We start from the raw sequence: 56,240 nt of genomic DNA, 5'->3' as shown, positions 1-56,240 counted from the left end.
CAGCTGGAAGTCCTGGTTCGTCTGTCTCGGTCCGGTCCAGGAGGTGACGGCGGTGTGCTGGTCGAAAGTCGGCAGCACGTACTCAAGGAGGAAGTGGAGTTCGCCGAAGAGGCCACACCGGGCCTGCCGGGACAAGCCCTCGCGCGACACGGAGCGCAGCAGCTGCTGCCATCGGACGTAGCGGCGAACCGCGGCCTCCGCCGCCGTCTCCGTGGTCGGCGCATCCCGCACCACTTCAGCGATGTCGGAGACGAGCGGGGTGAACACCTCCGTGAGTTCGTCGTCGGTGAGCATGACCTGGAGCTCGTAGTGGTTGCCGGACACCGACGACAGGTTCAGCTGCAGGCCACGGGTGGCCGGCAGTTCGTGGATCTCCTTGCGTACGGTGTCGGCGGTCCTGGCGTCCGTGCCGAGCAGCAGCATCCGTCGGAGGGCGGGGTGCGTCACCGACACCTGGATGTCGTGCGGGGAGTCGGGGTGGAGCCGCCGGGTGGACCTGCCCGGGGTCTGCTGGTGAGCCTCCAGCTCCTGCCACACACTCTCGTCGATCACTCTTCGTCCTCGAAGTCGTCGAACTCCATGTCCTGCTTGAACCAGATGTCGTTCACCACGTACTCGGTCTTCAACTGCTGGCCGGAGAACGGGAAGCTGATGGCAAACCCGACCAGCGGAGCGACCGGCTCGGGGTTCCCCGACGACTTGGCCACCTCGGCAGGGCTGAGGGGATACAGCAGAAGCAACGGCTGGTCAGCGCGACGCTGGTGACGCAGGGGCCGACCGCGGGGGGTGTCGGGATCGAGCGGTTCGCCCTTCCTGTTGAGCTTGCCCTTCGCGGCTTCCTGTGTGGCCTTCAGCGCACGGTCGTACTGTTCAGGGGTCAGGTCGCAGAGCTCGTCGGCGGGGCTCAGCACGCGCTTGATCGTGTAGCGGCCGGGGACGACCTCCGAGGACTTGGAGTGGCTGCGCGTGATGAGGCCGACGGAATGGCCCGCAATATCGGCCGGCGCTCCCTCGGGCAGCCGGCTGGCCAGACGGACTGTCCAGTTGCCCAGCTCACCATGCTTGGCGCACTGGCGTACGTACTCCGCGATGAACGCCGGCCGCACCCGCTGGGCCTGCCGGTCGGTGAGATAGGAGTCGAGGAAACCCTCGGTGACGTCCGAGGGCGCGACGCCGCTCCAGGTGATGCTCCCGCTCCGCTCGTCCACCTCCCCCGCGGAGTGCGCGTCGAGGCGCGCGACGAACGATGCGAGGGTCTCGTGGTTGTTACGAACTGCCCTCTCCGAGAGGTCGAAGATGGTCGTCTCGGGAAGCTCGCCGGAGTAGCTGAGGCGGACACGCGTGCCCTGCCTCATCTTGTTGGAGGCCGTGATGCCGAGGCCGAGCGACGAGGTCCTGACCTTGAGACCGTACTCGCGGGGGGTGAGTCCCACGGCGGACATCTCCTCGACGTCGCGCCGGAGTTCGTCGGTGGCCGCAGTGATCTCCGCGTACTGGCGCTGCAGCGTACGTGTCGTGTACAGGCGGCACAGGTCCTCGTAGCCAGGACGGTAGCCGAACCAACGGCCCATCTGCAGAAGGGTGTCGTACGTCTTGGAGGCACGCAGGTAGTAGCTAACCGACAGCCCTTCGAGCGTCAGACCGCGGGAGAGCTTCTCGCCACCTACGGCGATGACCGACAAGCCGGTCTCCCGGCGCTCGTAGTACTGGAGGGCGTCCTTCGCGGCACCGTTGACAGCCATGACGGTGATCTTCCCGAGGGAGGCGTGGAGATGCGGTTCGACATCCTCCCAGTCGAGCCTGCCCCCCGTCATGTCCTCGGTACAGGGGACGAAGTCCTCGTCCCAGAGCTCCCGCAGCTCTTCTTCGAGTTCTTCGCGGGCACTGCTGAACCGGTCCTGGAGGACATCGAATAGCAGACGCACATGGGCATCGATCTGGTCGCGGACCTGCTGCTGTACGGCGGTGAAGCGGGTCACGTGCACCAGCATGGAGTTGTGCACGGCGACCTGCCCCCGTGCTCGACGTGCCGCGCAGGTCAGGACGAAGGACCGGACGGCACGCTGCAGCGACTCGGGCAGGAAGTCGGGAACCTGGTGGTAGGACTTGTGCTTGTCCGGCACCCAGAGGTCCGTGTCCTTGATGTGCCTTGTGAGCGGCAGCGGATCGATGTCCTCCTCGTCTCCGTCGGTCTGTAGACCGAAGACCCGCTCGGGACCGAGGTAGTTGGACGGCGCACGCAGGGTGCGGATGAAGCTCTCCGGGAAGAGATCCGGGCCCAGCTCGTCGTGGTCCGTGTCGGGATTGATGTAGATGTTCGCGAAGGGGGTCGCCGTGTAGCCGACGTAGGACGCCTTCGTGAAGCTGTTGACCAACCGCCTGATGGCCTTGTTGATCGCCGACGGGTTGGTGTCGGGGTCCTTGGAGGTGTTCACCCCGGCGTTGTCGGCCTCGTCGTCGATCACGAACAAGGGGAGATCGGGGACGACCATCCGTCCGGTCTCCGGGTCCTCCACGCCGTGGTTGTCGATCACCCAGTCACGCAGGTTGTCGATGATCCGACGGTTCTTCTTGACGACGAGAACGACCGGAACACTGCCCACCGGGACGTTCGCGGAGACCGCCGTCTTCCGGGCGAAGTCCCCTTTTTCGTGGCTGGTGGTGAGCGATGCAGCCTTCAGGCGCTTGCCGTGTGACATCGCACCGACACCGATATGACGATGCGCGTCATCGTCCGAGCGGAACTGGTACTGGGTGTCGAATCCGAGGAGTCCTTCGTCGATACGGAGCTGTGTCTGGCTGCGCAGGTCGTTGTGGATCCCGGCGAACACCACGATGAGTCGGTAGCCGGCGTCGGCTGCCTTCGCAGCGAGCCCGATGAACTGCCCTGTCTTGCCGGACTGGACCTGTCCGATCACGAGCCCGGTCCGGCGCCAGGCGCCTTCTCGCTGGGGGTCTTCCAGCTCTCCGAGAACGTCGTCGGTGCTCTGGTCGAGTCGGCGCACGACCTGCATCGGGAGCTTGGAGACGCTCAGGAGGTAGCGCCGGTAGCGGTCCCAGAAGTCCCACTTCCGGTCGGCCTTCGCGTCGGCGAGCCAGGCCACGTGGCCTTCGTCGTTCTTCATCGCGGAGGAATCAGCCTGGAACACGGAGGCCCGTGCCTCTAGCACCTTCCGCACCTGGTCCCGGTCCACGGTGATCCCCTGGGCAGCGAGGATGCTGACCGCGGTGTTCACGGCGAAGTCGACCTCGGCCGGCGTCGCCTGCCGGTCGCCGGGCAGGAGCAGTACCGCTGTCTGCTCGGCCTTTTCGAGACTGTCCTCGGGGGTGGTGCTCACTGCGACCTCCTGCGGCCGGGTCGGTTGAGAGTGGGGACTACCAGGTGTCAGGAGTTCCAGAAACCTTGTTGCTCGTCGAAGGGGGGCATGGAGCTGAGGACGCCCCGGGCGTCCTCAGGGGAGCGGCCCTGGTCAACGAGCGCTTCGTACACCTGGCGGGCGATGTCGACGGTCTCCGGAGCGGCTGGCCCCGGACCGCCGAAGGGTTCGGGGTCGTCGACCGTGTCGGTCTCATGGAGCATGCGGAGCGCCGTGACAGGGACTGTCTCCTCAAGGAGGCGGATCATCGAGCGGACGACCTCCGGATTGCCGCCGTGGTCGTCCATCGCTGCCTTCACCAAGGGGTGTTTTCTGTTGACACGCAGAACGATCCGGCCGTCGTGACGCTTCACGTTCCAGGCGAACTTCAGGGGGTCGCCGTGCGCCCTGGACACGACCTGACCACGCTGTCGTGCGGAACGGGAGGCCGCCTCGCGGGTGTACCTGGCGATCCTCTCCAGGTGACGACGCAGGGAGACGGGGGGAACCACACTCGCCTTGCGCACGTCCACGCCCCAGTCGGCATCGGTCTCCGCAGGGATGTCCACGGCGATCCGCGCAAGGTTGTACTTCTCCTCGCGCCGTAGGCCTCGGATCCCCAGCCAGTCACCGGCCAGGATCAGGCGGTCACGCCGGTAGACATAGAAGCCCTGTTGTCCCAGCCATCCTCTCTGTCCCGCAGCCGACTCGTATTCGGCCTCCGAGAGACGCTGTGCCGTCGGGAGGACGAAGGGCTCCACTCGCACCGACTGCGATCCGAGCGGTAGAGGCTCCCAGGGGATCCGCTGTACCGACGGATGCGTGGACAGGAAGGGGTCCCACGGGGAGAGGTCGGAGCCGCGCACCCGGAGCCGGCACCGGGCCGGACGTTGCAGGAAACGGGCGAAGACCATTGAGAGGTGGGCTTCGGTACGCTCCGCCTCCGCATAGAACTGGGCCTGCGTCTTTTCGTCGTCGCAAGTCACGGCGGTGTTGTGGTAGCCGGAGAGCTGTTCCCACAGGACGACGGTCCCGTGCTGCATACTTCCCGCGACCCGACGCAGGAGGGCCATGGTCGTGTCGCCCGGGTCCCGAAGGAGCCGCCACTCCTTGTAGTGCTCCACGACACCGAGGTCCCACGTCCGGACATGCCAGGTCCCGTCCCTGACCGTGGCGACAGTGAGCTTGCGGCACTGGGAGAAGGAGGCGGACTTCAGCCCCACACCGAAACGGCCGAGATCCGTGGCACTCCGTTCGGCGGACGGGCCGCGCGCCGCCACCGTCATGGCGGTCACCAGCTCGGGCTCCGTCATCCCCCGGCCGTCGTCAGTTACGGCGATCCAGGAGCTCTGCCCGTCCCACGTGAAGTCGACGTCGATGTTCTTGGCCTCTGCCGAGACGCTGTTGTCCACGAGGTCTGCGACGGCGGCGGGAAGCGAGTAGCCAAGCGAACTGAGCGACGCCACCATGCCGGCAGGGTCGGGAGCGGCGACGTCGAAGTCCATCTTCACGCTCCGTACCCGGCATACCCGGTCAGTCCTGCTGCGGTCGATTCGTCTGCGCGCTCCGCGGAGCGGCATGTGGCAGGACTTCTCGGGTCTTGGGTGGTGGGTGTGCTGCAACTCGTCCCACGCCAGCCGAAATCCCCCGTTCGGAGCATGGTACCGAACGGGGCTTGTCTGGCCTAGATGATCTCCGTGGAGGGGTGTCCGCCAGCTCTACGAGGCATAGCGCGTAGGGGGCACCGGTAGCGGTAGCCACGAAGTGTCCACCGGAATACCCGCAGGCCGATTTCGATTGCTCCTCCTGTAATGAGCGCGGGAGGGGGCGCAGGTGACGGACCTGAAGCTGTTCCGGCTGGATGCCGATGGCCGGGACATCGAGCTGCGGGGCTCGTCGGTGGCGCTGGAGGTGGAGCTTCAGCGCCGGATCGAGGCGGGGATGGAGTCGATGCTCGGCATCCGCTTCCTGGCGTCGGAGTACCCGACAGGGCCTTGGCACCGGGGCCGGATCGACTCGCTCGGCTTGGACGAGAACGGCACCCCTGCGCTGATCGAGTACAAGAAGGGCGCCGACAGCGGTGTCCTCTCGCAGGGCGTCTCCTACCTGTCGTGGTTGGACTCCGCTCGTCACGAGTTCGAGGCGCTGGTCAAGGAGAAGCTGGGTGCCGAGGCTGCCGAGGCGATCGACTGGCGGAACCCGCGGATGGTCTGTATCGCGGCCAGCTTCTCTCACCACGACCGGGTCGCCGTGCACCGTCTGCGCGAGCGGATCGACCTGGTGCGCTACCGGGTCTTCGACGGCGGGCTGCTGAGCCTGTTGCTGATCGAGTCCGCACCCGGTTCCCCGCGTCCCGCTCCAGCTCGGCAGCGGAGTCCGGGGAGGGATGCGGCGGCCCGTGCCGACCTCGGGGATGACACACCGTCGATCCAGGTGCCCCCGGCCATGGCACCTGCTTGCCTTCGGGACCTGTACACCGAGCTGGACGAGGCCCTCACCGCCTGGGGCGAGGTCGAGGTGGCTCAGCTTCGGCACTACATCGCCTACCGCCGGATGGTGAACATCGCCTCCGTCATCTTCCGCCCGAAGCACAAAGCGATCCTGGTCTACCTCAAGGTCGACCCGGACACGGTCGAGCTGGAGGATGACTTCTCGCGCGACATGCGCGGTATCGGCCACCTCGGCACCGGTGACCTGGAGGTCCGGATCGTCTCTGCCGCTGACCTGGAGAAGGCGGGACCGCTGATCCGGAGGGCGTTCGAGGCAGCCTGACCTGAGAGGAAGGGCGGCTGGTGCATCGACTTCTCGATGCACCAGCCGCCCTTTGACGTCTGCGGTCCGTCTGCCCTGGTCTGGTCGCTCTCACGCTCATGCCTCCGGCCCTGCCAGGACGAAGTCGTCCTGCGTCAGGGCGGCCTTGAGCCGCTGTTCCGCGATGTCTGCGTAGTGATCGGAGAGCTCGACGCCGATGAACTGGCGCCCCTCCCTCAGGGCGGCTACGCCGGTCGTCCCCGAGCCGGTGAACGGGTCAAGGACCGTTCCACCCGGCGGGCAGATCTTTACCAGCTCCTGCATCACTTCCACGGGCTTCTGCGTGATGTGCACCCGGTCCTTCCGTGGCTGACTCGCCGTGTAGAGACCCGGGAGGTAGACGGGGTTCCGGTTGGCGTCGACCGGCCCCTTGGTGCCCCACACGATGTACTCGCACGACTGCTTGAGTCGCCCCTTCTGCGGCCGGGAGACCGGCTTGTGCCAGGACGCGATCCCCCGCCAGGTCCACCCGGCGGCCTGGAGCGCGTCCGTCGTCGTCGGCAGCTGCCGCCAGTCGGTGAAGACGAGTGCGGTGCCGGACTCGACGGTCGCGCGATAGGACTCGGTGAGCAGGAGGGTGAGCCAGAAGCCGTACGAGCGCTGGTCTCGGTTCTCGCCGGGGAAGTTGGCGAGGTCGTGCTCGGCGTCCGCCGAGGTGTACTTCGCGCGCGCGGAGCGGCCTGTGCGCTCACTGCTCGTTCGGCCGCCGCTGTTGTACGGCGGGTCGGTGATCACGGCGTCGACGCTGTTGTCGGGGATGCCGGCGAGGGCGATCAGCGCGTCGCCTCGGTGGAGGGTGTACGGCATTGCGCGGTTCTCTCTTTCGGGGAGGCGGGTGCGCCCTTTCTCCGTTCTCGGAGGGCAAGCGCACGTCGGCATGCGTCACTCCGCGGAACTACGAAAGCAGCCGCCGTGACGAGCAATGCGCTGGAGGTTAACCCCGAATTCCGGCCGCACCCAATGAGGCAGATCTCGGCTCAGCACCTCGAAACCACCCGAGGCACGGGCCGTTTGGCGCGGCCGAATTTCGTCTCTACAGTCTCGCCGTGTTCGCAGGACGGGACCTGGTTCCACCCCTGCTGAACTGTGTCGATGCGTGCCGTTCCATCCAAAGGACGGCGTCCCTGACACTCCACCGACGGGCTTCCTAATCGGCGAAGGGGACTCCCCATGTGGCGAGTGAGATTACGAGCGCGGCTGGCTGCCGCTTTCCAGTAAGGGGCCAGCGGCCGGGAGTTAGCAGCTTCCGGCCCTGGTTTCCCTGACTCCCTCAGGGATTGCGAATTCATAACCGGCGTGGTGCCGGTGGCCTTTTCGACGAGAACGCCTGCGCCGCGCTGCCTACGAGCAAGGAGCTGTCGATGCAGCATGCCCAGGCGCGCCGCGCCCCGGTGCCAGATTCCCTGTCCTGCCGCTCGGCGTTCGGCACGCGTCCGTGAAGAAGGCCATCGCCATAGCAGGGGCCGTGGCGCTCGGCCCCACGTTGTTGATAGCGCCGGTCGCTGTCGCTCTCGCTGGTTCCAGCAGTGCTCAGGCCGCCTGTTCCGCAGGCGGTACACAGGCTGTGGACAGCGCGGCGGTCGCGAAGCTGGTGAAGTCGATCCTCAAGGACGGCAGCAAGGGATCCGTGTCCGTTTCGGGTCTGGATGACCCCGAGGAACAGATACCGAACGCCGAGACGATCCAGGCCACCGGCATCGCGATGAAGGTGCCGGCGCGGGGGCAGGTCGTTGCCCTGGCCACGGCTCTCCAGGAGTCGGGGCTGCGGAACCTGGATTACGGGGATCGCGATTCGCTCGGTCTCTTCCAGCAACGCCCCAGCCAGGGCTGGGGTACGGCTGCCGAGGTTCGCGATCCGGTGCACGCCTCGACGAAGTTCTACGAGGGCTTGCTCAAGGTCTCGGGCTGGCAGTCGATGACCGTCGCCCAGGCCGCGCAGGCGGTTCAGAAGAGCGGCTACCCCGACGCGTACGCGAAGTGGGAGCCGCTGGCCACGGCCCTGCAGAAGGCCATCGCCAAGTCACTGAGCCAGGACGGAAGTTCCGGCAAGGAGAGCGACACCGGCAGTGAGGCCGAGCCGGCGGCCACCTCAACGACTGCCGGATGCGGCAACGGCGAGGACGGGTCCTCCTTCGGCCCGATTCCCGAGGGGGCGGTCCCCGAGGGCTATGAGATCCCGGCCAGCGCGCCCAAGTCGGTGCGTACGGCGATCCGTTGGGGCCTTGGTCAGCTCGGTACGCCGTATCAGTGGGGCGGTTCGTGTTCCGCTCCGCACGGTCAGGACCCGATGGGCCGGTGCGACTGCTCGTCCCTGATGCAGGCGTCGTACAAGGCCGGTGGTGTCTCGATCTCCCGCACGACGTACACGCAGGTCAGGGAGGGCAAGGCGGTCAGCGTCGACGCCCTCAAGCCGGGTGACCTCCTGTTCACCCGCGGCACAGCCAAGGTGCCCGAACACGTCGGGATGTTCATTGGCCAGGGGTTGATCCTGCAGGCTCCGCACACCGGTGACGTGGTCAAGATCTCGACCCTCGCCGACTGGCGCGCCGACATCGTCGCCGCCCGCCGGGTCGTCTGACCCGCCTCTTTCTCCCCCTCCCCTCGCTCCACCTCCTCTCGGGCCCTCGCGCGCCCAAAATCTCACTGGAGTTCCACGTGAAGCTCATGCAGCACGCCCAGTACCTGGCGTACAACCCCGGCATCACACCAAAGGAGGGCGGTCTCCCTGGCCTCAGCGTGCTGAAGAACGTCGTCTCCTCAATCAACCTCTTCGGGATCATCGCGGTGGTCGGCGCGCTGGCCATCTCCGCCATGGTCTGGGCGTGGGGTCACCACAGCGGTGGCCACCAGGCCGAGGCGAACGGGAAGAAGGGCACGGTCATCGCCGCCGGGTGCGCGCTGCTGCTGGGCGCGGCCAACGGGATCGTCGCGTTCTTCTCGGCGATGGGGACGCAGGTTCACTGATGTCGAGGAAACGTTTCCTCGCCGCCCAGGAGCGCACCTACGGGGCGTCGTCCTCCGTCCTGCGGCGTGCCCTGATGGGCGGCCTCGTGCTCGTCGTGCTGCTGGCCGTCGCCGGTCTCGTCGCGTATCTGACCCGCGCGGAGAGCCCCGCCTCCGCGCAGCCCTCCCCAAGCCCGGCGTCTGCACCGCCAGCCGCTTCGCCGGAGGCGACCGCCGATGAGGGCGAGGCTGTCGCATCGCCGCCTAGGACGAGCGATCCGATCGTCTTCGCCAAGGCGGCCACCAAGGTCCTGTGGACGTACGACACCCGGTCCTTCTCCCGTGCCGAGCACGTCGCCGGCCTCAAGCGGTGGATGACCGGCGAGAAGAAGTACGCCGACTGGGGCTCCGTCTCCGACCAGATACCGAGCCCGGTGCTGTGGTCGCGGATGCACGACAACCAGCAGCGCGCGACCGCCAAGGTCGGCGAGGGCCACTTCCCGCAGGCGTTCAAGACCGCCCTGGCCCAGGACCCCGGGGCGATCACCGAGGCGTACGTCTACGCCGTCACGGTCACCGGCAAGCAGTCCATCGTCTGGAAGGGCTCCGGATCTGGAGCCGAGTCCCGCTCCAGCACGCTCGCCGTCCAGTGCCGCCCCGACAAGGCCTGCGCCCTGGTCGGCGTGCTGCCGAACGTCGCGCCCTGACGCCCCCAATTCCCGAAAGGAGGTGCCCCCATGGGGGCTTGTGACCTTCCCCTGATGAGCGCGGTGTGCGACACCGTCGGCGGGGTCGTCGGTTCGACCGGCGAGGCGATCACCGATGGCATCGGTGCCTGGATCGCCAAGTCGATGGGCGAACTGGCCCAGTCCGCCGCGGACCTGGCCTCGACGGCGGTCGACAAGACCACGGCCGTCGATCTCAACGCCGAGTGGTTCCGCGACAACTACGAGCTGCTGCTGCCCATCGGTCTCGTCCTGACCGTCGGCACGTTCTGTCTACAGCTGATGCGGGCCGCCTGGCGCCGTGACGAGCGCGCCCTCGCGCAGGCGGTGACCGGGACGGTGGCCGGCGTCCTGTTCGCGTTCGCCGCGATCGCCTGCACCACCGTCGCGCTGACCGTCGTCGACGCGCTGTCCGCCGGACTGTTCAGGGCGGCGAACACTTCGGTCGACGACGCCATCCGCCGCATCATCGAGGTCAACAACCTCGGCCCGATGTACGCGTTGGGCTGGACCATCCCAGCCATGGTCGGCCTCGGGTGCGCCATCGGCGCGTTCCTGTACTGGGCGGTGATGGTCGCCCGCAAGGTCGGCATTCTGGTCCTGGTGACGCTGGCGGTGTTCGCCGGCGCGGGCGGCGGCTGGGAAGTCGCGCGGCGCTGGCGACGTGGGTGGACCGAGGCGACCGCGACCTTGATCGTCAGCAAGCTGCTGATGACGATCGTGTTCCTGCTGGGCGTCTCGGCCATGGGCAAGAGCGACGCCTCTGACGGACTCGCCGCCTTGTCCGACGCCATGGCGGGCATCGTCGTCATGGTCCTGGTGATGCTGTGCCCCTACGCCACGTACAAGTTCGTGCACTGGGCGGCCGACGGCGGCGGCCAGGACGACCTGCACCGTACCGGCGTCGCCGGTGTCGCGGTGGCTGCCGGTGCCGCGAAGACCGCGGGCCAGCTCGCGATGCAGGCAGGTACGGGCATGCGGGCTCCGCAGGGGCCTTCGAAGGTTCCGGGCCAGGGCTGGGGCGGTGTCGCCTCCGGCATCGACCCGACCGGCGGATCGGGCGTCGGCGAGAAGCCGAAGCAGACCCAATTCCGCTTCGGTGAGGACCCCAACGCCACCGGCGACAAGGGCCGGGCGCTGATCCGGCGGCCTCCTACCGATGGGGACCGCGGTCAGCCACTGATCCAGCGTCCCGGTCAGGAGGCGGCGGCCGACGCGGCACCGGTCTCCTCCGGACCAACGTCCCAGGGCGCTGCGGTGACGCCGCCGCGCATCACGCACCTGGATCCGCCGGCGCCCCGGCGCCCCGGGCCGACGGCTGGGCAGTCTCCGCAGGGCGGTGCGACGCCGCAGCGGTGGGTCTACCCCGAGCCGCCGGGCGGATCGGGCTCGTAGCCCTCGCCTGACAGGGCGGGCGGCACCGGTCGCCTCCGGCGCCGCCCGCCCCGTCGGCTCCCCTCTTCTTCTTCTTGCTCTCCACGTTCCAAGGACGGCTTCGCCATGCTCTCCGACACCTCTCAGCCCGACGGCCCGGCCACCGTGAAGTTCCCGCATCGCTCGCGGCGCGGCATCCTGCTCGGCCTGTCGGCTCCTCAGCTGATCGTCGTCACCGTGACCGGGCTGCTGCTGCTCGCGGTGCTGCTCACCTCTGGCGTCACCGGCGCGCTCAAGCTCATCCCTGTGTGGGCGGTCATTCTGGCGGCGGTGTTCGTCCGCCATCGCGGACGGTCGCTTGCCGACTGGGGGCCCATCGCCATGGGGTACGCGCTGCGCCGCTTCCGGGGCCAGCTGGTCTGGCTCGCCCGGCCGTCCACCCGTCCGCGCCGCGAGGGCCTGCTGCATCTCCCGGGCACGGCGGCGTCCCTGCGGGTGGTCACCGCCCCGCACGGTCGCTTCGGTGCGGTGCACGATCCGCACCACGGCACGCTCACCGCGGTCGTCAAGGTTTCCTCGCGTGCCTTCGCTCTGCTCGACCCGGCCACCCAGGCCAGCAACGTCGCGGGCTGGGGGCGCACGCTGGCGGCGCTGTCGCGCACCGGGCACATCGCCCGCGTCCAGGTCCTGGAGCGCACGGTGCCCGACTCCGGCGACGCGCTCAACCGCTACTGGCACGAGCACGGCAACGCCGAGACCCACCTCGCCGGCCCCATCTACCGCGACTTGCTGGCCGCCGCCGGCCCGGCTGCGGCCCCGCACGAGGCGTACGTCGCGCTCGCCCTCGACCTCAAGGCCGCCCGACGCCTGATCAACCAGGCCGGCGGCGGACTCACCGGCAGCTTCGCGGTCCTGGCCCAGCTCACCGCCACCTTCGACCAGGCCGCCCGCAACTCCGGTCTCACGCCCAGCGGCTGGCTGGACGCGTCCGAGATCGCCGCCGTGATCCGTACCGCGTACGACCCGAAGGCGTCGGCCGCCCTGGACCAGTGGTCGGCCTCGGGCCGAGCGCAGGCCGAACCCGCTGCCGCCGGACCCGTCGTCCTGGTCGAGAAGGCCGACCGGATCCAGACCGACTCGGCCCACCACGCCACGTTCTGGATCGAGAACTGGCCCCGCATCGAGACCTCACCCGGCTTCCTGCACCAGCTCCTGTTCACCTCCGGCGTGCGCCGCACGCTCTCGCTCACCTACGAGCCCAAGGGCCTGGACTCCGCGCTCAAGGATGTACAGCGCCGCAAGGCCACGGTGATCGCGGACGCCGCCGAGCGGCAGCGCAAGGGCCAGGTCGACTCCGAGGAGGACTCGGTCGAGTACGCCGACATCAAGCAGCGCGAGCGCCAGCTGATCGCCGGACACGCCGACGTCGCCCTCACCGGCCTGCTCACCGTGAGCGCCGACACCGACGAGCAGCTCAACGCCTCCTGCGCCGCGATCGAGACGGCCGCCGTCGCCGCACTCGTCGACCTGCGCCTTCTGACCTGGCAGCAGGCCGAGGCCTTCACCAACGCCGCCCTGCCCCTCGCCCGCCCGTAGCGCACCCGCACCATCCTCTCGCGCTCTACCGAAGGGCACCCCCATGCCGACCGAGCCCCTGCCCGAACTGGCTCCGGACTTCGTCCCGTTCGCCACCGCCGCGCTCGACTTCCACCAGGCGATCAACATGCCGGTCGCCCCTATCGCCGCCGGCCGTGCCGAACTCGACTCCCTGCACGCCCATGTCGTCGCGCTGTACGGGTTGCTCGACGCCCACACCGCCCGCACCACCCCGGTGGCCAGGGCGGAGGGCGACCACCTGCGGGCGTGCCGGATCCGGCTGTGGCAGGCAGCCGAACACCTCCACGCCGCCTTCCACGCCGCCCCACACCCCGGCACCGGCTGCCTCCCCACCCGGGAGGCGTGCCGGGCCCGGCGGCCCGAGGGAGCGCCCGAACTCACCGTGTGCCAGCGCCACCTGGCCACCGCCACCCGCGTCCGCCGTGACCACACCCCGGCCGACCTGCGCGACCCCTTCACCGGCCTCACCCGCCACTGACCATCAGGAGCACCACCTCATGGCCTCTCGCACCACCCGCGCCAGCGCCAGCCCGTTGTTCGTCCCGCGTAAGAGCGACCGCCGTACGGCACGCGCCGCCCGTCATCAGTTCGCCGCCGCCCGCGACCAGGCCCGGCACGCCGCACGCCCCGCAGCGCGCCCGACCGCGCCCGGTCTCGACCCCGAGCTACGGGCCACCTACCCGGCCGCCGGCCGTCCCGGGCCGGCTTCCGCCCGCGGCGGCCGTCTCAAGCTGCCCGCCCACCGGATGACGACGGCCACCGCCTCCGGGGCCTACCCCTTCCTTGCGGAAGGCGGTCTCGGCGCGCAGGGCATCTACATCGGCCGCGACGTGCATGCGGAAGCGGCGTTCACCTACGACCCGTTCGCCCTGTACGGGCGCCTCGACGGCTTCACCAATCCCAACATCCTGCTGGCCGGGATCATCGGCATGGGCAAGTCCGCCCTGGCCAAGTCCCTCGCGGTGCGCGCCGTGGCGTTCGGCTACCGGATCTACGTGCCGTGCGACCCGAAGGGCGAGTGGACCGTCGTCGCCCAGGAGCTGGGCGGACAGACCATCGCCCTCGGCCCCGGCCTGCCGGGACGCCTGAACCCTCTGGACGCGCCCGCCCGGCCGTACGGCGTCAGCGAGGAGGACTGGATCACCGAGGTCCGCAAGCGGCGCCTGCTGTTGCTCGGCTCGCTCGCGAAGACGGTCCTGGGGCGCGAGCTGCATCCCATGGAGCACACCGCCCTTGACGTGGCGCTCGACCAGGTCGTCGCCTACGCCGAGGCCAATGGCACCACGCCCCTGCTGGGCGAGGTCGCCTATGTCCTCGGCTCCCCCGAGCGCCTCGATGCCGCGCTCGGCGAGCTGTCCGGCCGCCTCGGGCACGCCGCCGAGGACCTCGCCCACGCACTGCGCCGACTCGTGCACGGCGACCTGGCCGGGATGTTCGACGCGCCGAGCACCGTGGCGTTCGACCCGAGCGCGCCGATGCTGTCCATCGACCTGTCCCGCTTGGGCGGCGCGGGTGATGACACCGCGCTCGTGCTGGCCATGACCTGTGCTTCGGCCTGGATGGAGTCCGCGCTGGCCGACCCCTCTGGAGGACGGCGCTGGGTGATCTACGACGAGGCTTGGCGCGTCATGCGTCACGTCGCGCTGCTGGAGCGGATGCAGAGCCAGTGGAAGCTCTCCCGCGGCCTGGGCATCGCGAACCTGATGGTCATCCACCGCCTGAGCGACCTGCTGGCCGCCGGTGATGCCGGCTCCCGGGGTCGGGCCCTGGCCGAGGGCCTGCTCACCGACTGCTCCACTCGGATCATCTACCGCCAGGAAGCCGACCAACTCGCCTCCGCCACAGCCTTGTTGGGGCTCACCGGCGTCGAGACGCAGGCTGTCTCCGCTCTCACCAAGGGGCGTGGCCTGTGGAAGGTGGCGGGTCGATCGTTCATTACTCAACATCTTTTGCATTCGCGGGAGCGCGAGTTGTTTGACACGGACGCCCGGATGGGCGCGATCACTCGTCCTTGATCAATCCCGCCCTTCGGGGGCCGGCGCCACGTCCCGGCCCCCGCGTCTTCCCGCTCCGAGCGTTCCTAGGATGTCCCCCTTCATGTCTCAGCAGTACAAGATCCGCCGCGCGATGCATCGGCTCGTCCAGCGCTACCTCCGCGCCACCACGGTCAACGCTTCTCACGGCTACATCCCCCTGGCCACAGGCCCGTTCGGCGCTCTCGATGAATCCCGGCGGCTCGGCGCCCGGCAGGAATCGGGCTTGCGTCATGTCTGAACGAATACCGACGCCCGCCGCCGGCACTCCTGCGTCTCCTTCTGCAGACCACCCGGTCTCCCTCGCTGCCCGCAAGGCCAGCGAGCGTGCGGACCTTGCGACGTTCGCCCAGGATCTCGCCGCCCGACTGCCCGGTTCCTGGACCGCCGTCACCCAGGAGCATGCCGCGTACGCCGATCAGCCCCCGCTCGCGGAGCGGCTCTGGGACGACGGGCATGTGCAGTGGGCTTTCGAACGGTTCGTGCTATCCCGCCGCGCCGTACTGACCACCGGCACCGGTTGCGAACTGGTCGTCGTCGACCGCCCGCGGCGCACACGGGAGTTTCTGGTCGCCGCCTTGCAGCCAAGCGGCAGCGACGTCGCGGACCGGGTCAAGGCACCCGACGGGATCGTCGTCGATGCGGACCCGGCGCGCGCGGCATCGGCGGTGGCCGACCGGCTGCTTCCCCGCTACGAGCAGGCCGTACGTGCGGCACGCGTCGAGCAGGTCGCCGTGGCGGTAGCTGCCGGTGAGCGAGTTCTTGCCGAGTGGGACGCGATCTCCGACAGTCTGTGCGACGCCGACCACTGGCCCCTTGATGAGCGCTACGACCTGCGCCAGCAGCAACGGGATGCGGATATGTGGGCTCTGTTCGCTCCCTTCCTCGACCACGGCCCTGCTCTGGTCGCCCACGCCGAGGAGATGCTCCCGTTCCTGGATCCGCAGGATCGTGCGGAGGGGCGGTGGCCGTACCGGCTTCGGGTGCTGCGCGAGGCCTTGGAGGGCGGCGCGCGCGTGCAGGCCGACCTCGAGTTCGTTACTGGTGCGCTGCTGCCGGATCACCCGCGCGCCGGGGCCGCGTTCGCGAAGGCTGTCGTCGAGCGCAATGCCGAAGGCTGGCATTACTCCCTGACCTGGATGGAGAGCGGCGGCGTGCTCGTCGAGATGGCCCAAGCCGAGCGCGGCCGGCCGGTCAGGTCGCAGCAGTCCGCGCGGGTCCAGGCCGCCCGCGCCCGGTCGCCTCATACGGTCGGCCAGGGCGTCGCGACGACAGCGGTGTCCGTCACTGAGGCGCCGCCCGGCCTCCTCGCGCACGACCGCGTGCGCCGATCGCGCTAGCGCACATTCCCCGGCCCCGCCAAATCCGTCTTCGGGCCACATCCTCGTCCTCCGCATGGCCCCGACCTCTGCGAGGTGCACCTCTCGTGGCGGAAATACGCCCTCACATCACCGTCGCCCACCACGCCCAGTACGGCGTCGTGGCCGCGATGTCGCATGACAACCACGTCGCCGATCACATGCTGCGGCGGGTCGGCTTCGAGCGGCTGCCCGGTAGCCGCCTGTACGCCCTGACCGAGCCGGACCGTGATCTGACGCGGCGCGGACAGCAGGCCGTTCAGTCGTTGCGTGCCGCGCAGTACAGCGTCACTTCCGACGCCGTGTACGACCTCAAGCCGGTCCACCAGCCCAACCCTGGCCGAGGTCTCTTCGACGGGCAGGCGAACACCCCCGCCCCGGAGTTCCTCGGCGCTGGGGAGGCGGTCTCCGCCTCCGCCCGCGCGCTCGACGCCGATATCCGGGCCGCCCGGATCGTCGTGCACGACCAGGTCCGCGATCCCGACGGCACGTTGCGCGCGGTCGGCACCGACGTCCGCACCGGCGAAGGCGTACTGCTGCACGGCGAGGGCGATCTGCGCTACGTCGAGACGCGGCTGGACAGCACGGCCCTCGCGTTCGACGCGTTCTCGTACATCCGCGGCAACGGACGTCCCGATCCGACGCCTGCGACCTCGCAGCGCCGGGTCCGGGCCGCCACCGCCATCTCCCCGGCCCGCGCGAGCACTTCGGTGCCGCAGCGGCCCGACGTCACTGTCGCCTTCCGCCCGGCCCAGGCTCCCTGGCAGCTGGCCCGCGCCCGCTAGGCCATCCGAACCCGAAGGAATCCTTCAGCATGAAACTGCAACTCGAGCCCGACGTCGCCTTCGGTGTCCACCCGGAGTTCGGTGTGGTCGCCGCCGTATCGGACGATCACCCGGTCCTCGACGAGGTACTGCGCAAGCACCACTTCCGCCACAACAGCACCCTCGATCTCTACACGCTGGCCGACGACACCCCGCACAACACGGCGGTGCGGGCCGTGGCTCGTGCCAGCCGCGAGTTCCAGGACGTCGGCCTCTCGGTCGCCGCCGATCCACGCATCATGCTGCCGCCGCCGATCCCGACATCGGACGGGGTGGCCGCACGTCAGGCGCTGCCGGGGCAGTCGCTGACCGCCCTGACCGGGGAACTGCACGAGCTGCGCCGCTCGGCCGATGTCGCCGACGTCCTGGACCAGATCCTCGACGAACACCACGGCGTTGTCGGGGACTTGGAGGAGTTCATCGACACGGCCGCCGCCTGGTGCGACCGGCTGGGCACCGCCAACGGCCGCGAGCTGGGCCAGCACCTGCGCACCATCGCCCACCACGTCGCGTTCCTCGGTGACCAGCTCGTCACCGCCCAGCTCGACCTGGCGGTCATGCCGGACGTGACACCGGAAGACGCCCCGGCCCTGGCCGACGTACCGCTGCTGCCCCGGTACGAGCTTCCGTCGGTCACGCACACCGCCCGCGCCCGCGCCGCTCTCGCCTCCTCCCCGAACCGCCCGACCACACAGTCCGCTTCGCCGGACGACGCAGCCCGTGCACCTGCCGCCCCGTCCAGCCCCCGTCGTACGCGCTGACCTTCCTCTCGATCCCACGAAGGAGTCCGACTCATGGCCGTCAAGAAGATCTGGACCATCAACCACACCTGCGGAGACACCACGCAAGTCGATCTCTCCGACCGTCCGGCCGACCGGCGTGCCGGCTACGCCCGCTGGCTCGCCGAGCGCGACTGCACCGACTGCTGGCGTGCCGCCCAGGGCGAGGACGCCGAGTCCAAGGCCGAGTGGCTGGCGAAGAAGCGTGCCGCCGAGCAGGCCGAGGCCGAGGAGTGGTCGACGCGGTATCGGATGCCTCCGCTGGAGGGCACCGACCGCGCCATCGCTTGGGGCACCCGCTGCCGCCATCAACTCATGGCCGCCGCGTACACCGCCCTCGTCGCCGAAGGCACCACCAGCGAGGCGGAGTGGGCCGCCATCGAGGACGCCGCGCGCCCTCTGACGCGTGCCGGGTGGTGGATCGACCAACGCGACGCCGATCCCGCCGACCTGCCCGAGCTGCTGGCAGCCGCCACCGCGGGCGATCGGCCCACCGAGAACCCCCACTTCTGACCCGCCCGCGGAGGCCTCCATGTCCACCACGCCCCATGTCGTCATCACCCGCGAGCCGACCGGGAACGTCATCGCCGAGGGAGGTGACGAACTGGCCGTTACCCTCCTCAAGCACGCGGGCTTCGTCATCGAGACCACCCCGCGCTCCTTCTGCTACCGCCTGCCCTGGGACATGGGCGAGGAGCGCGAGAACCAGATGGCCAGCCACGCTGCCCGGATGCTCACCGCAGTCGGCTACCAGGTCGAACTCGATGCCGACCTGGACGTCAACCGGATCACCACGCCCACCGATCCCCGCGGTAAGCGCGTGTACGGGCACCAGATCCTGTCCCTGACCGACCAGCTCAACGGAGCCGGGTCGTATGCGGGGGCGGCCAGCCTCGTCCAGCACATCGTGGACCCAGAGGACGGCGTCCTCGTCCGCCTCGGCGAGTTCTTCGAGGCCGCGGCTGTACAGGCCAACGTTGCCGACACCGATGACGGCTGGCACCTGTCCCACCTCTGCGAGGACGCCGCTGCCACGCTCACGTCTCTCGCCGAAGACATGCGCGACGCCGGCCTACAGATGCAGGGGCTCGGACCGCCCTGGAAGCGGAGCTGGCAGGAAGGCGTCGCCACCTACTACGCAACCGCTCCGCGCCCGCGCACCGGAGCCACGCCCGACGTCGCAGAGCCCTCCGTCACGCCGCCCAACACGCCCCGGCCGGGCCGGTCTCGCTGACCGTTCCCCCGCTGCTTCGCCCAACTTCCCTGCTCACTGCCACAGCCGCCAGGAGCCCGCTCGTGATCACCAGAGCCATTCGCCGCCCCGCTGCCACCCGTAGGTCCGCACCCCTCTGGATCCCGCCTTGCCATCTCCGCGTACCAGCACGCCCTCGACCACCACCGGCACCGACTTCCTCCTCTACCTCCTGATCGGCATCGCCGCTCTCGGCATGACGGGAGGCTCGTTGGCCTGGCTGTTCGGCAATCTCGCCAACGTCCTGGTTGGCTCCGACCCGTGGGCCGCCTTCCAGCCGACCAACGCGCTCCTGCACCCCGCACTCCTCTGGCCCCATCTCGCCCGGCCCGCCATCCTCACCGGCTGCTACCTGCTGCCCGCCGCCACGCTCACCGCGGCGGCCATCCTCGGCGGCCGATTGTGGCTGCGCGTTCGCCGGAACCCGAACGGGCTGGCCGGTCAGCGGGACCTGGCCGACCTGCTGCCCAAGAAGATCGCCGCGAAGGCCATCGACCTGCGGCCCAGCCTGAAGGGCACCAAGCCCAAGGCCGTCGCCCCGGACGACCGCGGCGTACTGCTGGGCACGCTGAAGCCGGGGGTCACCGAGGTCCGCTCGTCCTGGGAGGACGTGCTCCTCGCGATCATGGCGCCCCGCTCGGGGAAGACCTCGGGACTGGCGATCCCCGCGATCCTGCGCGCCCCCGGCCCGGTGCTGCTGACCTCGAACAAGGCGGCCCGCGACGCCTTCACGGCGACCCTCGACGAGCGTGCCCGGGTGGGCACGGTGTGGACGCTGGACCCGCAGCAGATCGCCCACGCCCCACAGACCATGTGGTGGGACATCCTGGCCGATGCCCACGATCTCGCCGGTGCCCGGCGGCTGGCCGGACACTTCGTGACCGCCTCCGTGGACGAGTCCAACGCGGGCGACTTCTGGTCCACCGCCGCCGCCAACACCCTCACCGCGCTGTTCCTCGCCGCGGCCCGCGACCACCGGCCGATCACCGACGTACTGGCCTGGCTCGCCTCCCCCGCCGACCGCACCCCCATCGACCTCCTACAGGACGCCGGCCTCGACGGCGTCGCCGCCCAGCTCCAGGGCACCGTGGCCGGCGCCGTCGAGACCCGCGACGGCATCTTCGAGACCGCCCGGCAGTACGCCAGCTGCCTCCTCGACCCGGGCATCGCCGCCTGGGTCACCCCTCCCAACGGCCTTGAGAAGGTACGGGAGTTCAAGCCGGAGGCGTTCGCGACCAGCAAGGACACCTTGTTCCTGCTGTCGAAGGACGGCGGCGGCTCCGCCTCGGCGATCATCGCCGCAGCCGCCGACGCGGTGATGCGGGCGGCCGTCATCCAGGCTGAGCGCGACGGCGGGCGCCTCGACGCCCCGCTGCTCGCGATCCTCGATGAGGCTGCCAACGTCTGCAAGATCGCCGACTTGCCGGACCTTTACTCCCACCTCGGCTCCCGGGGCGTCATCCCGATCACGATCCTCCAGTCTTACCGCCAGGGCGTACGGGTCTGGGGCGAGGCCGGCATGGACGCCCTGTGGTCCGCCGCGACGATCAAGCTGGTCGGCTCCGGCATCGACGACGCCGACTTCGCGGACAAGCTCTCCCGTCTCGTCGGCGACCACGACGTACGCACTGTCTCCGTGTCCACCAGCGAGTCGGGCAAGTCCACGTCGGTGTCGATGCGTCAGGAGCGGGTGCTGCCGGCCGACGCGATCCGGGCCCTGCCCAAGGGCTCCGCACTGCTGCTGGCCACCGGCGTGCGTCCCGCCCTCCTGGAGCTCAAGCCCTGGTATCGCGAGCCGGACGCCGACCGGCTCGGCGCCGCCTCCGCCCAGGCGACCGCGGCCATCACCGAGCGCGCGCTGGCCAAGCAGCTGCACCGCGACGACTTCGGCCCGGCCGCATGACAGCACCAACCCGGCACGCCGCGCGCACGAGACGCACGCACGGGCGTTCCCCGTCCCCCCGCCGCGTCCCTGAGCCATTGCTCGACGTCCCCCTTGTTCTTGAGGTGCTTCCGTGTCCCACCCCGTACCAACCTGGGCATCCATCCGCCCGTCCGAGCGGCTCGCCGACACTCCCGCCGTACGCCGAGAGGGTCACTGGTGGCTGGTCACCCCGGCCGGCGCGATGCCCGCCTCGGAGCCTCGCCTCACCAGCGAGCTGGACCGCTTCGCCGCTGACATGGCCGCCGCCGACCGCGCCGTCGCCAAGCTGCGCACCGAGCGCGCGGCCGTACGCGAGGACCAGCCGTGACTCCACTCATGCGAGTCGAGCAGGCGGTGCTGGGCTCGGTCTTCCTGGATCCCGGCCAACTCGACCAGCTCTCGCCCTGGCTGCGACCCGATCACTTCTACCGTCCGGTACACGCGGCCCTTTACGCCGCGATGCTCAAGCTCCACGCCGACGGTCACCCAGCCACAGAGGCAAAGAGCGGAGACCCTATCCCGCTGTCCTGGGTGACGGACACGGTGCGGGAGGCCGGCACCCTGGCCCGTGGACTGACCGCGTCGTACGCCCACTCCTTGATCTCCGCATGTCCGCGCCCCACCCATGCGCCCGTCTACGGACGGATGGTCCTGGAGGGCGCCATCCACCGCAGCGTCACCCAGCACGCCATCCGCCTCCACCAGGCCGCGCGTGCCGACGCAGTCCGCGGTGGAGTCGAGGAGACGGTCCACCACGCCCAGGTCCTGTCCGACGTGCTCGCCGATCTCGCCCTCCGGTGGGGAACTGAGCCGCGACCGGTACCGCCACCGGAGCCGATCACGTCGCCCGCCCAGCAGCCGCAAGCTGTCGACGAACAGGTCCTCGCCGACGAGGAGTTCCTCCTCGGCTGCATCAGCGCCCGGCCCGAGCAACTCCTCGACGTCGTCGACTGGCTGCGTCCGGGTGACTTCGCGGACATCGGCCACCAGCAGATCTACCGCGCCCTGGGCGCCCTGCATCACCGCAGCGAGCCCATCGACCAGCTGACCGTGCTGTGGGAGACCCAGCGCCGGGGCGCGCTGTCCGATGGGACGCTCAACGCCGAACGCGTCCTTAGGATCTGCGACCCGCTGTCCTTCTCCGGTGTGGCCGAGCACTTCGGCGAGCAGGTCGTCCAGGCCTCGCTCGTCCGCACAGCCGCCGCCGTCGCCCGGCAGGTGCGCGCCCTCGCCGACGACGAAGCCCTGGCCCCAGGACGGCTGATCGGCTACGCCCTGCACGCTCTCGGTCCGCTGGACGACGTGCGCCGCCGCTTGCATCGCACGCACGAAGCTGCCCCCGAGCCGCAGCGACCGACCAGTCGGCCGGGTGGGTCACCGCCTGCCGCCCGCATCGAGGCGGCCCGGGCCCGCAGCCGCCCTACAGCTTCCCCAGCTCCCTCGGCGCCGGTCGCGGCCTCGTGCGCCGCGCTTCCCGACCGGCACAACCATCGGAGTCCGTCATGACCGACCACACCGGCCGAGCGGGCCTGGAAAAGGACGAACTGTACGCGCTGGCCCTGGAGTTCGAGCAGCTCCGAGCTGAAGTGGTCCGGTCGTACACGCACAGCACCCTGCCCGACCTCGCCACCGCATCCCATCATCTCGGCGCACTGACGGGACTCGTGAAGGACCTGTCCGACGAGGTCCTCTTCCGCGCCACCGACAGCGACCCGGGACTCGACTTCGGCCCGGTCATCGCCGCCTACACCAGCGCGTCCGCACCGGCGGGACGCGCCATGAACAACTATACCGAGGCCTTCGAACAGCTGGGATTCCTGCGCAGGTACATGGAAGCCACAGCCTCGGCGAATCTGCGCGACGCCCGCCAGTCCGCGTTCGACGTCACGCAGGACCGGCTGGACCTCACGGTGGACTCGCTGCAGGAGACTTTTGTCGAACTGCGGCGTGCTGCCGACTGGATCGACGGCACCCCACCTCGTGTTCTCGCCGCGCTGAGCCGATCCGCACGACCGACGAACTCGATCTACCGCCTGCCCGTGGAACCGCCCGCCCCGGGTCCAGTACGGCTCGCCTACACCCCGGCGCCCCGCCATGGCCGCTGACCTGACCTCGGCGGAGGCTCCGCCGTCGATCGGGAGCCTGTGTTCCGGGTACGGCGGTCTGGATCTCGGCGTCCAGGCAGTGCTCGGCGGAACGATCGCCTGGCATGCCGAGATCGATCCAGGACCAGCCCGGATCCTGTCCCGGCACTGGCCCACCGTGCCGAACCTCGGCGACATCACGGCCGTGAACTGGGCCGAAGTCCCGGAGGTCTGCGTCCTGACAGCCGGGTTCCCCTGTCAAAGACGTCTCGGTCGCCGGCCGTCGCGCCGGACTGGCTGATGGCACCCGGTCCGGCCTGTGGCACCACGTCGTTCGCGCCATCGAAGCCCTCAACCCCTGCCTGGTGGTGATCGAGAATGTCCGGGGGCTCCTCACCTCGCCCGCCGGTTCCCCTGGCGACGTGGAACTCTGCCCGTGGTGTCTGGGAGACACCGCAGGCCAGCCTGCTGTGCGCGCACTCGGTGCCGTACTCGGCTCCCTGGCCGACATCCGGTTCGATGCACGCTGGTGTGTGCTTCGCGCCGCTGACGTCGGAGCCCCGCACCGTCGCGAACGGATCTTCCTCGCGGCCTGGCCATCCGGACGGATCACCGCTGCTCAAGACTCCGACCAGCAACCTGGGGGCCAACGGGGGAAGTCAGCATCCGGCGAAGCGCAAGCAGGGCGGCCACGGCCCGAACCTGGCGGACGAGGTCGAGTGGCTCCTGCCCACCCCGAAGGCCTCGGACGGCACCAAGGGCTCGCCCAACCAGCGCCACGGCAATGGGGACTTGACCCTGCCCTCGGCGGCGGCATGCCTGCGGCCCGCCCCGGATGCCACGTCCACACGCACGGCCGGGCAGCGGAAGAGCTCGATGGGCAGGGCTCCGCTCACGCAGTCACTGCCGCTGTTCGAGGACCCGCTGGCCACGGGGGACGGGCCGAGATCTGGGGGCCGTACGCCGCCGCGATCACCCGCTGGGAGCGGGCCACCCGTCCAGCGCCTCGGCCGACCGACGACGCCGGCCGCCTCAGCCCGCGGTTCGTGGAGTGGATGCAAGGCCTTGCGCCCGGCTGGGTGACCGGCACGCCGGGGCTGGGCCGCCCCGCCCAACTAACCGCTCTGGGCAACGGAGTTGTGCCCCAGCAGGCCGCCCGCGCCCTGCAGATCCTGGCCCCACCCGGGACCGTGTGCCGCCATCGCGCGCGGCGCTGACCTGGGCCTTCTACACCCACTTTCCCGGCCGGGCCAAACCCCCGTTTCTCCGGAACCTCGTCACCCCACCCACCAGAACCTGCACCAGGGGTAGCCATGTCCGAACCCGCCCACGAGAGCGAGCCGGTGCGCATACCGGACCACGACCTCGACGACCTCGTCGCCACGGTCACCCGGCTCGTCGCCGAGAGCCGCAAGCAGGGCGAGACGCTCGCCCGGCTCACCGACGACCAGCCCGCCCCACAGGACGGCGAACCAGCCGATTCCGAGCACCCTGAAAGTCCGGCGTCGGCCCCCTACGCGGACGGCGCCAAGAACGACGGACCGGCCTCCGTCTTCATCCTGGCGCTCGGTGCCCAGGCGTATGCCGTGGAACTGGCCGCGCTGACCAACTGGGTGCACAACCTGCTCCTGCCGGTCTACGGACGGGAGATCACCACCGGCCGCCCGTGGTGCCATCAGTGGCAGGAGCACCCCGAGGCGGTGGCCCGGCTGCACGCCCTCTGGCTCGCCTGGCAGCAACTCACCGACGTCCAGGCCGGCCTCACCGGTCCCTCCACCTGGCACCGCGACCACCTCGACCCGGCCCTGCTACAACTGCGCACCCCGGATGGCCCGTTCGGCGCCTGCACCACCAGTGCGGCCCGTCCCCATCACCGGCTGCTGGCCTCGCCCGAACCCGCCGGAGTCTGAGATGGCCCGCCCGCACGAACCCTCAGCGCCGGAGTACCGGCTCGACGGCTTCCAGGCCGCCACCGAGCAGATCGAGGACGGCTTCTCCTCCGTCACGCTCTCGGACGACCTGTTCGTTCCCTTCTCCGAGCACCACAGCGCCGACGGCCGCGACAGCCATCTGTTGCTGTACGACCGGTCCGCGATCTGGGACATCCCGGGGATGGCGGAGTATGTCACGCTGCACATCACCCGCGACGTCGAGCAGCGCACATTCGACTTCGCCTCCGAGCGTCACCCGGTCGTTCCGCTGGCGCAGAACTGGCTGATCCGCCGGGGCTGCCCGCCGGAAGTCGTCAGGGGATCCCACCCCCACGGGCCACGCCCTGCCGACGGCCTCACGGCACGTCTTGAGGACCTGCTCCGGGCCAACTCCGACAACCGGTACGAGGTCCTCGATCACTACACCGACAACCCTTGCTCCTTCGACGTCGGCGTCGAGGTACGCACGCTCGTCTACGACAGCCATCCCGACTCCGCGGATGCGCCGTATCGCCTCTTCCTCGAAGAGACGACCAAGGACATGCGCTCCTACACCCTGCGGGAGGGCGCCTTCACCAGCGCCGAAGAGGCCGATACGTGGATCATGGAGCGGGACTCGCCGCTCCCCCTAGCGCCTGCCCCACCGGGTTCCGTCAGCCGCAGGGCGGCAGCCGCCCGCGCTCGCTCCACGGTCACGGGCAACGGCCTCGCCGTAGCTCCGGCACCCGTATCACCGCCGCAGTCAGGGACAGGACCTGCCCCGACGCACTCCCGTGGACGCGCGCGATGAACCGGGCACGGTACGCCTTCGCCGCCCATCCCGAGGCGCTCGCCGACCTGCGCGCCGTCCCGGAGAACATCCGCGACCTGGCCCTGCTCGAACTGCAGCATCTGGTCCACGGCAACGAACGCGGTGCCGCCCTCCAGCGCGAACTGGCGGGCTGCCACAAGGTCTACGTCGACCCGGAAACACGCTGGCGGTTGGTCATCCAGTACCGGGACGCTCCCGCCTCCTCCCAGCACAAGCGGGAGATCTACCTCCTGGCCGTCGGCGAGCGCCAGGACCAGGCCGCCTACCGCACCGCGGCCCTCCGGCTGGAGCGCGAACGGGCGGCCACCGTCACGTCCCCACACGACCGGCGGGCCCAAGCCGCCAGGGCTCGCTCCCCTCAGCACCGCGGCGGGCAGCCGGTCGCCACTACCCAGCAACCCGCGGCAACGACCTCCGCCACGAACCGCGCCACACGGTCCCGCTGACGGCACTCAACCACCCTTCGGAGAACCCCACCGTGCCCGACCTCTCCACCACGCCCACCCGTCACACCGAACTCGTCGACCAAGCCGTCGCCCGCCTCTCACCGCGTTGGACCACCTGGACCCTGCAGACCATCCAGCAGCACGGCCCCATGCGCCTGGCCGACATCAACTCCGCGTTGCCGTGGGTCGGTGTCCACGCCATGGCACAGATCGTGCGCCGCATGCAGACCAGCAACCTCCTGGACCGTCCTCAGGTCGGGGTATACGACCTCACACCGGTCGGCCGCGACGCCCAACACGTCCACCGTGCGCTCTCGGCCTGGCACCGTACCCACCTCACCGACCGCACGGCGTCACTCGCTGAGGCAGAACGCGTAGAGGACGCGCTCGGCCGACTGCGCGGGAAGGGCACGATCCCCCTCCTCCACGCCCTCGCGCAGCACGGTCCCCTGCCCAACGGTGCGCTGCGAGACGAAGCCGGGCTCTCCACCGGTTCCTTCCACTACCGCATCACGCAGCTCCAGACCGACCAGCTCATCACCCGCACGAGCCCCTTCTCCGGCCGGGGCGCCGAGTACACCCTGACGTCCGCGGCCCGCGGGCTCACACCGGTGTACGCCGAACTCGCGGAGTTCGCCCGCGAGGCAAACCCAGCGACATCCCTCCCGGACGAGCACGGTGCGACAGCGCAGCACGCCATACGCGCGAGCGCGGCAGTGCACCGCAGTCCGGTGGCCTCATCCGAGCTGTTCTCGCACATCCCCGACTCGCAACCGCGCGTCCCGGCGTACGTCACCGCACTCACGCACCCGTCCCGGACCAGGTGATTCCAGTGCCGACAGCCAGATGCCGCCGCTCGACCGCGCCCACGTGCCCCCACGCGAGCCGCTCAGCGGCCCGTGCCCCACCGCCCGAAGGCCCTCTCATGTCCAGCCTGGATCCCCTCGCCCTCGACCCGAACGCGGATGTCCTGGTCAGCCCCGGCTACCTCGCCGGTCCTGGCGGCAACCGCAGCATCTTCAACTCCCTAGATCTCGCTCCCGGTTGGACCAAGGCCGTCGCCTTCGGCACCGACACGTATTACACGAGCCCGTGCCAGCGCGTACGTGTCGCCAACGCCCTGGAGAGCTTCTACGGCGGGTGGACCATCTCCTACGCCGAGGACCCGCTCGGCGTTCCCGACTGGATCACCACGTTCGACCGGAACACACCCCACGAGATCGTGGCCGCCTTCACTGGGACCCTCGTCGAGGGAGTGCACAACAACTTCGCCGACTTCCTCAGCGGTGGCCGGCGCTACACGGGCATCAGCCCCGCGTCCCTGACGGCACGGCATCGGTGGGAGCCGGTAAACGGCACCCGACCGTTCCGTACAGTCTCCCCCGACGGCCACGCCACGTATCAGATGAGCGTCGGCTGGCTGCACGAGTACGACGAGCTGCTCACGCCCGAGAAGTCGACGTGGCGGATGTCCGCGGGCCCCGACCCCGTGTATACGCCGAGCTGGCAGGCCTTCTTCAGCCGGTACACGCCGCAGCACCTCATCGCGGCCTCCACCGCCGTGTTCACGGACCCCACTCCCGTGCCACGTGCCCTGGACCAGGTCCCCGACCGGCACCGCTCACTGGTCTCGGTCGCCCGCGCGGACGCGGCCGGGCCCGGCCCGCGGGCCGCAGCGGCGCTCGCGCGCAGCACCCAAGCCCAGGCGATACACGTACCTCCGCCTCTGGCCGCCCCGACCGCGCTCGCCACGCACGTCGGCTCCCGACGGCAGCGCTAACCCTCACCCCTAGCCCCGGAGTCCCACCGTGCCGATCACCGCCCCCGACGGGGACCTGTACGTCTCCCCGCTCTACCTCGCCGGCTGCACCTTCACCGGCGACCCCGCCCTCGCACCCCTCCTCGATCACGGCTTCGCCCTCCACGACGACGAGCTGACGCTGATCCCTTCGGCCCTCCGCACTGGATGGCCACATTCGACACACCCACCCCCACCGAGCTGGTGACCGCCTTCACCACTGTCCTCGCCAGCAGTTACACGAAGGGGCCGGACGCCTACCTGTCCGGTATGGACCATCGGATCGACGAGGCCTTGCGGCCCCTGACAGGAGCAGGGTGGCAGCGCACGGACACGTGGGCCGCCACCACATGCACCGCCCCCGACCAACTGGCCGGCCTCACCTACTCGCGCCGACTCCCCGATTCGCAGGCCGAGCTGCACTCCGACACGCACCGATGGCTGCTGTGGGGCGGCAAGGACGGTTACCACTCACGCTGGTACGCCTCTTTCACCTCCCACACGCCCATCCACCTGATCGCGGCGACCACCGCGCGCCTCGCCGACCCCACACCCGTGCTCCGGTACGTGCCCGAGGTTCCCTCCCGAAACCGCGGAGCGGCCCACATCACGCCAGTCACACCACCGGTACCGACTCCATTGGATGTCCGCCGAGCCGCTGCCGCCCGCGCTCGCACCACCATTCCCCGGGCCGTCGTGCGTGCCCCCACGGCCGCGACAGCATCCGGTCCCAGCGCCGCCCTTCCGGTCCGCACCTTCCGGCGTCGATAACCGACGTACCCCACGGGGGAAACCACGTGACCGGTAATGCACTCGGCGGTCCCATCAGACCCGTCCGCAGATGCCCGCCCGGGGCCATGGCCGTCACCGTCGAGCTCCCCCACTAAATACGACGCATGGTCGTCTCCCAGTCAGGGGCCTTCGAGCAAACGCACCAGCGAAGCAGTGATCACGCGGTGACGGCCTCCGAGGGGCACGAGCTTGACCGGCGACTCACCCCGTTTGATCAGTGCGTGAAGGTGGCTACTTGAGACGCCGAGCGCGGTCGCGGCCTTGGGGACGCTCACCATAGCGGGCCAGGAGCGGATCTCATCGAGAGACGCGCCGTTACTGGACTTCGAGCGGCCTTCGTCGGCATCGCTCGCGGTGACCCGGGCATGAGCAGTCCGCTCGGTGAGGGGCCGCTCCCACAGCCGGAGCAGGGCACGCAGCCGGGCTATGTCCTCCGGGGGTGGCAACGGTGCGTTGTCCACGAGGTTCATGCCGCCCCCGTTCTAGCCAGCCGTTCACGCTCAGCTTGCTCTGCTGCGAGGGCTTTAGCAGCAGGGGCAAGGATCGGTCTGAGCTGGGCGATCAGCTCAGGGGGAATGCCCACGGTGCGGATCGCACGGTCGGCCTGGGCACGGGCATCCGCGATCTCTGCCGGGGTGAGGATCGCGTGGCGCTCTTCCTTGGTCATCACATCTCCTGCCTTCGTACAGGCCAAGCATCGCCCGATAGCGGGTCCAGCAAGACGCGCAGGAGATGTGCGATTCGTGCGTTCGAGCGACCCCCGGGGCCCGGCCCTCCGCACGCGCTCAGAGCGGTCCGTCGGCCTCGGCATCCACCAGCCGTACCAGTTCCTCGACGCTCAGCTCGACCCGCCGCCCATCAGCCATTCGAGACCGGCCCAACGGCGCCGCTTCGGCATCGTCGACAGCCTCGTCACGGACACGGATCTCCTCGCTGCCCAAACCAGCTCCTCCCCCCTTACTTCCCCTCGCCTCCATGAACGGTCGCTCCCACACCAGCTGAAACTGCGGCCGGTTCATTCCGCATTGGCCGGACATCACCCGTCGTGGCTGCGGCCAGTTCGCCCACGGCAGACGCCCACCTCGGGCAACGACTGGAGACCTCACCCGAGACCATGTCAACGTACGGGAGCCCGGAAAAACCGCAGGTCAATGAAGGGTTCTCTGCTCGTGACGCTCACCGCCACCACCCCGTTCCGGCCTCTCGCCGAGCTTCCTCCGCCCGCCCTCAGCGAGCGTGAGTGGCTGCTCGAATGCCACTGCGCCCGACCCGTGACCGACCTGCTCAAGGACCAGGGATGGGATGTCGTCGCCGACCTGGACTGCAACGTCCACTGCTCCAGCCCCGACCGACGCGTGTATGTGGGTTTCCTCCCCGAGAGCCGGGAAGCGGCGCGCGGCGAACTGTGGCACATCCACGTCACGGACAAGGACGGTTCTGCAGCCTGGCGTCAGACCGTCGGACCGGACACTCCGGCACAGGCCGTCGCCGGCTTCCTCGGTGCCCTCATCGCCTCCCCCACCCACTACTGCACCTGCATCTGACGCAGGCGACAACCGTCACCCGAGTACTTCACTTCTCCCCAGCCAGGAGGTTGCCTTGCCCCACGTGATCACAGTTGGCCACCTGATTCGCCAGCTTCAGACCGTGGATCCCGATCTACCCGTGTACTTCGCCATCAACCCGGACTGGCCGTACGCCCACCGCATCGGCCCCATCGTGGAGATCACGGGATCGGACGGAGCTGTCTACATCGCGGAGAACGGGCAGGAGGGCGTCCTCCCGCCTGCGGTCCGCGACCAGCTGAACTGGTCCAACGTATGACCTGCCGCCACATCACCCGGCCGACCGCGTCGCCGGTCAACTCCTCGGAGCGTCTGTTCCTCGGTGACCTGGTCCACCACCCCATGCCCCGATCCGTCCGCGGCGCCCTTCTGCGCTCTATCCCCCCGCTACCCACGCAGCCGATCCACACGGTTTGGATGACTGACACTGCGGCTGCTCCGCTCCGCCCCGGCTCCATCCTGCTGAGCTGGGAATCCGACCTCCAGGGCGGAATGAATGTGACCGCTCGCCTCGGTCTGGCTGCGACGGAGGTCCTGCTCGCCAACTGGCCTGGTCTCCTCGGCGACTGGACTCCGGTGGTGCACCCCACGTTGCTGGAGGTCACCGGCCTGCACGCCGCCCTGTCCGTGGCCACGGACGCGCTGCACCTCGCCAACCACCTGGCTGCCAACTGACGGTCACCCGCTTCAAGTACCGAGGGTTGCCCCGAGAGCCGGGGCAACCCTCTGCTGGCGGTCAGCGGCCCGGCTCTCCCCGGTCGCGAAGGTGACCCCGAGTGTGCGGAGATCTGGTGGCGTCTGCGAGTAGCCCCGGAACCGTTCGAAGCAGGAAAGTCGCCGCTACGGCCGGTAGACCGCCCACGTCTTGGGTGTCTCCGACACCTTCACCGCCGTGAGTTCAGGTACCTCGTCACGCCACCTGTCGAAGATCCACTTGGCGAGATTCTCCGCCGAGGGGGAGGCACCCCCCCCCATCGCTTCATTGAGGTGCCGGTGATCGAGGGTGTCGTCCATCCACTTCTTGAACGCGTCGAGTTCCCTGTAGTCCCGCACGAATCCCGCGGGGGTCAGCGCATCGTCCTCGGCAGACAGTTCGAGCACCACGATGTAGTTGTGGCCGTGCATGCGTGCGCAGGGGTGCCACGCAGGCAGCTGGTCGAGCACGTGGCTCGCGGAGAAGTGGAACTCCTTGGTTATCGTGAACACGGTTTCCGCCTCCCCCTCTACTCCTGCGTCTGCGCATCACCCTGGTCCCGCACTGTAACCGCGATCCCGCCGGATTCCGACGGCACGTCCGCGAACAGGACCTGGTTGAGCGGTACGGCGTTCAGGAAGTGTGCCCGCCGACGCGGGTCGCCGATGCTGTCCGCCTTGCGGCGTACCTCGGCACGAGCCCGCTCCAGCAGGTCGGCGGCCTCCTCGTCGGCGCCGTCGGCGGCCAGGGCGCGCGAGACGTCGTACAGCACTTCTTCCGTACGCAGGGCGGGCATCGCACCCCGCTCTTCGAGGATCGCGTACGCCGCCCTGGCGTCCTCCACCGCGCTCCGGGTATTGCCCTCCGCGAGCCGGAGACGGCTGCGCAGGCAGAACGCGGCGATGCGGCTGCGCTCCATCTTCGTGGTCTCGGTCTCGACAAGGGTGTCCCTGATCAGCTGGAGCGCCAGCCTGGAGTCCTCCCCCAAGGCCAAGAGCACGTCCACGTACAGGTTGCGGACGATGGGCACGAGGTTGACCAGCCACGTCTCCTGCGTCTCCAGCCATGCTGCCTGGATACGCTCCAGCGCCTCCGGAGCGCGCTCAGGTGTGCGGGAGGCAATCAGGGCCAGGAGCGCGTTGTTGTACGCGTGCCAGCCGCTGATGCTCTGGCGCTCCTCCTGGTACTCCTCCTCGAAGGCCAGCGCCCTGGCCAGCGCGGCCTCCGCCTCCTCCATGTCGCCCATGGCGATATGGAGTTGGGCAAGGTAGTTCAACGCTATGGGCAGTTCGCCGCGCATCGCCTCACCGCTCAACCGCTCGACGCAGCGCAGCAGCCGTTGCAGGGCTTCGTCGAAGCGGCTTGCGTCGAAGAGGTTGACGCCGATCTGCATCTCGTTGAGGTTGCGTGCGTGCTGGAGCAGCGGGCTCGCGACATCGCCGAGTTCGGCGGCGGAGGCGTACAGCTCCTCGGCCTCGAACAACACTCTCAGGCCGGCTTCCAGGTCGCGCTTGGGCAGCTGGCGGCCGTACTCGACCAGCGCCACGTAGAGCACTTCGGTGCCCTCCGGACCGCACTCACGGGCGAGAGCGACCGCCTCCTGGTGTTTCTCCAGCGAGGGATCGAGACCGTGCACCGCCAGCAGGGTCTTCCCGCGCAGCAGCGCGGTGCGGGCCATCAGCAGCGGGTCACCAAGGCGGCGGGCCGATTCCTCGGCCTCGGCCGCGAGCGTGTCGATGCTGGGAGACTCCGCTTCGCTCCCGTTGCCTTTCCAGCGCACCTCGGTGAGGCTCAGCAGCAGTTCGGCCGCCTCCACCAGCAGACGGTCGCGTTCCGCGTCTCCGAGGGGAAGTTGCCGGGCCGAGTCGAGGGCCGTCCGGCAGTACTTTTCGGCTTGGACGAACGCCAGCTCGTCCACGGCCACGGATCGGGCGAGCCGGTAGTGGGCGCCGGCGCTCGCGGCAGCGCGGGAGGGCCCGGCCGCACGCAGGTGTTCGGCGACCATGACGCGGAGCTCGCGCGGAAGATCCTCGCCGGCCCGCGGCAGTCTCTCCAAGGCATCGGCCACCTGTGCGTGCCTCAGCAGCCGCGCCCCCTCGTCCTGATGTCCTTGACGAATGCACCACTGGAGCGCTCGGTGCTCGAAGTCGTACCAGTCGGTGTGCAGTGCGTCCGCCCAGCGGGGCATGTCCGCACGGCGCCGTTCGCGCACCAGTCCGTGGTCGCGCGCTACGCCGTGCAGCAGATCCTGAACGCGGATCTGGGGCATCCCTGTCACTTCGGCGAGCGTGTGGGAGAAGAAGAACCGGCCGGCGGTGGCCCCGAGGACGAGCAATTCCTGGGCTTCGGGGTCGATACCCCGGAACCGTTCCCGCACCGCGTGCGGCAGTTCGTCTGGCAGCGGTACGTCCGTCCCGTAACCGGGGCGCCACAGCTTCAGTATCTGGTCCACGAAGACGGGGCGCCCACCGGTCACCGAATGCACCTGCTCGGCGAAGCCGACGGGAACGTCCTGACCCTCCAGCCTGGCCGAGACAAGGTCACCGACAGCCCAGTCCGGCAGGGCCCCGATCCGGTGGCGGGCGATCAGCAGGTTGTGCCTCGTCTCCCAGGTGTGGAGCAGTTGCTCCATCTCCGCGCCACTCGCTGTCGTCGACGTGTAGGAGCCGAGGCCCAGCACCAGGCTGAGCGGCTCGCCTTCGAGCTTGCGCAGCAGTAGGTGCAGGAGTTCACGGCTCCCCTCGTCGAGCAACTGGATGTCATCGATCAGCAGCAGAAGCGGTGCGCCATCGCGCGCCTCCGTCAACAACGCCTCGCTGATCTGGTGGGCCATGATGGTCCGCACCGAGCCCAGGCTGTCCGCCGGAAGGGACCCGGTGGCGAGGGCTGACTTGACCGCCACGGTTCCCGCGTCGACCACGCCGCCGATTCCGGGGATCGCGAGGGAGACCAACGCCGGCGCGGCGGAGACGGCTCCTCGTCCCAGCGCGCGGGCCCACCTTGACCTGCGCTTCCCCGCACGCGGGGCTGAGCTCAGTCCCGCGAGGGCGTCGAGGAACGGTCCGTACTCGCCACCCCTGCCAAGTCCTGGCACACAACTGACCAGCACCACACGGCAGGCTCCGCCGGACGACCTGCGACATACCTCGGCCAGTAGGGAGGTCTTGCCCATGCCCGAGTCGCCCTCGACGACCAGGACGCTGCTGGTGCCCTCTTCCAGCCTCCTCGCGACGCTCCCGATCACGTCCAGGCTGTCCTCACGGTCGACGAACACCGCCGCCACTGCGCCCCCTAATCTCGCCGACTTCACCATGCACCACGTCAACAACGCGCGCGATCAGGGTATTTGACGTATGACGATCTACGAAGGCTTTCCGGGACCGAGCGAGACATACATGCCACCCCATGCCGACCCGACAGTCGAGGTCAGCGATGGCACACGGCAGGGTCGGGCTCCGGGCAATGCTTCACAGACGATTCCACTCGTCAGTCCACGTAGACGCCGGCGAACATGCCGTCGTAGCCCGCGGCCTGGGCCGCTGCCTCCAAGCTCGGGTAGTCCTGCCCTCCGGCGTCGATCATCGCCTCGTAGTCCGCGCGGGTCAGTTCGCGCTCGACCCACTGGTGTGCGCAGCGGCAGCGGATGCTGATCTCGTTGCGGTCGCAGATGACCATCCAGTCGCGCCGGGCGCCGCACCGCGGGCACATCACCGGAATCCCGGTGATGACGATTTCCTCGGGGTGGGTGGTGGCGCGGAGGCCGATGCTGCCGTCGCCGAGTTGCATCTCCTCCTGGAGGCGCCGCAGGGGGTCGTCGCCGAGGGCCGTCTCCGGCAGAACGGTTCTCTGAGGGGGGAGGCCTTCGTCGAGTATCTGCATTGTCTCCTTCTCCATATCAATCAGCCCTAACAGGCGCCGGCCGTCGATGTCCAGCTCTTTGCGCTGCTCAGCGCCTTGGTCCTCGGGGGTGAGGGTCCGCACGGCGGGCCACGGCCGGCACCTCGGGTGCCGGTGGCGGAGATGGGTGAGAGCGCGATTGCGCCGCGCGAGTGTCCGTGCGTGCGCGCGGTGGCGCCATGGTGGCGGGCAGGTTGGCGATGCGTCGTAGCCGCCAGACGAGGACGTCGGTGACGCTGTCGGCGGTTTCCAGTTCGCGCCATTCGACGGCCTGCTGAAGCAGGGCGTCGGGGTCGTGTCCTGCGCGCTCGGCCTGGTCCAGGGTGGCGGTGAGGGCGTCCCAGCCGGGTTCGTGGCGTATCGCGTCGGCCTGGTCGGGCAGGGCGGTTTCGAGAGTGCCGGCGTACCGCTCTCGTACGGGTTCGGGGAGGCGCCGGCCGTGTTCGCGCATCGTGTTCATGGGGGCAGCGGCGGCCGATCGGTAGGCGCTGCGCAGGTGTTGTGCGGCTCGTTGCGCGGCGGCTGCCTGCTGGGCGTGGCCGCGGGCGGAGTGCCAGCGCGCGGCGGCGATGGTGACGAGGACCATCGTGGACAGGACCATCGCGGTGGCGCCGCCGTCTTCGCCTTTGCCGAGGGCGTTGCCGGCGCGGATGATGCCGCGGGCGGCGGCGCGAACAGCGCGGTTGTCGGCCCGCTCGGCGCGGACGTGGGAGCGGGTGGCGCGTTCGAAGGCGCGGGCGGCCTCGACGAGTTCCTTGCGTGTGGAGGCCGGGGCGGTCTGGGCGATGGCGTCGAGGAGTTCGCCGGCGCCGACGAGTTGGGCGGCAGAGTCTTCGTCGTCGGCCTCGTGGAGGATCGATGCCGCTCGTTCGGCGGCCGGGACTGCCTGGCGCCGGGCGCGTGCTGGGGGAAGTACTCGTTCGTCGCCATGGTCGGTGACGGGTTCGTCGTCGGGTCGTCCGGCGTCGAGGCGCTGGCGGATCCTGGGGAGGGAGAGGTCCGGGGCGAGTTTGGAGCCGGAGAACCAGATGGGTTCGCCGTCGCGGTTGCGGTCGCCGGGGAGGGCGACCTTGTATCCGAGGGTGTCGCCGGATGGGGCGATGCGCTGTTCGACCCGCAGGCCGGCCTCGGCAAGGCGGTGGAAGAACTCCTCCTCGCTGGCGGCGCCGGCCAGGGCGTGGCGGACGCTCTCCCGCAGGGTCTCGCGGGGTGTCTCGGTCCGGCCGGTTCGTTCGGCTTTGGAGCGTTCGGCGCTGGTGGGGCGCTGGGCGGCGGTGCGGTCGCCGCCGTTGAGGATCTGCAGGCCGAACTCCTTCTCGATCTTGCGGCATTCGGCCTGGGCGCGGATGCCGTCTTCGTGGCGGCGGGGGCTGCGTCCGTCTTCGCGCTTGAGGGTGGCGACGAGGTGGATGTGGTCGTCGGCGTGGCGTACGGCGATCCACCGGCAGGCCTTGTCGTCGCCGTATTCGGCGATGCCTGTGGCGTGGACGATGCGGCGGGCGACTTCGGCCCATTCGGCGTCGGTGAGGTGGCGGTCGCCGGGGGCGGTGCGGACGGGGCAGTGCCAGACGTGCCGGGCCGGTCGCCGGTCCTTCGGGAGGGCGAGGACGGGGAGGTCGAGTCGGTCGGTGAGTTGCTTGATCGTGGCGGACGGGTCGCGTCCGGGGTCGGGGGCGAGTTCGGGCATCCAGGATGCGACGAGGTGCGGATCGGTGTGTTCTTCACGGCGGCCGGGGCCGTAGAGGTAGTTGAGGAGTCCGTACGTGCGACTGCCGGTGGAGATGTCGGGGACCACCGTCAGCGCCGCGCGATCTCGATCGCGGCGGCCTCGACCCGGTCAGCAACCCGCAGGACACGGGCGACCGCAGCGTCCACGTACTCCACCTGACCGCCGGAGTTGAGGATGCGGGCCACCTGGTTGAGGTTGCCGCCGACGCGGGCGAGCTGTGCGCTGGCGGCCATCAGTTCTTCGACCCGGCCGCGTTGGTCCAACAGCCATGGCTGGGGGCCTCCTTGAGCCTGGGCGACCGCTACCGCCGCGTCGGCGAGGAACCCGGCGGTCTTCAGACCGACGGCTTCCGCCGCACGCTTCACCAGCGCGAGTTCGTCGGAGGTTAGGCGGACGCTGCGGACTTGGTCACGGTGCACACGCTGGCGCAGGCGAGGTCGCGTACGCGGTGCGGCGGGCGGGGTCGGTTCCCCTCCTGGCTGCGATCCGCCCTCGGTCGCAGCCTCCAAGCCCGGCACCCCCTGGTGCCGGGCCTCCCCCGCCGCTCCTGGGGCGGGGGTAAGCCCTTCCGAAACTCCTCCGCAGCCCGTGGCGGCGGAGGAGTTTCGGAAGGTACAGCTTGCTCGGCTTCGTGCCGGGCAGTCACCTTGCCGCAGGTCAGAGGTTGTTTCGGGCGACTCGGAGGACGTCATCGGGGCGTCTGGGCCTTCGTACGGCGCATGTCGCGGAGGACCTCGGTGACGAAGTCGAGCGCGAGGACCGGGTGGTGCAGGGTGCGAGGCGTGCTGGCGGGGGTTCGCTGGACGGTCCAGGTGCCGTCCGGGCCGGGTTCGGCGCGGTGGAGATGGCCGTACCGCCGGAGCACAGTGATCCAGGCGTCGGCTTCGGCGGGAGTTGCCGGGGTGGTGCGCATCGTGGTGTCTCCGGTGCGTGGAGGGGAGTTTGGTGGGGTGCGGGCGGCCCGGCTGAGGCCGTTGGCCGCCCGCTTGTCCGGGCCGGCCGGTCAGCCGGTCTTGGTCGCCGACTTTTGGCCGGTCTCGGCGCGGAGTTGTTGCATCAGGGCGGTCAGCCGGTCATTGGCCAGCGTTTTGCCCTGTCCGCGGATGGCGTCGGCGACGACCCCGCGGGTGACCTTGCCCGCGTCGGCGACCGCCTCGCGGGCGATCGGCAGCAGGGTGTCCGCCGCCTCCGCGTTGTCCGAGCCGCCGTTGTCCGAGCTCTCCGGGCCGGTCTCCGGCTCGGTGACCGAGGGGGCGGTGAGCCGCAGGCGGGTGACCGGCGCAGGTCTGCTGACCGGCTGTCCGCCCAGGTCAGCGGCTTCTCCGCCGTTCGCCAGCTCCGCCTCCGAACGGCTCGCCGGGTGTCCGGACGGCTCCTCCCGGTCAGCCGTTCGCGGCACGTTCGGGCCGGAGGTGACCGCCGGACGGCCGCTCTCCGGCCGGGCGAGCGTGGCCGAGTGGCCGGAGGTGGCCGGGACCGGCCGGTGTCCGTCCGCCGCGAGCGCGGTCTCCGGCCGGTCAGCGGCGATCCGGTCAGTGCGGACGGTGAAGGTGTCCGAGTGTCCGTGGTGACCGGCCTCGGTGACCCGGCGGGCGATGAGGATGTACAGGTGGACGGCTCCGGCCAGGGCGAGCGGGGCGAGGGTGGACAGGGCGCCGACGGTGACGTCGCCGAGCCGCAGTCCGCCACCTCCGAGGTGCTGCTGGTTGAGGCGTACGGCGTGCAGGGCGTTGGCCCAGATGCTGGCGGCCGTCGCGGTGCCGAACAGCGTCCACACGTACAGGCGGGCGGCGAAGGAGGCGGTGCGCAGGACGAGGAGGGCGCGTACTCCGTAGGCGATGAAGCCGTCGATCACCAGGGGGAAGAGGAACGTGAGGGGTCCGCGGACGTGGATGGCGGTGGCCATCTGCTGCAGGGCGTCGTATGAAAGCGCGCACCCTGCGCCGCCGAGCGCGACGATCGCGGCTCGGTCCCAACCGGTGATCTGAGCCGGTGTCGGTGCGCTGTGGCTCACGCGGCCGTCCCGAGGTCGTCGCGTGCGGGGGTCTCGGCTGCGGGTGCCTTGAGCTCCTTGGCGGGGCTCTTCGGCTTCTTCTTCCCCTTGTTCGCCTTCTTCTTCTGGTCGACGGCGCGGTTGCGGATCTCCCGGCGGATGTTGCGGTAGAGCTTCTCGGCGTGCTCCTCGGTGAACTTGAGCAGCCAGGCGAGCCGCTCCGCGGGCACCTCGGCGTGGTAGGCGGCTATGACGACGGCGTCACGCTCGGCCTGGGTGAGGTGGATGTCGCGGCCGGCCAACACCTCGTTCACGCGGGCGTAGTCGAAGCGGCGGTGGAGCTTGCGGTGCAGGGGGTCGCGCTCCTCTTCGGTCATGCCGCCCCGGATGCCGTCGCGGTCGCCGTTTTCGAGGGCCGCGTCGAGGCAGGTGGCGCGGACGGGGCACTGCGCGCATAGGGCCTTGGCGGCGCGGATGCGGTCCATCTCGTCCGGTTCGGGGAAGAAGATCTCCGGGTCGACCTGGTGGTGGGTCGTCGAGCGGCAGGCGGCGCTGTCGTGCCAGGTGAGGTCGCCGAGGGTGCGCGGGGTCTGGTTCTCGGTGCTGTGCATGTAGGTGTCTCCGGTCGCCCTGGGCGCGTTTTTGGGCAGGCGCGTCCCAGGGGTTGGTGCGTGAAGGAGGCGGAGGCGGTGGCAGCCGGTTGCGGCGGGGATCAGGCGGCGGCGATGCGGCGCCGCTCGGCTGCGAGGGCTCGTCTGCGGTCGGGGCCGTCCAGGATGACCTTGTCGCTCATCTCGGTCAGCCGTGAGGCGACCCGGTCGCCGATGTGCTGACGGAGGTCGGCCATGCCGAGGTTGGTGGTGATGAGGGTCGGGAGCATCTCGTTGTAGCGGCGGTTGATCAGCCGCATCGTGATCTCCTCGGTCCACTCGCTGTTCTTGGCCGCGCCGAGGTCGTCGATGATCAGCAGCGGGCAGCGGGCGAGGTCCATCAGTTCCCGCTCGCCGTCGTGTCCGGGACGGGGTCGCAGTTCGGCGTACAGGTCGGCGGCCGTGGTGGCCTTCCAGCGCAGCCGGACTCCGGCGAGGAGCAGCGAGCGGATCGCGCCGTACGCCTGGTGGGTCTTGCCGGTGCCGGTGGTGCCGACGATCAGCAGCGAGCGGCCCTGCGCGATGCCCGGCGCACCCTCGGGTCCGGGGCGGCCGGCCTCGGCGATCGCGCGGACCCAGGCGGTGACCGCCGGGTGGTCGGCGACGGCGGCCTGGTAGCGGGCCGGGATGCGGGCCTGTGCCGCCTGAAGGGCGGGAATCGGCTCGACGGGGTCGGTGAGTTGGACGGCTGGGTCGATGCCCCGGGCGGTGAGGATGCCCGCCAGGCGGCGGGCGATGCCGCCGATGGGCTGGGCGTCACGGTCGCGCATCACAGCTCCTCGGCATAGGCGGCGGCAGGGTCGGCGGGGTTGGCCCAGGCCCGGTGACCGGGCACGTTAGGCCGCGATTCCGTCCGCACCAAACCGGCGGGGGTGGCGTTCATGGCCTCGTGGACCAGGCTCGGCAGGGTGCTCGGGTGCAGCCCCTTCGCCCGGTGGCGGGCCAGCCCGGCCCGGATGTGGTCCGGGTCGATGCCCTCCGCGAGGAGCTTGGCGGTCTCCCGTCCGAGGTGACCGAGCACGCCGCTGGGCGGGCGGTGAGCGCAGGCAGCCGCGTACTCGGCCATGAGCTGCTGGGTCGAGACGGTCTCCGGTGCGGGGGCGCCTGCGCTCCCCGAAGGAGAAGTAGTTCCTAGATCCAAGTTCCTAGGTCCTAGATCCGGACCGTGAGGGCTCATCGAGGGCTCACTGAGTCCTCCATGAGTGCTCCGTGAGGGGTCCTGGGATGCGTTCTGGGCTGCGGTTTTGTGATGAACAGGGACCTCGCGCGGGGTGCGTGAGCCCTCGCTGAGTCTTCCGTGAGTCTTCACGGAGGACTCAGTGCCGTCTCCGTGAGTTCGTGGTGCGTCCGGCGCGGGCTGCTCGACGTCGTGGTGCGGGCAGGCGGGGAAGCGGACGCCGCTGGGCCGGTTGACCTTCTGATGCTGGCGCCAGGTGACGATGTGCAGGTAGCGCTTGCCGTCATCGCCCGCGTAGCGGCAGATCAGGTGGGCAGCGGCGAGCTGGGTCAGGTCGTCCTCGACGTCCACGGGGCCGTGCTCCGGGCGCAGCGACCACAGCAGTCCGGCGATCACGGCGGGCTGGTCGCGGAAGCGACCGTGGTCGTCGGCCTGGGTGAGGAGGCCGAAGAAGGTCCGCTCCGCTGCGAGGGAGACCGCGGCGAGCGACTCGGACGCGAAGGCCTCGGGCTTGATCGTTCGGATCCGGGCCACGGGTCAGCGGCCCCCGTCCGAATGGGCACGGGCCTTGGCCGTGGGACGCAGGGTCCCAGTGGCGAGATCAAGGTCGTGCGCCTCGTCCCAATTCACCTCGGGGAAGGCTCGGATCACCCAGCGGGCGGCGGCCACGCGCTGGGTCCGGTTGAGGGGTACGGGCTGCCCCCGCTCGTCGTACGCGCGGGTGTAGGGGCTCGGCCAGGTCTGGCTCGGCTGATGCCGCGAGACGCGGACGATACGGGCACCGGGCACCATGTCCGCGAGGAGAACGGCCAGGCGGTGCTGGCGGGTGCCGGCGGTGGGGTCGTCGGTCTTGGCGGGCTGGGCGCCGAGCGCCCTTCCGGTCCAGGACTCGGGCATGCGACAATTCCTTACTCGTAGGTGGGGTGGGACGGCCGTTCTCGTCGAAAAGGTCAGCCGACTCGCCCCGGTTATGAATCCGCGCCCTCAGGGGTGGCGGGCCTGGCGCCCGGAAGCTGCTAACTTCTGGGCGCCGGTCTCATCTCCCGCCGAGGACCGCATATTTGACGTCTGATGTGGCTCTCATTTCCCCCTTGAGGAGATCCTGGTTCGGCGGTTTCGCCGAGGGACCAGCAACATATGCACACCGCTTCCAACACTCCAGCGGATTGCGGCCTGTGGGCTGATCCGACGCCAACTCGACATATCTTGCCGAGGTGATGCGTCCCCGCCCTCTGGCAGGGAGCCTTCTACTTGGTGGCCGTGCAGCCGCTGCGGGGCCTTGAGGTGCAGACTCCTGGCTGCTGACTTGCCGGCCGCGTTACCGAACTACGCTTCCGATCCATGGCTCATCAGCTCCCGAGCGCCCCAGCATGGACGGGTTAATCCACGGCAGACGTGCGACTCAGGAACGTGCGATCCGATGCGACTAACAGCACGGCGATACAGGCTGGAGCTTCTCCATTGATCGCAAGCCCTGCCCGAACAGCCATACAGCCAGCCGCCGTTTGAAGCAGAGACATACGAAACTCCTCGCGTATCAGCCACCTTGTAAGTACCGCGCATAAACGCGAAGCAGCCGTGATGTGATCTCGGCACCCTGCCGAAAGGCAGGAGCACGCCCGACGATCGAGGTATAAGACCCCTTCGCCGACTACACCTTGAGAGCGCTCCACACGCGGGACCGCACAGAGCTCTCCCGGATCAATCTCCTCGGCCACTGCGCCGCTGGAGATCGACAGCGAAGACCGAGCGAGCGTGCGACGCTCCCCGTTTTTCGCTAAGCTGAAGCTACATCCACTCGCACAAAAAATCAACGCGCCGAAGTTACTTCGGTTTGCAGAAAAACGAGGTTCGATGCCCGCCCGCCACTTCGACAGAGGCCGAGTACGCGCCGTGCGACGCGCCGCCGAGGTCGCGCAGACCGACGTGGCGACGGCCGTCGGCGTAGCGGACTCGACGGTCGCTGGCTGGGAGACAGGGTTGGCAACGCCCGATCCGGAGAAGCTGTCCGCCCTGGCGAAGGCACTCCGGCGGGAACTGGACGATCTCTTCCCTCGCACAGGTCTCCCGGACCTGACCGATCTGCGTTGCGACGCCGGCTACTACCAGTACGAGACGGCGAAGTTGATCGGGACGAAGAGCGCGGGTCCCGTGGCGGGAGCTGAACGTGGTGAGCGGCGGCTCAAGGACAAGTACGTCCCCGCCTTGGCAGCGGCCTACGGGGTGAGCGAGGAGGAGTTGCGGCGCGCGGAGGACCGATCCATCGCCAAGGCGCAGGGTGGTGAAGCCGAATCGGAGGCCACCGGGGCCGCACCCGCGACCGGGGGACCGCCTGGCACGTTGGCGGAGAGAATCACCCTGATCCTGGAGCGTTCGTATCCGGGCGAGCAGGGTCCGCCAACGGATGAGGAGATCGCCGACGCGATCAACGCGCATGCCGGGGCGCGGGTCATCTCCGCAGCAGGCGTTCTGGATCTGCGTACCGGCGCCGTTGAGACGGCATCGCCCGTCGTCCTTGAGGGCCTGGCGTCCTTCCTCGGTGTCTCACCGATGTACTTCCAGCCGGATGACGCCGTGGCCCGCCAGGTCTACGAGGGTCTCCAGCTCCTGTCGGCCTCGCGGAAGGGGGCCGTGGGCCGGGTCAGGGGGCGCGGGATGGGCTCGCAGGGCCTGCCGACGAACGTTATGGAGTTCGTCAACGACCTGGTTACGGAGCTGGAGGAGAGAGAGCCGGACGTGAGCGAGTAGCGCCTGTCCGAAGCCCGTCTGAAGGCTTCGGACAGCGTGCGGGGCCGCTCCTACTCTCAGGCCGTTCTCTACTGGTCGTGATGTCGGCCAGCGGCGATCACGGCGCGGATCGCGCGCAGGGCGTCGAGGTCTTCGAGGGGGTCCCCCTCGATCACCAGCAGGTCGGCACGGAATCCCGGAGCGATCCGGCCCGTCGTCTTGCCCAGTCCCAACGCGTCGGCCGCGTCCGCCGTGGCCATGTCGAGGATCTTGCTGTTCGGCAGGCCCAGGTGCGCGTAGAACGACAGAGCAGACACCAGCCCGTCGAACCCGGCGCGCTGGACTCCCGCGTCGGTTCCGGCGACGAGCTTGGCGCCTGCCTCGTCCATCTGACGGACCAGGTCGAACATGGCCGCCGCCCGTTCCTCGCCGAAGAAGCGCGGGAGCATCTGCCAGTGTGGGCTCACGGCCGGGCAGACGGCGATGCCGTCTTCGACGATCCGCTTCAGGACGTCCTGCCGGAGGTCGAAGCCGTCAGCTGTCATCCAGGTGCAGTGCTCGATCGTGTCCACGCCCGCTTCCACGGCGGCGGCGATCCCGTCCGCGCCGTGTGCGTGGGCGGCCACCGGCACGCCGGCCTTGTGTGCCTCGTCCACCAGGGCCCGCAACTCCTCCGGGGTGAACTGGCTCTGCCAGCTCTTCGGCCCGTCCTTGGTCAGGCCGCCTCCGGTCACCATGGCCTTGATCACGCCCGCGCCCGCCGCGAGGTTGCGCCGTACGAGATCGCGGACCTGGTCCACGCCTGAGACCTCGCCGCCCAGGAAGTGGCAGTGCCCGCCAGGAGGGGTGGCCGGCGTGCCCGCGGACACTATGCGTGGGCCGGGCGTGCCGCCTCGGCTGATCTCCTCGTCCAGGCGGAGTGCCAGGCCGTTGCGGTCTCCCAGGTCCCGGACCGTCGTGACCCCGCTGGACAGGAGCTGCTGCGCGCGTCGGCGCATGTCCTCCAGCAGCTTCTCGTCTCTCGACTCGGCGAGGGTGGCCACCGGGTCGCCGCCGCCGTCGAACGCGAGATGCACGTGGGCGTCGATCAGTCCGGGCAGCACCGTCGCGTCGGGGAACGCCAGGTGCTTCCCGTCCACGCCGACCCGGTCGGCGAGCTGGGCCCGTGGCCCAACCGCGGCGATCGAGTCGCCCTCGACGAGGACGGCACCGTCCTCCAGGTACGTCCCGGAGCCGGTAAGGACCCGGCTGGCGGTGATCAGCATCTCGTTAGGTCTCCCTCTTACTTCTACGGTTACGCGGTCAGCCGGAGCGCTTCCGACACCGCGATCAACTGACGGACGTCCGCCTCCCGGTCGTCCTCCTTCGGCACCGCGAGCGGCACTGCCTGTCCCGGCGCCGGCGAGCCCTGTCGGATCGTGTCGGCGGCACGCCGCAGTCGGCTCGCGAGTTCCGCCGGCTCCAGGCTGAGCAGGTCGGCGTCACCGTCCTCATCGACGAGGTAGGGGCTGATGTCGACCAGGCCGTCCCGGCATTCCACTATCCGCCGGTGGTAGCGGCGGTGCACGCCACGCGCCCGCCACCGGTCCCACAGACGGCGGGAGGCGGGGCGAAGTTCGTTCTCCGGGTAGACGTCGGTCAGCAGCTGCCACAAGGGGCTCAGCCGACGGTGATCGCGGCGCCGCCGCAGCCACAGCCGGATGGCCGTGATCCTGGAGCGACTCGCCGAATAGGTGATGCCCGCGACGAAGAGCAGGATCGACGCTACGAGCCAGAACGCCACGCCGGCCGTGAGCCGGTCCGGAACCGTTCCGCCGCTCCAGCGGACGGTGACGAAGACCGCGCGGACGGCGCACGCCACCGCCATGGCGCCGAGGCCGATCGCCGTCATCCACAGCCCTGTGGCGTGCGGTCGGCTCGACACGCGGGCATAGCGTGCGGTCCACCGTCCGGCGGCGCCGAGCGCGTACATCAGGTACAGGCCCGCGCCGGCGTAGAAGAAGGCGATCTGCGGGATCGTCATGTCCGCCGTGCTGAACGAGCCGGCGAAGTCCTCGTGCGGCACGGTCACTGCCGCCAGGATGATCGCCACAGTGACCGCGGACACGACGACGGCTTCCCACTGCGCGCGACGTCGCGCCGCCGACCCATCGGCCGAGTACAGGTAGAAGCACATCAGGAAGTAGACCGTCAGCAGCAACAGGACGTTCTGAATCAGCTTCGCCGTGCCGTGCCCGGCCACGGTGTCGATACCGGTGGTGCCGCCAGGCATGGCCACGGGGTACGACAGGCCCGCGCTCAGCAGGCAGAGGGCGACCGACCTCGTGGGAGCGTCATGCGGGGCCCGGGACCAGAGGTAAAGCCTCCACACGACGGCAGCCGCGATGATCAGCAGGAGTATCCCGCTCACTGGTTACAGCCACCCTCGCCGGTCGCCCAGGGCCGACTGGACCCGACGTACCTCCGGGTCCTCCGACAGAGGGGGGAGTTCGTCGAGCACCGAGGACCACTCCAGGATGATCGTGGCCGCGAGCTCGACCGAGCACTCCTCCCTGTCCTCGTACGAGCAGCGGCGGGCGACCCGCCGGATCAGCTTGGGATCGAGTACGGGAATGAGGGTCGCCCAACCCTCGACGAAGTCGTCCGGGGATTCCTCCGGCGACCCCTCGGCCTGGTCCTTTTCCCACTCGGCGACCAGGATGTGGAGGATCTCGTGGAGGATGATCTGCCGCTGGTGCAGCCGGGTCGTCTCCTGCTGGTAAAGGATCACGTCCATCTGCGGCGTATCGACCCACAGCCCTGAGGGCCCCGGCTTCTCCAGCGGGAAGGACCGCAGGACGATCGGGCGTCCGCGCCTCTCGCTGAGCGCCTTGACCAGCTCCTCCACGTCGAGAGGCGGGTGGATGCCGAGCTCGCGCAGCTCCTGCCGCAGTCGGCGGTGAAGATCGCGCTCCACCGTCCGCCGCTCAGCTGTTCGCCAGCGCCCCAGCCTCCGGCGTCTCCCCCTCTCCTGCCTTGGCACCGGAGGTTGCGAAGCGTCGCGACGACTCTCTCCCAGAGACATTTGAGCTATCCCTTCGTACCGGCCGATCGGGCTCTTGCTCGGAGCCGGGCACCAGCCACCGCGGGTCAACGATGTTCGGGTCCCCGGACAGCGCACGGAGGCGATACGGGCGCCGAGACCAGCAGCGGGCAAAGGGCGCACGCCTACCTCAGCGATCGAGCCACGAGGACGCGAGAGAGAGCCTCTCCGAGCTGCTAGATCGCTAACGCGAACATCCAAGCCACCCTTTGAAGCCTCTACGGGAACAGCTTTGGACCTTACGTGAGGCCCGCATGGGATCAAGGTCGGAAAGTCACCCCTGAAGATCCAAAAACCAGAGATCACCTGTCGCAGCAAAACCCAACAAATCAACTAATCCCGATTTGGATCAAGGCCCTGAACTGCTGATTCACTTGCGTTCATATTGGCCACTACTGCATCACCAACGAGCACATCCGTTATCTCTTTGAGATATTTAACGGGAGCATAAGACGTGCATTTAGTTACTAACAGGACGTACCGGCGGCACCCAAGAGCACGGAAAGATGTGTGTAAGGGGTCACTTCTGCGCCATTCTGTGCAGTCATCCGCGTTACGCTCCCGAGCATGCCTAGCGACATATTCAGCCAGACACTTGAGCACTCAGCGTTCTGGGGCGAATACCACCTGTGCACGCTGACCACGCTTCGCGCCGACGGCACTCCCCACGTAGTGCCTGTCGGCGTGACGCTAGACGTCAATACAGGAGTCGCCCGAGTTATCACACGCAAATCAAGCAAGAAGGTCGCCAATATTCAGGCATCCCGCCCCGGCGAAGCTCGCGCGGTTGTCTGCCAGGTCGACGGAGGCCGCTGGGCCACCCTGGAGGGCACGGCCGAAGTGCTGACCGACGCGGCGGCGGTCGACGACGCCGTGGCCCGCTACGCGGACCGGTACGGCCGGACTCCGGCTCCGGACCCGGAGCGCGTGGTCATCGAGATCACGATCGACCGGACCATGGGCCAGTTGAACGCCGCCCGGCCGAAGACGGCGAGCGCTGCGGCCTGACCGCGCAAGAGCCCACGGAAGGGCAGAACCTGACATCTACGCCGATGTCGCCGGTGAGTTCCGTGGTGCGCCAACGGTGTCATTGCGGGTGCCCTGCCCGGTTGTTAGCCTCGGATCGATCTTCACGTGGTGTAGGGCTTCAACTACGGCTTGAGGTTGGGGAGATGGCGATAGGTCGCCTGTGGGAAGCGGATGCCGACGCTGGATTCGTGCGTCGTCTGGGCCGTTCGCCACAGGAGTTGGGATTGACGAGCGGCTCGGAGAGTTGCCCAGACATCTGGGAGATGGATAACGGCGACGTCGCGGTGATCGGTCGTGACGTGACCGCCCTCGTGGCCGAGCGTCTTCCCGAGGGCGTCTCTGTGGGGCCCGACGAGCGCCTTGTGATCATCCCGAGGAGCCTCCTCGCCGCTGCGAAGCCGGACATGCCCGATGCCTGATGTGAGCGCGGTCGAGCCACCGGGCGTCGACGCGCCGAGCATCAGCGCGCTTGTCGCGGCGCCGCCCGAAGCCCGAGGTCCTTTCCTGCCCGTCAGGGAATACCTTCAGGCGTTTCGAGAGGACTACGCCCGTCCCGAGGTGACGACCTTCGACAAGTTGGAGTGCGGGCAGCACTTCCAGGAACCAGGTTTCTCGTCGTGGGAGGCGTTCAACCGAGAGGCTTGGCGCGAGTCCGTCGACCTGATCAAGGAAGTGCAGCCCGCGATCAAGCGGCAGTTCGATGACGCTGAGTCCCGCGGTCTGGTGCTGCGCCGGGCCCGCTACATCGAGCTCCCGCCGTCGGACTATCTCGTCTGGGAGATGGCCGTGCTCCGCGAGCGGGTCAGCCGGGGCGAGCACATCCGGGTCGTAGCCGGCCAGGGCCGACCCGGCTTCCAGGCACCCCCCCCCGATGGTTTTCCGAACTTGTCATTCTCGGGACCATCCGCCTCTATGAGCTGAGGTACGGACCGGACGGCGTGCTGGCCGGCGCGTACCAGTACGACGACGCCCAGTTGATCGAGGCCTGCCGCACCGACTTCGAGCAGCTCTACGGCACGGGTGAGGACTTCTCGTCGTTCCACGACCGGGTCACCGGCCCTCTGCTGCAGACCCGTTGCGAGGAGGCGTCGGCATGACACCGCCTCCGGAACCCGTTCCCGGGACTGCCACCCGCGCGGCACGCGTCCTCCACGGACGCCCCTGGTACCGGTCGCGTGCGGCGACGCTGGCGTTGTCTGTGCTCGCAGTCGTGTGCTCGATGGGCCTCGTCGTCATCTCTCCCCTGGCGCTTCCCGCGCTGGACGGCAATGGAAAGGACTGGCAGCGGATCGGCGACATCGCCCAGGCGTACGGTGCCGTGTCCGCGCTCCTGTCCGGTCTGGCCGTCGTCGGCGTGGCGGCCTCGCTGGTACTCCAGGCACGGGAAGCGAAAGCCGCCCGAGTGCAGAACACCCGCCTGATGCATATGGAGTTCACCAAGCAGGCTATGGAGAACCCCGAGTACCTCGACTGCTGGGGTGGCCCCGACGCCTCCCGGACGGTTCTGCTCCGGCGGCAGCACATGTACGTCAACCTGGTGGTCTCGCACTGGGAGATGTGGTTCGAGCTCGGGGACCTCACGGAGCAGTGGCTGGCGTCCATGTGCGACGAGATCTTCGCCGGCGAGATCGGCCGCTCGTTTTGGGCACGGACACGTGAAGCACGTATCTCGACCGCGTCCACGCGGCGGATGAAGCACTTCAACCAGATCATCGACGCCCGGTACGAGGCGGCGCTCAGCACCCCACCACGGAGCGAGCCGGCGTTGCCGGATCTCAGGGTGCCCGGAGTCGTGCCCCCGCGCGCGGCTGATCAAGACCAGTCCTGAACTTCAAGCGGGTGGCTCGGCCAGTGCAGCGAGCCGATCGGCGGCCCGCGACCACGCGGCCTCGCCATCCACTCCGCTGTACGACATCTCCAACTCCGAGAGAATGGCAGCCCCTTCCGCGTACTGGCCGATCGCGAGGTCCAGCCACACCAGGCTCAGCCGCTCGTCTGCGATCGGATCACGCGTCGCCGCCACGGTGTACGCCGCCCACGCGGCCCTCGGCAGATCGGTGTCGGCATCTGGCAAAATGCCACCGATCGCCTGCAAGAGGGCGCCAGCACGGTGTACCGCTGCGAGGGAGGCGGCATCTGCGAGAGCGGTAGGCATCGCAGTCTGTAGAGCCCTGATGTCACCTTCGTCGATGTCGTGCCAAAGCCGCCACTGCGTACGTACTGCCTCGCCAGCGTCCAGGGATGCAGCACCTGAAATGCAGTTGTGGGCGAGGAACAGGTGGACCGTTTCGGTGCTCGTGGCACGCGCCGTGGCGACCGTGCCCAACGGAAGCAGCCAGGCCGCCCGCAGCCCGGTCTCTTCGGCCAGTTCGCGGCGGGCGGCTTCCGCCGGCTCCTCGTCCTTGTCGACCAACCCTCCGGGCAAGTCCGTGATCTCAGTGTCGTGAAGGTAGTGATGCTGCGTGACCATCGCTATCCGTCCGCGATGAACGGCAAGAACGCGTACCGAGTCCGGGGCAGCCACGTGCGGGTAAGCGACGGTCACACCGTCAGGCCGTACGGCTTGGTCCACTGTGAGGCGGACACGGTCGTGCGGTCCGCCAGCGAAGAGGACCTGACTGTCCTGCTTGTGCCATCGACCGTCGGTGTTCATGGCCAGCAACCCTAGGGGAATCCCGGCTCTCTCCCTCACTGTCGGGACTGGACTGCTCGCCGCTCGGTTACTTGTCAGCGCGGCCGCAGAGTTTGACCTGTCGGGCGAAGTGCTGCCGGGTGCCGTCCTCGTCTCATTGGGAATACCCACCGCTGACGGTGACCATGTCGTACGTAAGGACGCTGCTCGCCGTGATGGCGAAAAGCGCGCTCGAGTGCATCTGTGTGGCCGACTCAGCGATACGTGCTCCGTTGCCGTGGCTCCGCATACGCCGGGGGCTGTGATTGGTGAGGTCGACGCCAAGCGACTCCCGAAGATGGCAGGGACAGTCACACCAGCTTTCCGGTTTGGAAGCCGGTCCCGACTGTGTAAACGCCTCCCTCGGTTCGCCGTGCCGTGATCCACTGGGCGGGGGCGCGGCTGGAGGAGTTGGCCGCGTGCCGAGGAGACAGGGCCCGGACGCACGGGGGACCGCAGATGAACCACTGGGTTGGAATCGTCGCGCTGCGCGATGCTCCGAGTTCCGTGTCGACGCCGCTGCACCGGATGGCGACGGCGGTCGAGACGGCCCATCGGATCCGCACCTACAGCCTGGGGACGACACGCAAGGTGCTCCACGCCGACCTCCGCGACGCACTGCGCGCTGTCGGCCGGCGCTACTCCTTGGCGAACGACTCGGCACGGGCGGCTGCCTCGTTCCGCGCCGTCCGCTTCTTCCCGGACCACACGGACGCGTGGCGGGATCTGCCGTGGTGGCTGCAGCAGGACCTGGCAAGAGAGCTGCAGGCGTCGGTGCCAGTGCAACACAGTGGCACCGCCGTGCCGGTCCGCCGACCTGCTCGTCAGCAGCCGACCACGGCGAAGCCACAATTGCGGGCCGGGATCACTGCAGCCACCACCTCTGTCGTGCAGCGGGTGGGGCTGGAGCCGATGGACGTCGTACGTCCGCCGCTGACGGACCCCGGGGCGCCCTTCGACGCGGTCGACCTAGGCGCCGCACTGGAAGCGGATTTCGCTGCGGCCGGTCTGAACCTGGCCGACGATCCCGTTCACGCGCGTTGGCTGCGGATCGCGACCCTTCACACAAGTTACGTCTATGAGGACGTGCACGGACCTGCGGGCCTGCTCACGCCGCACACCCTGAACATGCTTGGCTCGCTGGGCAGTGCGTGGCTGAACCTCCTGGTCCTGGACGCCCTCGCGGCGGATCCCACAGTCCAGGACAAGGATGAGGGCGCCCAGTCGGCTCGCCTTGCCCACCATCGCAAGGAAGCCGTGCGGCAGCTCGGAGCCTGGGCGGCTGCTGCCGGCTTCGCCCACCTGGGGCGCGGGGAAGCACAGAGCAAGACGGCAAGTGTTGCCGAGATGTTGGCCCTGCAGGTTGTAGGAGCCCTCTTCCTGATCGGCGCGCATGAGCCGGCGCGCAGGCTGGTCGCAGCGAAGACCAGGAACGCGGGCCGAGGTTCAGGTGCCGGCGCCCCCCAGCACGATTGGCTCACACTGCTCCAGGAACGGCCGTACGTCCGCGGCATGAAGTGGTCGTACGACACCGAGGGTCCGGACCACGACAGAACATTCACCGCCACCCTCCGCGTGGACGATGGGCGCACGGCGAGGGCCACCGGAGGTTCGAAGAAGGCAGCACGTCAGGCCGCAGCCCGCGCCTTTCTGCGCCGTCATGATCCAGCGGCTGCCTTCGCCGTACCGGCGCCCCGGCGCGCCCCCGCCCCCATCGGCCCTTCCGGCTACGGGATCGACGAGCCTGGCCACGCGAGGGCAATACGCGACCTCCGGCAGGGATTCGGGCTTCCGGGAACGGCGGATCCGTGGCTCGCTCAGGCACTCACTCACAAATCCTGGACCTACGAGAACGCTGGTGTCGCCGAGAGGGCACATCAGCGGAGCAACTCCCTGCTGGCGCACACGGGTTCGCACGTAGCCCGGGCCCTGATGGCCTACGAGAGGGCGCACGAGGCGGCGTCTAGGGGGCTGCGGCCCGCTCCCGAGGAAGCACGGATCGGCTCGGTCTCCAACGCGGAGTGCAGCCGCCTCGGCGAGGAACTCCGCCTGACCCCGGGCATGCTCATCGGCACCGGTGAACGCCACAACCTGCGCGCCGACCCCGGCGAGGGCGCCGCGCAGGCCGTCCTGGCCGTCGCCTGGCGGCAGCGCGGTGCGCGCCTCCTGACCCGACGCCCACACGTCCTGCACACGTGGCTCGCCGCTCTGGACCAGGGCTTCGACCCGACCACCCAGCTACAGAACCTGTGCAGCCGCTTCGGCATTCGCCTGCACGAGCCGGAGTTCTACGTCCGTGGCGAGGACCATGCCGAGGAGCGGTACTGCGAACTCGTCCTCACCTGCGGTACGCAGACCATCCGGTGGGCAGGCACCCCAGTCACCGGGAGCAAGACCACGGCGAAGCAGCGCGCCGCACAAGAGATCCTCGCCCTGCTGCATGCCCACGCCTCGGGAACCACCCGCATGTGGTCCACGCAGGAGAGGGCCGTCCTGCGCGGTGTTCTTAGCCAGCAGCTCCGCCAGGCACCGCACTTGCCGCCCAAGGAGCGCCTGAACTGCGCCCGCGGCGGCGACCTGGGTCTGGATCTTCTGGCGTCCGCGGATGCGGAGGGCTTCCGAGCCTGGGCGCACCGAACAGCGACACTGGTGGGAGCCTTGCCCCCAGACACCCTCGACGGCCTCACCCTCTTCTACACCCAGTGCCTAACCCAGCTCCGTTACGGCGACGACTCCTTGCTGCGCACCGCCCTGCGGCGCGTCGCTGTCGGCGCGGCCGACTCGGCCACGGAGCTCGCGGCAGCGGCGGCTCTGCGCTCCGCAGCCGCGGAGCAACCCGCGGACCTGCGGGGGGTCCTAAGCTCATGGTGGGCAGGGACGACGGAAACGGCACATGTGCGTCTGTCTGACGGCACAGGCCAGCTCGGCAGCCTGGACCTGACCGCCGCAGAGGCGGGTGCGCTGAGGGAAGTCCTGGTCTGGACAGCGCAGGCAGCCGGCGCGGTGGACCGTCCGATGTCCGTGGAACTGACGATCATCGCGGACCGCCTGTACGTACTCCTGGGCATCGACGGCGTGAACGTCCCGAAGACCTGCGCCGCTCTCCTGCCCTTGCTGGACGAGGTCGCCCCGTCAATGCGCTGCACGGCGACCGAGGACAGCCTCCTGCTCCACTGGCGGCAACCTGATGGCGTCGGCGATCTCGACGAGACCGCTCTGGCTGTGGCGGGCTTGACGGCGCTGGCCGCGCCGCTTGCTGCGCCGGCCGATCTCACACGGCAGGCTCAGGACGCATCGCCCTACAACGCCGGTCGCGACACAGCGTGAGCGGGGCGAGCAGTGAGCACCAACGTGGCGCGGGTCGACCCCGCCGCCACGGGGGGGGCGACGGGGTCGGCGTGCTGGGCACGCCCCCGCAGTGTGCCAGAGTGCCCCACTCTTTACGACTATCCCCTTACGCCTGGCCCGTCCCCATACTTGGGGACCGCCGCCATTTTTATAATCGTGCGGATATGCAAGGACACGGAACCTCCGTCAGGAACTAAGAAGTCTCTTGACCATCCGAACCCGTGACGGCAAGCTCTTCCAGCTTCCCAATAAACACGGTCGCCCCATCAAGAATGTCAGCGAACCCCTGAGACAACCCCTTGGTTCCGAGGTCGAAGAAGCGCATGGCCTTTTGGTAGTCGCTGTTGTTCTTGGCGCTCTTGACATGGGCCGCGCCGCTACGCAGGCTTTGCAGGTTCCGAAGGAACTGGACGAACGCACCCGCCTCCGTGAACCCGATGGCATCCAGATACCGACCAAACTTTGTGATGCCGCCCTTGTCATTGGGTTCGAGGATAGCGCGCTTACCTACCTCCGCCTCGTTGATGCGGTCGACCAGAAGCTTCGCCAGCGACATGATCTGCTCGTCGAATTCTTTTTGGTTGCCGTCTGACGGAACGTGCAACGATGTCCAGTGATGTGCGTCCGCAGGCTTGAGTTTCTTAAAGAGTTCCCAACCGTGATTTGAGTTCCAGTGCTTCCCGAAGCGTTCGTACGTCCTCTTGAAGACCAGCGCCGGCTCAGTGGCGTCAGCCCATTCACCAAGCATGGAGCGACGGAAATAAACGTCGCTCATCCTCCCATCGGGCGGGACGTTGTAGCGCTTCCAATAGAGCTGCTCCTTGTGCGACAGCTTCCCTAGATCGCCAAGAAAGACAACGACATACTTCTGGTGGTTGTTGTCCAGCGGCACACCCCAATAGCCCGCACACCTGAGGTAGCCGTCTTCGACGCGGAACTTTCCGGGATCGTTGTAGTACTTCGCCATGACTTCCTTGGAGAAGAACACGGGTCTGAGGAAATGCGGAGCGTCGGGGTTCTTTCCAAAATTGTTGGCAAGCTTCTCTTCATCGCAGGTGTAATACACCTCCTCACCGTCATCGTCCACGCCGATAATAAATTCCTCGTACTTGCGGTCATGGCGCCCCCATGAACGCTGCGGGTCGTAGTTTGCAGCTCCCCTCATGACCGTCTTTCCAAGCAGGCGCCCGCAGCTATTCCTCTCGGGGGCAAGGACAGGAAAAGCGTCTACAAATCGTGAGTAGCGGTAATCGCTACCGCCCTGCTGTTCATCCTGTCGCGCCATCCCAAGCTCGTCGAGGCTTTTCTCGCTCCAACGGTCAATGACGTAGAGCAATAGCAGCACCATCCCCCGGACCGCAAGATACTCCTTCAGATACTTGACTCTGACTTCCACCTTGTCGTCAGATACGCGGACAACTTCAATATCATCGCCACTGTCGTCAAAAGCAAAGAGAGTGCGGGTAGCTCGATCCTCATATAGGTTATGGAAATACCTAAACTCTTCCGACACTTCGACGTAAGACGGTTTAATCCCGTGAAAATAACGGCAGACGACCAGCGGTTCGACGCCGCTATCGTCGCCGAACCGGTGATACTCACTTGCCCGGTCATCAAAGTAGAACGAGAACCCAGGCGTTCCGTCGCCAAGATCCAGATCCCACGAGGGCTCGACGAGGTGAGCGTCAATGTTGCCAACTGGCACGAGGGCGCTGTAGTAGCCGCCATCTTCGTTGTCGCGCTCATCTCGTGCGTAGACAGTCACCCAACCACCGTTGGGTCGCTGTCCCGTCGCGTAGTCGATCAGATCTTCAAACTGCAGAAATGACACCTCGTTCATGTGTGTATTTTACCGCCAACTTTACGGTTTGAAAATAAGATTTCACCGTATGGAGATCTCTCCCCCTTGCCTCCACCGCTGATATCGACAGGAAGCACTGTCTACCCTTCGTCAAACGCGACTACAAGAGAGCGGAGCCGGACTTCTCGAACTCCGCAAGAAACTTCAAGAGCTGTACGGTGCCAGACATGCAGTAGCAGGATGGCTGGCCACATAGAGGGGTAGCGCCAGCCGTCACGGCTTCGCAATTAAACAACTACTCCGCATGGTGATGTCGTGTTAAAGTCAGCCCATGGACGACCACTCAGAGCAAATCCGCCAGATCCTAAACTTTAGCGGATTCCCATTTCAGCACCATTGCGCCGAAGTGATCGGAAGCCAAGATGGCTTTGAGATAGCGGTAGAGGTTCCTTTTACAGACCCTCAGTCGAACGGGGCCATCCTAGGGGTTCATGGATCCATTGACATTCTTGCTGTAGCGCCGGACAGCAAAGCTGACAGATTGGTTTGCTTCACTATTGAATGCAAGCGCGCCAAGGAGGAAACGAAAAACTGGATTCTTCTACCAAACCATAAGCAGAGTCCGAAGTGGCCGACATTCTTCACTACCACTCGTGCAGAAAGTTCCGAGAAGAGAGGACCGCTGTATGCGAATCGTCACGTAACCTTTCCTGAGCTCGGGTACGCGCGCAGCGTAGACTACGAGTACATCGTAAACGGGATTGAGGTGAACGCCGCTCGTACGCAGCAAAACCGCAACGCAGACGAGAAAATCTATAAGCCGCTCCGACAAGTTGCCCATGCGGCACACGCGTTTGAGACGACCTTCCCTAAGATTTTCGAAGGCGTCGATTACCTCAGGCAGACAGAAGACAAGATTTCACTTATCTCGGTGCCGGTAGTCATCACCACCGCAAGCATCTACACGCCAGACTTCCCGCGTGACAAGGTGACAAACGGCGACATTGAGACAGGTGACT

General features: G+C 68.6%; 60 protein-coding genes (2 of these 60 cut by a window edge). 37 read left to right on the top strand and 23 right to left on the bottom strand.

Annotation, left to right across the window (positions count from 1 at the left end):
• The 3 genes in view from AQJ67_RS35895 to AQJ67_RS35885 are tightly spaced (at most 47 nt apart) and all read right to left on the bottom strand, a layout consistent with a single transcriptional unit that may run on beyond the window.
• Window positions 1-552, bottom strand: the 5' portion of a protein-coding gene (locus tag AQJ67_RS35895) for a PD-(D/E)XK motif protein (RefSeq protein ID WP_062723652.1). 456 nt of this gene lie to the left of the window's left edge; 552 of the gene's 1,008 nt are visible here — the first part of the coding sequence; it begins with the start codon at window positions 550-552; the stop codon falls past the left edge of the window.
• A complete protein-coding gene (locus AQJ67_RS35890) occupies window positions 549-3,338 on the bottom strand; it encodes a Z1 domain-containing protein (RefSeq protein ID WP_062723651.1) in 2,790 nt (929 codons plus the stop codon). The genes AQJ67_RS35895 and AQJ67_RS35890 overlap by 4 nt, the downstream gene beginning before the upstream one ends.
• 47 nt (window positions 3,339-3,385) lie before the next feature.
• Window positions 3,386-4,861, bottom strand: a complete 1,476-nt coding sequence (locus tag AQJ67_RS35885) for an ATP-binding protein (RefSeq protein ID WP_062723650.1) — start codon at window positions 4,859-4,861, stop codon at window positions 3,386-3,388.
• 328 nt (window positions 4,862-5,189) lie between these two features.
• Between AQJ67_RS35885 and AQJ67_RS35880 the strand changes: the two genes are divergently transcribed.
• The gene (locus AQJ67_RS35880) at window positions 5,190-6,128 is read left to right on the top strand and encodes a DUF5655 domain-containing protein (protein WP_062723649.1); all 939 of its coding nucleotides are present in this window, start codon (window positions 5,190-5,192) and stop codon (window positions 6,126-6,128) included.
• Between the two features lie 96 nt (window positions 6,129-6,224).
• Here AQJ67_RS35880 and AQJ67_RS35875 read toward each other — a convergent pair whose 3' ends face one another.
• Entirely contained in the window at window positions 6,225-6,974 is a 750-nt protein-coding gene (locus AQJ67_RS35875) for a DNA-methyltransferase (protein WP_062723648.1), read from the bottom strand.
• 628 nt (window positions 6,975-7,602) lie between these two features.
• Here AQJ67_RS35875 and AQJ67_RS35870 point away from each other — a divergent pair.
• From AQJ67_RS35870 to AQJ67_RS35750, 25 genes are all read left to right on the top strand, one after another.
• Window positions 7,603-8,745 (top strand): C40 family peptidase, encoded by a 1,143-nt coding sequence (locus tag AQJ67_RS35870; protein ID WP_062723647.1) that lies wholly within the window; start codon window positions 7,603-7,605, stop codon window positions 8,743-8,745.
• 86 nt (window positions 8,746-8,831) lie between these two features.
• Window positions 8,832-9,131, top strand: coding sequence for a DUF6112 family protein (locus AQJ67_RS35865; protein WP_062723703.1), 300 nt, complete (start codon window positions 8,832-8,834; stop codon window positions 9,129-9,131).
• Window positions 9,131-9,817 (top strand): hypothetical protein, encoded by a 687-nt coding sequence (locus AQJ67_RS35860; protein ID WP_062723646.1) that lies wholly within the window; start codon window positions 9,131-9,133, stop codon window positions 9,815-9,817. The genes AQJ67_RS35865 and AQJ67_RS35860 overlap by 1 nt, the downstream gene beginning before the upstream one ends.
• A gap of 30 nt (window positions 9,818-9,847) precedes the next feature.
• Complete coding sequence (locus AQJ67_RS35855; protein ID WP_062723645.1) at window positions 9,848-11,230, top strand: SCO6881 family protein; 1,383 nt, start codon at window positions 9,848-9,850, stop codon at window positions 11,228-11,230.
• Window positions 11,231-11,335: 105 nt separating this feature from the next.
• Window positions 11,336-12,805, top strand: coding sequence for an SCO6880 family protein (locus AQJ67_RS35850; RefSeq protein ID WP_062723644.1), 1,470 nt, complete (start codon window positions 11,336-11,338; stop codon window positions 12,803-12,805).
• 43 nt (window positions 12,806-12,848) lie between these two features.
• Window positions 12,849-13,304 (top strand): DUF6238 family protein, encoded by a 456-nt coding sequence (locus tag AQJ67_RS35845; RefSeq protein ID WP_062723643.1) that lies wholly within the window; start codon window positions 12,849-12,851, stop codon window positions 13,302-13,304.
• Between the two features lie 19 nt (window positions 13,305-13,323).
• Window positions 13,324-14,841, top strand: coding sequence for an ATP-binding protein (locus tag AQJ67_RS35840; protein ID WP_062723642.1), 1,518 nt, complete (start codon window positions 13,324-13,326; stop codon window positions 14,839-14,841).
• Between the two features lie 82 nt (window positions 14,842-14,923).
• Window positions 14,924-15,100, top strand: coding sequence for a hypothetical protein (locus AQJ67_RS35835; RefSeq protein WP_159058896.1), 177 nt, complete (start codon window positions 14,924-14,926; stop codon window positions 15,098-15,100).
• A complete protein-coding gene (locus AQJ67_RS47180) occupies window positions 15,093-16,199 on the top strand; it encodes a hypothetical protein (protein ID WP_107123062.1) in 1,107 nt (368 codons plus the stop codon). Before AQJ67_RS35835 ends, AQJ67_RS47180 begins: the two co-directional genes overlap by 8 nt.
• 86 nt (window positions 16,200-16,285) lie before the next feature.
• Window positions 16,286-17,002: a hypothetical protein gene (locus tag AQJ67_RS35825; RefSeq protein ID WP_062723638.1), complete on the top strand. Its 717-nt coding sequence runs from the start codon at window positions 16,286-16,288 to the stop codon at window positions 17,000-17,002.
• Window positions 17,003-17,031: 29 nt separating this feature from the next.
• A complete protein-coding gene (locus AQJ67_RS35820; protein WP_062723636.1) occupies window positions 17,032-17,802 on the top strand; it encodes a hypothetical protein in 771 nt (256 codons plus the stop codon).
• A gap of 33 nt (window positions 17,803-17,835) precedes the next feature.
• Window positions 17,836-18,333 carry a hypothetical protein gene (locus AQJ67_RS35815; RefSeq protein WP_062723634.1) on the top strand — a complete coding sequence of 166 codons (498 nt, stop codon included), beginning with the start codon at window positions 17,836-17,838 and terminating at the stop codon, window positions 18,331-18,333.
• Window positions 18,334-18,352: 19 nt separating this feature from the next.
• A complete protein-coding gene (locus AQJ67_RS35810) occupies window positions 18,353-19,054 on the top strand; it encodes a hypothetical protein (protein WP_062723633.1) in 702 nt (233 codons plus the stop codon).
• A gap of 127 nt (window positions 19,055-19,181) precedes the next feature.
• A complete protein-coding gene (locus AQJ67_RS35805; protein WP_062723631.1) occupies window positions 19,182-20,975 on the top strand; it encodes a type IV secretory system conjugative DNA transfer family protein in 1,794 nt (597 codons plus the stop codon).
• Between the two features lie 112 nt (window positions 20,976-21,087).
• Window positions 21,088-21,324, top strand: coding sequence for a hypothetical protein (locus tag AQJ67_RS35800; RefSeq protein WP_107123061.1), 237 nt, complete (start codon window positions 21,088-21,090; stop codon window positions 21,322-21,324).
• Complete coding sequence (locus AQJ67_RS35795; protein WP_062723629.1) at window positions 21,321-22,502, top strand: DnaB-like helicase N-terminal domain-containing protein; 1,182 nt, start codon at window positions 21,321-21,323, stop codon at window positions 22,500-22,502. Before AQJ67_RS35800 ends, AQJ67_RS35795 begins: the two co-directional genes overlap by 4 nt.
• Window positions 22,499-23,101: a hypothetical protein gene (locus tag AQJ67_RS35790; protein ID WP_062723627.1), complete on the top strand. Its 603-nt coding sequence runs from the start codon at window positions 22,499-22,501 to the stop codon at window positions 23,099-23,101. Before AQJ67_RS35795 ends, AQJ67_RS35790 begins: the two co-directional genes overlap by 4 nt.
• Window positions 23,091-23,381 carry a DNA cytosine methyltransferase gene (locus AQJ67_RS49795; RefSeq protein ID WP_244190696.1) on the top strand — a complete coding sequence of 97 codons (291 nt, stop codon included), beginning with the start codon at window positions 23,091-23,093 and terminating at the stop codon, window positions 23,379-23,381. The genes AQJ67_RS35790 and AQJ67_RS49795 overlap by 11 nt, the downstream gene beginning before the upstream one ends.
• A complete protein-coding gene (locus AQJ67_RS49790) occupies window positions 23,374-24,297 on the top strand; it encodes a DNA cytosine methyltransferase (RefSeq protein ID WP_244190703.1) in 924 nt (307 codons plus the stop codon). The genes AQJ67_RS49795 and AQJ67_RS49790 overlap by 8 nt, the downstream gene beginning before the upstream one ends.
• A 96-nt stretch (window positions 24,298-24,393) precedes the next feature.
• On the top strand, window positions 24,394-24,990 hold the full coding sequence (locus AQJ67_RS35780; protein WP_062723624.1) for a DUF4913 domain-containing protein: 597 nt from the start codon (window positions 24,394-24,396) through the stop codon (window positions 24,988-24,990).
• Window position 24,991: 1 nt separating this feature from the next.
• Complete coding sequence (locus tag AQJ67_RS35775; RefSeq protein WP_062723622.1) at window positions 24,992-25,801, top strand: hypothetical protein; 810 nt, start codon at window positions 24,992-24,994, stop codon at window positions 25,799-25,801.
• Window positions 25,798-26,268 carry a type II toxin-antitoxin system RelE family toxin gene (locus tag AQJ67_RS35770; RefSeq protein WP_062723620.1) on the top strand — a complete coding sequence of 157 codons (471 nt, stop codon included), beginning with the start codon at window positions 25,798-25,800 and terminating at the stop codon, window positions 26,266-26,268. The genes AQJ67_RS35775 and AQJ67_RS35770 overlap by 4 nt, the downstream gene beginning before the upstream one ends.
• Window positions 26,269-26,300: 32 nt before the next feature.
• Window positions 26,301-27,095, top strand: coding sequence for a winged helix-turn-helix transcriptional regulator (locus AQJ67_RS35765; RefSeq protein ID WP_062723618.1), 795 nt, complete (start codon window positions 26,301-26,303; stop codon window positions 27,093-27,095).
• A gap of 98 nt (window positions 27,096-27,193) precedes the next feature.
• Window positions 27,194-28,048, top strand: coding sequence for an SPDY domain-containing protein (locus tag AQJ67_RS35760; protein WP_062723616.1), 855 nt, complete (start codon window positions 27,194-27,196; stop codon window positions 28,046-28,048).
• Window positions 28,049-28,132: 84 nt separating this feature from the next.
• Window positions 28,133-28,837 carry an SPDY domain-containing protein gene (locus AQJ67_RS35750; RefSeq protein ID WP_244190702.1) on the top strand — a complete coding sequence of 235 codons (705 nt, stop codon included), beginning with the start codon at window positions 28,133-28,135 and terminating at the stop codon, window positions 28,835-28,837.
• Window positions 28,838-28,977: 140 nt separating this feature from the next.
• Here the strand turns inward: AQJ67_RS35750 and AQJ67_RS49785 are convergent, their stop codons facing one another.
• The 3 genes from AQJ67_RS49785 to AQJ67_RS47935 form a co-directional block, all read right to left on the bottom strand.
• Window positions 28,978-29,328, bottom strand: coding sequence for a MerR family transcriptional regulator (locus AQJ67_RS49785; protein WP_062723611.1), 351 nt, complete (start codon window positions 29,326-29,328; stop codon window positions 28,978-28,980).
• Complete coding sequence (locus AQJ67_RS47940; protein ID WP_159058895.1) at window positions 29,325-29,525, bottom strand: hypothetical protein; 201 nt, start codon at window positions 29,523-29,525, stop codon at window positions 29,325-29,327. The genes AQJ67_RS49785 and AQJ67_RS47940 overlap by 4 nt, the downstream gene beginning before the upstream one ends.
• A gap of 118 nt (window positions 29,526-29,643) precedes the next feature.
• Entirely contained in the window at window positions 29,644-29,799 is a 156-nt protein-coding gene (locus tag AQJ67_RS47935; protein WP_159058894.1) for a hypothetical protein, read from the bottom strand.
• A 210-nt stretch (window positions 29,800-30,009) separates the two neighbouring features.
• On the opposite strand from AQJ67_RS47935, the gene AQJ67_RS35740 reads away from it, so the two are divergent.
• The 3 genes from AQJ67_RS35740 (at window position 30,010) to AQJ67_RS35730 (ending at window position 31,098) form a co-directional block, all read left to right on the top strand.
• Window positions 30,010-30,402 (top strand): SPDY domain-containing protein, encoded by a 393-nt coding sequence (locus AQJ67_RS35740; protein ID WP_107123059.1) that lies wholly within the window; start codon window positions 30,010-30,012, stop codon window positions 30,400-30,402.
• A gap of 103 nt (window positions 30,403-30,505) precedes the next feature.
• Window positions 30,506-30,682: a hypothetical protein gene (locus tag AQJ67_RS35735; RefSeq protein WP_244190695.1), complete on the top strand. Its 177-nt coding sequence runs from the start codon at window positions 30,506-30,508 to the stop codon at window positions 30,680-30,682.
• A 158-nt stretch (window positions 30,683-30,840) separates the two neighbouring features.
• A complete protein-coding gene (locus AQJ67_RS35730) occupies window positions 30,841-31,098 on the top strand; it encodes an esterase (protein ID WP_244190694.1) in 258 nt (85 codons plus the stop codon).
• 165 nt (window positions 31,099-31,263) lie between these two features.
• Here the strand turns inward: AQJ67_RS35730 and AQJ67_RS35725 are convergent, their stop codons facing one another.
• The 11 genes from AQJ67_RS35725 to AQJ67_RS48730 all read right to left on the bottom strand — a co-directional run bounded on the left by AQJ67_RS35725 (window position 31,264) and on the right by AQJ67_RS48730 (window position 41,460).
• Entirely contained in the window at window positions 31,264-31,629 is a 366-nt protein-coding gene (locus AQJ67_RS35725) for a 6-pyruvoyl trahydropterin synthase family protein (protein WP_062723606.1), read from the bottom strand.
• Between the two features lie 17 nt (window positions 31,630-31,646).
• Window positions 31,647-34,400, bottom strand: coding sequence for an AAA family ATPase (locus tag AQJ67_RS35720; protein WP_159058893.1), 2,754 nt, complete (start codon window positions 34,398-34,400; stop codon window positions 31,647-31,649).
• Between the two features lie 203 nt (window positions 34,401-34,603).
• Window positions 34,604-34,996 carry a hypothetical protein gene (locus tag AQJ67_RS35710; protein ID WP_063807398.1) on the bottom strand — a complete coding sequence of 131 codons (393 nt, stop codon included), beginning with the start codon at window positions 34,994-34,996 and terminating at the stop codon, window positions 34,604-34,606.
• A 67-nt stretch (window positions 34,997-35,063) separates the two neighbouring features.
• Window positions 35,064-36,809 carry a relaxase/mobilization nuclease domain-containing protein gene (locus tag AQJ67_RS35705; RefSeq protein WP_062723600.1) on the bottom strand — a complete coding sequence of 582 codons (1,746 nt, stop codon included), beginning with the start codon at window positions 36,807-36,809 and terminating at the stop codon, window positions 35,064-35,066.
• Window positions 36,810-36,811: 2 nt separating this feature from the next.
• The gene (locus tag AQJ67_RS49780) at window positions 36,812-37,162 is read right to left on the bottom strand and encodes a plasmid mobilization protein (protein WP_244190693.1); all 351 of its coding nucleotides are present in this window, start codon (window positions 37,160-37,162) and stop codon (window positions 36,812-36,814) included.
• Window positions 37,163-37,431: 269 nt separating this feature from the next.
• Window positions 37,432-37,656 carry a hypothetical protein gene (locus AQJ67_RS35695; protein WP_062723596.1) on the bottom strand — a complete coding sequence of 75 codons (225 nt, stop codon included), beginning with the start codon at window positions 37,654-37,656 and terminating at the stop codon, window positions 37,432-37,434.
• 90 nt (window positions 37,657-37,746) lie between these two features.
• Complete coding sequence (locus AQJ67_RS35690; protein ID WP_062723594.1) at window positions 37,747-38,757, bottom strand: DUF2637 domain-containing protein; 1,011 nt, start codon at window positions 38,755-38,757, stop codon at window positions 37,747-37,749.
• The gene (locus AQJ67_RS35685) at window positions 38,754-39,347 is read right to left on the bottom strand and encodes a WhiB family transcriptional regulator (protein ID WP_062723592.1); all 594 of its coding nucleotides are present in this window, start codon (window positions 39,345-39,347) and stop codon (window positions 38,754-38,756) included. Before AQJ67_RS35685 ends, AQJ67_RS35690 begins: the two co-directional genes overlap by 4 nt.
• Window positions 39,348-39,448: 101 nt before the next feature.
• Window positions 39,449-40,156 (bottom strand): ATP-binding protein, encoded by a 708-nt coding sequence (locus AQJ67_RS35680; RefSeq protein ID WP_062723589.1) that lies wholly within the window; start codon window positions 40,154-40,156, stop codon window positions 39,449-39,451.
• On the bottom strand, window positions 40,156-41,097 hold the full coding sequence (locus AQJ67_RS35675; protein ID WP_062723587.1) for a hypothetical protein: 942 nt from the start codon (window positions 41,095-41,097) through the stop codon (window positions 40,156-40,158). Before AQJ67_RS35675 ends, AQJ67_RS35680 begins: the two co-directional genes overlap by 1 nt.
• 3 nt (window positions 41,098-41,100) lie before the next feature.
• On the bottom strand, window positions 41,101-41,460 hold the full coding sequence (locus AQJ67_RS48730) for a hypothetical protein (protein ID WP_244190692.1): 360 nt from the start codon (window positions 41,458-41,460) through the stop codon (window positions 41,101-41,103).
• Between the two features lie 996 nt (window positions 41,461-42,456).
• Here AQJ67_RS48730 and AQJ67_RS35665 point away from each other — a divergent pair.
• Window positions 42,457-43,311 carry a helix-turn-helix domain-containing protein gene (locus AQJ67_RS35665; protein WP_244190691.1) on the top strand — a complete coding sequence of 285 codons (855 nt, stop codon included), beginning with the start codon at window positions 42,457-42,459 and terminating at the stop codon, window positions 43,309-43,311.
• A 68-nt stretch (window positions 43,312-43,379) separates the two neighbouring features.
• On the opposite strand, the gene AQJ67_RS35660 is transcribed toward AQJ67_RS35665, so the two are convergent.
• From AQJ67_RS35660 to AQJ67_RS35650, 3 genes are read right to left on the bottom strand one after another with little or no spacing between them, the layout of a single operon-like run.
• Window positions 43,380-44,555, bottom strand: coding sequence for an amidohydrolase family protein (locus AQJ67_RS35660; protein ID WP_062723582.1), 1,176 nt, complete (start codon window positions 44,553-44,555; stop codon window positions 43,380-43,382).
• Window positions 44,556-44,584: 29 nt separating this feature from the next.
• Complete coding sequence (locus AQJ67_RS35655; protein WP_244190690.1) at window positions 44,585-45,700, bottom strand: MAB_1171c family putative transporter; 1,116 nt, start codon at window positions 45,698-45,700, stop codon at window positions 44,585-44,587.
• A 3-nt stretch (window positions 45,701-45,703) separates the two neighbouring features.
• On the bottom strand, window positions 45,704-46,246 hold the full coding sequence (locus AQJ67_RS35650; protein ID WP_062723579.1) for a hypothetical protein: 543 nt from the start codon (window positions 46,244-46,246) through the stop codon (window positions 45,704-45,706).
• A gap of 693 nt (window positions 46,247-46,939) precedes the next feature.
• On the opposite strand from AQJ67_RS35650, the gene AQJ67_RS35645 reads away from it, so the two are divergent.
• The 5 genes from AQJ67_RS35645 to AQJ67_RS35630 all read left to right on the top strand — a co-directional run bounded on the left by AQJ67_RS35645 (window position 46,940) and on the right by AQJ67_RS35630 (window position 49,229).
• The gene (locus AQJ67_RS35645; protein ID WP_062723577.1) at window positions 46,940-47,380 is read left to right on the top strand and encodes a PPOX class F420-dependent oxidoreductase; all 441 of its coding nucleotides are present in this window, start codon (window positions 46,940-46,942) and stop codon (window positions 47,378-47,380) included.
• Between the two features lie 170 nt (window positions 47,381-47,550).
• Window positions 47,551-47,820 carry a hypothetical protein gene (locus AQJ67_RS35640; RefSeq protein WP_062723696.1) on the top strand — a complete coding sequence of 90 codons (270 nt, stop codon included), beginning with the start codon at window positions 47,551-47,553 and terminating at the stop codon, window positions 47,818-47,820.
• Window positions 47,813-48,322, top strand: a complete 510-nt coding sequence (locus tag AQJ67_RS35635; protein ID WP_062723575.1) for a DUF6879 family protein — start codon at window positions 47,813-47,815, stop codon at window positions 48,320-48,322. The genes AQJ67_RS35640 and AQJ67_RS35635 overlap by 8 nt, the downstream gene beginning before the upstream one ends.
• 17 nt (window positions 48,323-48,339) lie before the next feature.
• Window positions 48,340-48,498, top strand: coding sequence for a hypothetical protein (locus AQJ67_RS47930; protein WP_159058892.1), 159 nt, complete (start codon window positions 48,340-48,342; stop codon window positions 48,496-48,498).
• A complete protein-coding gene (locus AQJ67_RS35630) occupies window positions 48,495-49,229 on the top strand; it encodes a DUF6082 family protein (RefSeq protein ID WP_159058891.1) in 735 nt (244 codons plus the stop codon). Before AQJ67_RS47930 ends, AQJ67_RS35630 begins: the two co-directional genes overlap by 4 nt.
• Window positions 49,230-49,232: 3 nt before the next feature.
• On the opposite strand, the gene AQJ67_RS35625 is transcribed toward AQJ67_RS35630, so the two are convergent.
• A complete protein-coding gene (locus tag AQJ67_RS35625) occupies window positions 49,233-50,054 on the bottom strand; it encodes an NUDIX hydrolase (protein WP_062723570.1) in 822 nt (273 codons plus the stop codon).
• Window positions 50,055-50,531: 477 nt separating this feature from the next.
• Between AQJ67_RS35625 and AQJ67_RS35620 the strand changes: the two genes are divergently transcribed.
• Complete coding sequence (locus AQJ67_RS35620; RefSeq protein WP_062723567.1) at window positions 50,532-53,399, top strand: putative dsRNA-binding protein; 2,868 nt, start codon at window positions 50,532-50,534, stop codon at window positions 53,397-53,399.
• A gap of 214 nt (window positions 53,400-53,613) precedes the next feature.
• Here AQJ67_RS35620 and AQJ67_RS35615 read toward each other — a convergent pair whose 3' ends face one another.
• Window positions 53,614-55,260 carry a hypothetical protein gene (locus tag AQJ67_RS35615; protein WP_062723565.1) on the bottom strand — a complete coding sequence of 549 codons (1,647 nt, stop codon included), beginning with the start codon at window positions 55,258-55,260 and terminating at the stop codon, window positions 53,614-53,616.
• A 292-nt stretch (window positions 55,261-55,552) separates the two neighbouring features.
• On the opposite strand from AQJ67_RS35615, the gene AQJ67_RS47925 reads away from it, so the two are divergent.
• On the top strand, window positions 55,553-56,240 hold the 5' portion of the coding sequence (locus AQJ67_RS47925) for a hypothetical protein (protein ID WP_159058890.1). The gene runs 209 nt beyond the window's last position; the window shows 688 of its 897 coding nt (coding positions 1-688); the start codon lies at window positions 55,553-55,555; its stop codon lies beyond the right edge, outside the window.

It is taken from the genome of Streptomyces caeruleatus, assembly GCF_001514235.1.
GTDB classification, from domain to species: Bacteria; Actinomycetota; Actinomycetes; order Streptomycetales; family Streptomycetaceae; genus Streptomyces; species Streptomyces caeruleatus.
This window is presented reverse-complemented; position numbering and strand designations above follow the sequence as displayed.

Bases quoted from the DNA above. Each gene is read 5' to 3' on its own strand.
- AQJ67_RS35885 (WP_062723650.1), bottom strand. From the start codon at position 4,861: ATGGACTTCGACGTCGCCGCTCCCGACCCTGCCGGCATGGTGGCGTCG.
- AQJ67_RS35875 (WP_062723648.1), bottom strand. From the start codon at position 6,974: ATGCCGTACACCCTCCACCGAGGCGACGCGCTGATCGCCCTCGCCGGC.
- AQJ67_RS35865 (WP_062723703.1), top strand. From the start codon at position 8,832: ATGCAGCACGCCCAGTACCTGGCGTACAACCCCGGCATCACACCAAAG.
- AQJ67_RS35860 (WP_062723646.1), top strand. From the start codon at position 9,131: ATGTCGAGGAAACGTTTCCTCGCCGCCCAGGAGCGCACCTACGGGGCG.
- AQJ67_RS35855 (WP_062723645.1), top strand. From the start codon at position 9,848: ATGGGGGCTTGTGACCTTCCCCTGATGAGCGCGGTGTGCGACACCGTC.
- AQJ67_RS35850 (WP_062723644.1), top strand. From the start codon at position 11,336: ATGCTCTCCGACACCTCTCAGCCCGACGGCCCGGCCACCGTGAAGTTC.
- AQJ67_RS35845 (WP_062723643.1), top strand. From the start codon at position 12,849: ATGCCGACCGAGCCCCTGCCCGAACTGGCTCCGGACTTCGTCCCGTTC.
- AQJ67_RS35840 (WP_062723642.1), top strand. From the start codon at position 13,324: ATGGCCTCTCGCACCACCCGCGCCAGCGCCAGCCCGTTGTTCGTCCCG.
- AQJ67_RS35835 (WP_159058896.1), top strand. From the start codon at position 14,924: ATGTCTCAGCAGTACAAGATCCGCCGCGCGATGCATCGGCTCGTCCAG.
- AQJ67_RS47180 (WP_107123062.1), top strand. From the start codon at position 15,093: ATGTCTGAACGAATACCGACGCCCGCCGCCGGCACTCCTGCGTCTCCT.
- AQJ67_RS35820 (WP_062723636.1), top strand. From the start codon at position 17,032: ATGAAACTGCAACTCGAGCCCGACGTCGCCTTCGGTGTCCACCCGGAG.
- AQJ67_RS35815 (WP_062723634.1), top strand. From the start codon at position 17,836: ATGGCCGTCAAGAAGATCTGGACCATCAACCACACCTGCGGAGACACC.
- AQJ67_RS35810 (WP_062723633.1), top strand. From the start codon at position 18,353: ATGTCCACCACGCCCCATGTCGTCATCACCCGCGAGCCGACCGGGAAC.
- AQJ67_RS35790 (WP_062723627.1), top strand. From the start codon at position 22,499: ATGACCGACCACACCGGCCGAGCGGGCCTGGAAAAGGACGAACTGTAC.
- AQJ67_RS49795 (WP_244190696.1), top strand. From the start codon at position 23,091: ATGGCCGCTGACCTGACCTCGGCGGAGGCTCCGCCGTCGATCGGGAGC.
- AQJ67_RS35780 (WP_062723624.1), top strand. From the start codon at position 24,394: ATGTCCGAACCCGCCCACGAGAGCGAGCCGGTGCGCATACCGGACCAC.
- AQJ67_RS35775 (WP_062723622.1), top strand. From the start codon at position 24,992: ATGGCCCGCCCGCACGAACCCTCAGCGCCGGAGTACCGGCTCGACGGC.
- AQJ67_RS35770 (WP_062723620.1), top strand. From the start codon at position 25,798: ATGAACCGGGCACGGTACGCCTTCGCCGCCCATCCCGAGGCGCTCGCC.
- AQJ67_RS35760 (WP_062723616.1), top strand. From the start codon at position 27,194: ATGTCCAGCCTGGATCCCCTCGCCCTCGACCCGAACGCGGATGTCCTG.
- AQJ67_RS49785 (WP_062723611.1), bottom strand. From the start codon at position 29,328: ATGAACCTCGTGGACAACGCACCGTTGCCACCCCCGGAGGACATAGCC.
- AQJ67_RS47940 (WP_159058895.1), bottom strand. From the start codon at position 29,525: ATGACCAAGGAAGAGCGCCACGCGATCCTCACCCCGGCAGAGATCGCG.
- AQJ67_RS35740 (WP_107123059.1), top strand. From the start codon at position 30,010: ATGAAGGGTTCTCTGCTCGTGACGCTCACCGCCACCACCCCGTTCCGG.
- AQJ67_RS35730 (WP_244190694.1), top strand. From the start codon at position 30,841: ATGACTGACACTGCGGCTGCTCCGCTCCGCCCCGGCTCCATCCTGCTG.
- AQJ67_RS35710 (WP_063807398.1), bottom strand. From the start codon at position 34,996: ATGCAGATACTCGACGAAGGCCTCCCCCCTCAGAGAACCGTTCTGCCG.
- AQJ67_RS35695 (WP_062723596.1), bottom strand. From the start codon at position 37,656: ATGCGCACCACCCCGGCAACTCCCGCCGAAGCCGACGCCTGGATCACT.
- AQJ67_RS35685 (WP_062723592.1), bottom strand. From the start codon at position 39,347: ATGCACAGCACCGAGAACCAGACCCCGCGCACCCTCGGCGACCTCACC.
- AQJ67_RS35680 (WP_062723589.1), bottom strand. From the start codon at position 40,156: ATGCGCGACCGTGACGCCCAGCCCATCGGCGGCATCGCCCGCCGCCTG.
- AQJ67_RS48730 (WP_244190692.1), bottom strand. From the start codon at position 41,460: ATGCCCGAGTCCTGGACCGGAAGGGCGCTCGGCGCCCAGCCCGCCAAG.
- AQJ67_RS35660 (WP_062723582.1), bottom strand. From the start codon at position 44,555: ATGCTGATCACCGCCAGCCGGGTCCTTACCGGCTCCGGGACGTACCTG.
- AQJ67_RS35645 (WP_062723577.1), top strand. From the start codon at position 46,940: ATGCCTAGCGACATATTCAGCCAGACACTTGAGCACTCAGCGTTCTGG.
- AQJ67_RS35635 (WP_062723575.1), top strand. From the start codon at position 47,813: ATGCCTGATGTGAGCGCGGTCGAGCCACCGGGCGTCGACGCGCCGAGC.
- AQJ67_RS35630 (WP_159058891.1), top strand. From the start codon at position 48,495: ATGACACCGCCTCCGGAACCCGTTCCCGGGACTGCCACCCGCGCGGCA.
- AQJ67_RS35625 (WP_062723570.1), bottom strand. From the start codon at position 50,054: ATGAACACCGACGGTCGATGGCACAAGCAGGACAGTCAGGTCCTCTTC.
- AQJ67_RS35620 (WP_062723567.1), top strand. From the start codon at position 50,532: ATGAACCACTGGGTTGGAATCGTCGCGCTGCGCGATGCTCCGAGTTCC.
- AQJ67_RS35615 (WP_062723565.1), bottom strand. From the start codon at position 55,260: ATGAACGAGGTGTCATTTCTGCAGTTTGAAGATCTGATCGACTACGCG.